Origin of the sequence: Chlorobium phaeovibrioides (assembly GCF_003968655.1) — a bacterium.
Classification (GTDB): Bacteria; Bacteroidota; Chlorobiia; order Chlorobiales; family Chlorobiaceae; genus Chlorobium; species Chlorobium phaeovibrioides.
In genome coordinates this window covers 171,739-218,939 of sequence record NZ_RXYK01000002.1, presented here as the reverse complement: position 1 = coordinate 218,939, position 47,201 = coordinate 171,739, and the positions used below count along the sequence as shown (strand labels likewise).

Here is a 47,201-nt window from a genome sequence, read left to right as displayed (position 1 = left end):
ACGACAAGGGGAATACTCCCGTTATAACAACTGAACAAGTTCAGAAAATTCGTCGTGATGCTGAACAGGGGAATGCTGTGGCTCAGTACTTCCTCGGGAATATGTACGACCATGGTCAGGGAGTTCCCCAGAACTATACCGAGGCGTTGAAGTGGTATCGACTCTCTGCTGAACAGGGGAATGCTGCTGCTCAGTTCAACCTCGGGAATATGTACTCCAATGGTATGGGAGTTCCACAGAACTATACCGAGGCGATAAAGTGGTATCGACTCTCTGCTGAACAGGGGAATGCTGCTGCTCAGTTCAACCTCGGGAATATGTACTCCAATGGTATGGGAGTTCCACAGAACTATACCGAGGCGATAAAGTGGTATCGACTCTCTGCTGAACAGGGCGTTGCTGTGGCTCAGTTCAACCTCGGGAGTATGTACTCCTATGGTATGGGAGTTCCAAAGAACTACACCGAGGCGTTGAAGTGGTTCCGACTCTCTGCTGAACAGGGTTTTGCTAAGGCTCAGTTCGCCCTCGGGGTTATGTACGACAATGGTCAGGGAGTTCCCCAGAACAATACCGAGGCGATGAAGTGGTTCCGACTCTCTGCAGAACAGGGTTTTGCTAAGGCTCAGTTCAACCTCGGGGTCATGTATCTTGAGGGTCAGGGAGTTCCCCAGAACTACACCGAGGCGTTGAAGTGGTATCGACTGTCTGCTGAACAGGGTTTTGCTGATGCTCAGAACAACCTCGGGGTTATGTATTCCAAGGGTAAGGGAGTTCCCCAGAACTACACCGAGGCGTTGAAGTGGTATCGACTTTCTGCTGAACAGGGGAATGCTGATGCCCAATTCGACCTCGGGTATATGTATTACGAGGGTCAGGGGGTCAGACAAAGCTACCCGGAATCTTTAAAATGGTTTCGACTTGCGGCATCGAAAGGGAACGCAAAGGCACAGTATAACCTCGGGATAATGTATTACAACGGTCGGGGGGTCAGAGTGAACATGGCGATTGCTAAAGAATGGGTCGGAAAGGCCTGTGACAATGGGTACCAGCAAGGGTGTGATCGATACCGTGAACTGAGTCTTCAGGGTAAATGAATAAGACAGGTAATGAGATGATTGTTACAGCTCATGGTGTTGGCTTGGGACATTCAGTACCTCTTGCAGGTCAGTAGGCTTTTTATAGCGGACTGTGGCAGAATGATATATCAAGACTCAATTCTTAGAGGTCCCTTCAAACTCGGATCCTTTCTGGGTTTCTTAACTACATTATGTGACATTATGTACGGCAACTCTTAACCCTCCGACCCTATGAAACATTTCGTGCTTGCCATGACTCTCTTGTGCGGGGTTCTTTCTTTCTCATCCGCCCCATGCTTCGCTTTTGTCAGCACACCAAGCCGTATTGCTCCGGCATCACCTTCGATGCCAGACACTGTCCTCATCCGTATTAACGCTGTCATCCCGAACGATGCGTTTTCTCAATGCCAGATCGGCCACGCTTATGCTGAAGGCAGGGTGTTCTTGCGGGATTATGCAATGGCTCTCCGCTTTTACCGAATGGCTGCGGGGCAAGGATATGCGCCAGCTCAGTACGCTATTGGCTGGCTCTATGATAGCGGCAATGGGGTACTTCAAAATCCGAAACAGGCAGCAGAGTGGTATCGGCTTGCCGCAGAGCAGGGTGTTGAAGAGGCTCAGTTTAACCTTGCAAATCTTTACTACAATGGCCTTGGCGTAAAGCAAAGCTATGAGGATGCTCGATTGTGGTATACACGGGCAGCAAAAAAGGGCATGGCTGAAGCTCAACTCAACTTGGCTCTACTTTATAATGCTGAAGGTGGTAATTCACGGAACCCTCAACAGGCTTTAAAATGGTTTCGATTGGCAGCTGAGCAGGGTGAGCCTCAGGCACAATACAACATTGGTGCCATGTATGCGCTCGGCGACGGGGTACAGCAGAATGACACCACAGCCGTGAAGTGGTTCAAGTTGGCCGCAAAACAGGGGGAAATCTTGGCAGAGTACCACCTGGCCATTGCATTTTATCATGGCAAAGGAGTGGCGCAGGATTATGCCCAATCGTTGATATGGATGCGGAAGGCCGCAGAGCAAGGGAATACATCTGCTCAACACAATGTGGCAGTAGCCTATGAACATGGCCAAGGCACTGCCATGGATTTCAACAAGGCTTTTTACTGGTACAAGAAAGCGGCAGATGCTGGATTGGCATCATCTCAGTTCAATCTAGGCCTCATGTATGTTAAGGGACAGGGGGTCGCAAAAGACTTGACGAAAGCGAAGGAACTCTTCAGACAAGCATGCGAGAACGGGGTGCCAAATGGATGTGCGGCTTATGAGGATATGGAGAACAGGGGGTATTAAAGTCACCAAAGATGCGGGCGGAAGGGATGCGAAACATGTTTATGGAGTGCGACTTGCTTCGGATGTATGCTTTTGTACAGCTCATCACCCAATATATCCGGATATTTGTTATTCACGATATTCAACAACGTCCCCTACTCCACCAAATTCCGCCGAAACAGGGCCGACAGAAAAATGGCAGAAAAAAAACTGAACAGAAAATGGTAGCCCGCTTTGTCGCCAGACAGCCTCACGGCGCCCGAAATTTATCTTGGTCCTCTCATCTACATCTCGTTGACTCCTCCAAAGGGGAAAAACATCAATTCCCGATAGCATACCCGGCAAAATCCTCATCGAGCTAAATATAGCTCACGCCGCCCACTTTTCTCCCAATGATTCGGCCTGATCGAGGACAAGCTTCACCGCATCATCCTGCTTGGTTGGCGGATACCTGTATCGACGAAGAATCTGCCTAATGAGAATCCGGATCCGGGCCCTCACACTTTCGCGTTTGCTCCAGTCGACGGTTATGCTCTTCCGAAGACTTTCAGCCAGTTCGTGTGCAATGGCCTTCAAGATTTCATCACCTAATTCCCTAACAGCCTCTTCGTTGTTGGCAAGGGCATCGTAGAATGCCAGCTCATCGGGATTGAGCCCGATTGCCGCGCCTCTCTTGATCGCTTCCTGGAATGCCTTGGCCATCTGGATAAGCTCCTCGATGACCTGGGCGGTCTCAATAGCCCTATTCTGGTAGCGCTTGACCACATTGTCGAGCATATCGGAGAACTTCTTCTGCTGAACGACATTCGAGGCGAACCTCGAGTGAATTTCTCCGCTGATGAGCCGCTGGAGAAGCTCGACGGCGAGATTGCGCTCAGGGAGGTTGCGGACGTCTTCGAGGAATGCGTCGTCAAGGATCCCGATGTTCGGCTTGTCGAGACCTGCCACCTCGAAGATGTCGACGACGTCTTCCGAGACGAGCGCGGAGTTGATGATCTGGCGGATGGCCAGATCCTTTTCCTCGTCGCTGCGTTTCTTTTTGGACTTATCGGGCTTGGTGATGATGACTTTGACGGCCTGGAAGAACGCAACCTCTTCCCGAACCGCCTTCGCTTCGTCATGGGTGCAGCAGAGGCTGTAGGCCTTGCTCATAGCCAGAGCGTTATCACTGAACCGCTTCTTCCCATCTTCAAGGCCGAGGATATGATCGGCGGCCTGGGCCATAAGGCGGTGCCCGCCGTTCAAGAACCCGCTGTAATCGAATCCGTGCATCATGCTCCGCAGGATGTCGAGTTTTTCAAGCAGCACCGCCAGGGCTTCACCAACATCAACCGTCGGCTTCCCCCGCCCTCTACTCGACGTATAGTCCTTGAGGGCTTTTTTGAGATCGGTAGCGATGCCGATATAGTCGACCACCAGTCCCCCCTGCTTGTCGCGAAAGACCCTGTTGACCCGGGCAATGGCCTGCATGAGGTTGTGCCCCTTCATGGGCTTGTCGACATACATGGTATGGACGCTGGGAGCATCGAATCCGGTGAGCCACATGTCTCGGACTATGACCATGCGCAAGGGGTCTGCAGGGTCCTTGAAACGCCTCTCAAGCCGCTTCTTCACCTGGGAGGAGTAGATGTGCGGGCGCAGAAGTTCCTTGTCGCTCGCAGAGCCGGTCATGATCACCTTGATGGCTCCTTTTTCAGGATCCGCACTGTGCCATTCAGGGCGGAGTTGCGTGATGGCATTGTACATATGGACGCAGATATCCCTGCTCATAGCTACGACCATGGCTTTACCCTCCATGGCATTGCAGCGCTCCTCGAAATGGGCGACGAGATCTTCCGCCACCCGCACGATGCGCGGCTCAGCCCCGACGACTCTCTCAAGAGCTGCCCATCGGCTTTTTTGCCTGTTGCGCTCTCTCTCCTCGTCGTCTTCAGTAAGCTCTTCGACCTCCTCATCAACCTCCGGCAGGATCGCCTCATTCAGGCTCAGCTTGGCGAGCCGTGACTCGAAATAGATCGGCACTGTGGCGCCGTCTTCACGAGCCTGCTGGATGTCGTAGACGTGGATATAATCACCGAAGACGGCGCGGGTGTCCCGATCTTCCGAAGAGACCGGCGTACCGGTGAAGGCCACAAAGGTAGCGTTCGGCATGGCGTCTCGCAGGTGCTGGGCATAGCCGACCTGATAACCCTTGGCGTCCCCCTTGAACTTCGCCTCGAACCCATACTGGGTGCGATGGGCCTCGTCGGCGATGACGACGATGTTGTGCCGGTCGGAAAGCATGGGGAACTTGTCCTCGTCCTCGTCTGGCATGAACTTCTGAATGGTGGTGAAGACAATGCCTCCGGAGGGTCGGTTGGAGAGTTTGGCTCGCAGGTCATGCCGGCTGTCGACCTGCACGGGCTCTTCGCGGAGGAGATCCTGAGAGAGCGAGAAGGTGCCGAAGAGCTGGCCGTCGAGGTCGTTTCGGTCGGTGATGACGACAATGGTCGGATTCTGCATGGCGGCTTCACGCATGACGCGCGCGGCAAAGCAGACCATGGTGATGCTCTTTCCCGACCCTTGGGTGTGCCAGACGACACCGCCCTTATGGTCACCTTGAGCCTGCGATGCGGTGATGACACGGTCGATGGCGGTGCGGACGGCGAAATACTGATGGTATCCGGCGATCTTCTTGATCAGCGTGCCTTCATCCTCGAAGAGGACGAAATAGCGTATGAAGTCGAGGAGGAGCGCTGGCTCGAAGATCCCCTGAATCATGGTTTCGAGCTCGTTGAACTGGCCGAGCGGGTCGAGGTTCTCGCCGTCGGTGCTCCTCCATGCCATGAATCGTTCAATGTTTGCTGAAAGCGAGCCCATGCGGGACTGGGCACCGTCGGATATGACAAGGATCTCGTTGTATCGGAAAAGGTCGGAGATTTGCTCTTTGTAGGTCTGAAGCTGATCGTAAGCCTTCCGTATATCTGCGTTCTCGTCGGCTGGGTTTTTCAGCTCTATGACGATGAGCGGGAGGCCGTTGATGAAAAGGACGATGTCAGGCCGGCGGGTATGGTGGGGGCCCTGCACGGTGTACTGGTTGACAGCGAGCCAGTCGTTATGCTCCGGATGTTCGAAATCCACAAGTCGGACAAAGTCGCCGCGTGTCTCACCACCTTGCTGATACTCGACCGGAACCCCATTGACAAGCAACCGGTGGAATATCTGGTTGGCAGTGACCTGTACAGGATGCTCAAACTTGAGCACCTGCTGAAGAGCATCTTCACGCGCGGTGGCAGGTACCTGCGGGTTGAGCTTGTTGATGGCGTGATGGAGTCGTGAGGCAAGCAGCACTTCGCGATAGTTCCTGCGTTCAGGTTCTGGGCCATCGTGTGCAATATCGGGTCCGAATCGGTGCTGGTATCCGCGTTCCTTGAGCCATCCGAGGGCTTCCTGTTCGAGTTGGTCTTCCGTCATGGCTGGGGGCGTTTTGGTTGCTTGAGCTATTCCTGATGACGTTATGCTGTCGCTTCTTTGAGGATCTCCTCTGCCTCTGGCAGGCGGAGCTTGCCGGAGATAAGGCGCGGGAGCAAGGTGTCGCGGGTCAAGGTTAGAGACTTTACTCGCAATGAATTTGTTATCCACATATTGAGCAATGGGCTCATAAATCCATCAATCCCTAGCAATACTTTCGATGGGGGAACAACAACTTTCGCATTGCTCAAATGATGTCTTTGTATATGACCCATCGTCGTAGCCTTGCTGGCTGCTATTCGTTGAAAATCACTCAGGTGCTGTTTTGTCCAAAAGTAATAGAACCATTTCGGAAATTCCACAGAAGTCACTTTGAACAAATGCTGATTCAAAGCACCATCACCTCCACACCAAATGGCAACTTCCAAACTGCCAGACCATGAAAACAACACATCACCATCTCGAACAATGTATTCAGGCTTTATTTCCCGTGATGCCCTATCAGCCCCCAAAGAATCACCCTTTCGGAGCTGAGCTATTTTTATAACAGGGAGATCGTCATCCCCGTTTGGCGGATACTTCTGCAATGCCAAGCCATTTAGAAATACTGCAATTTCATCAAGCGGCGAAACCTCCCACCCCTTCGGAATCAGCCCAAGTTCTGACTCTTCGAAGCTATCGGGAAAAAGCGCAGCGGTGGCGGCATCCATGCCCTCAGGCTCGCGTCCAGCCTGCTTGGCTTTGACGGGGTCGAAGTCGATGAACCATGATTTGAAGATGGCTTGAGCGATCGATTCAAGCGTTGCGTTGGTTTCGCGGAGGAGGGCGATGCGGTCGTCAAGTGAACCAAGAAGATCAATAATGGTTTGCTGTTCAGGCAGAGGTGGGAGATAAATTTCAGCATCCACAATGTCAGTAGTGCTAACAGCCGGATATGCGGCACCTTTTTCTCTTGTTACAAGATAATCTGTAAAGGATTGACTGAAAAGATTGTAGTAAAGAAATCGAGGTAATATGACGCTGGTTTTTGCTCTTAATACAGCAAAACCAGTAGAAGCAACAAGATTATCAACAGCATTTTTAATCCATATCATAGATCGACGATTAGGGCGAACTGTCGAAATAATACAGTCACCAGAGGCGATTAAGCGTTGCGCTCTACTCGGTGCTTCCACGCGAAGAATCGATTTAAACGCTTCTTTCTGGCACCCTTCCCCGATAGAGGAAATATCGATGTATTTTATGTATTGAGAAGGCCCATTCGCTTTTATATTGGAGGAATTAATGTCGCAACAATAACGAATTAGAGTCTTTTGCCACTCAGAACTCATATCCCAGCCCTCCCAGCTTTTCGCGGATCACGAGATCCAGTTCTGCGCCTCTCGCCATCTGCTCACCAAGGGTTTCGGTGAGACGAAGCATCTTCTCTTCGAAGGCTTCGTCGTCGTCATCGACGGCTTCGGCTCCAACGTAGCGGCCAGGTGTCAGGACGTGGCCGTGTTCGGCGATTTTCTCAAGCGTGACGGATGCGCAGAAGCCGGGTATGTCCTCATACTGATCGTCGCTGCGCCATGCCTGGACGGTGTCGACGATCTTCTGGATATCCTCGTCGGAAAGTTGCTTCTGGACTCGTGAAACCATGTTCCCGAGTTTCCGGGCATCGATGAACAGTACCTCGCCCTTCCGTACAGTCTTCTCCTTGGCGAGGAACCAGAGGCACGCCGGAATCTGCGTGTTGAAAAAGAGCTGACCGGGCAGGGCCACCATGACCTCGACCTTGTCCGCCGCCACCATCGCCTGGCGAATGTCGCCCTCGCTGTTGGTGGTCGATGACATGGAACCATTGGCAAGTACCACCCCGGCTCGTCCATTCGGCTTGAGGTGGTAGAGGATATGCTGCAGCCAGGCATAGTTCGCGTTACCTTTCGGCGGGCTGCCGTAGACCCAGCGGGGGTCTCCTTCAAGGCTGCCGTGCCACCAGTCGGAGATATTGAAGGGAGGATTGGCAAGTACGAAATCCGCACGGAGATCAGGGTGCTGGTCGCGGACGAACGAGTCGGCGGGCTCCTTGCCGAGGTTATAGTCGAGCCCGCGGATGGCAAGGTTCATCGCAGCAAGCCGCCACGTGGTTGGATTGGATTCCTGACCGTAGATGGAGATGTCCCCCCGTCTGCCGCCATGCGACTCGATGAACTTCTCGGACTGGACGAACATGCCGCTCGAACCGCAGCATGGATCGTAGACCTGCCCCTTATGCGGAGCGAGAACCCCGACAAGGGTTTTCACGATGCTCGCCGGCGTGTAGAACTGCCCGCCACGCTTTCCCTCAGCATCGGCGAACATGCCGATGAAGTATTCATACACCTGCCCAAGAAGATCCCGGGCCTGCTGGCCATCCACTCCGAAGCCGATGGTGGAAATGAGGTCAACCAGCTCCCCAAGTTTGCCGTCGGGAAGCTGGATACGCGCAAAACGCTTGTCAAGGATACCTTTGAGTTTGGGGTTTTCTTGCTCAATGACCGTGAGAGCCTGATCGATCCGCTTGCCGATATCTGACTGCTTTGCATTCGCCTGAATTGCATCCCAGCGAGCCTCCTGGGGAACCCAGAAGACGTTGGACTCGGTGTAGTAGTCGCGTTCTTCGAGTTCGTCGCTAATCAGGGAGTCGTTTCCTTTCCCGATGTAGTAGTCGTCCACGGGATCGGCGAGCCTCATGGAGAGCTGCTTCCGGTGTGACCCGAAGCTGTCGGAGATGAACTTCAGGAAGATGAGCCCAAGCACGATATGCTTGTACTCGGCAGGATCCATGTTGGCCCGCAGCTTGTCGGCAGAGGCCCAGAGGGTTTTCTTGATATCTTCGATCATGGGAATATGGAATAATGGCTGTTAAAACGTTCCGCCCTAGCAAGTCACTTTTATAATATTGAGAAAACACGCGCACCAAACAAGGAAGACCAACAAACATCCTCACCCAGAAGTATACTCACCAGCATAGGACATTCGCTGTCCGATACAGGGCCTCACACTCAGCCTCAACAACATAGAGACCGATAACATGGCGGTCTTCGACAACCACTCCCCCCTTGCGCGTGAGCAATCAGCACTTGACGGCGCTTTAACTGGATGAGGTTCTCGTCAACGAAGTCGGCATTTAATTCTTATCAGGACGCAGGTGGATAATCATAACAACGACCGTCAACTTCGCAATGTAAATCGTATCAATAGTGACCGCATGCACAAAACGATGAAAGGCATGATGGACATGCAACCCTCTTGCTTCACGCTCGGCGTCAACTTTTACGATTTCTGATATATTACCGGTATGGCAAACAAAAAAGCCGATAACCCAGTAGCTGCTGGGTTATCGGCTCAGTATTCAATAACCATCCAGCCTTACTGAGATGATTATCTACCTAATACAACTCCTGACCGAACTGGTCAGGCTCGTCAGCATGATCCTCATGCTGCTGCTCCAGTAAACCTGAAAGCAGCAAGAGAACCAGTCGTCCAAACGTTAAAGTTACAAAAAATCTCGAATGGAACAACCCCCGCTCTTTTTACTGCGGAGGGTTCTCTCCACCCCCTCCATCAATCTCCCCATTAATCTCCTCCAGCTGCGCATCGTCCTCAAGCGCGATGCTGGCGATGAGCTTTTGTAGTTCTTTTTGGAAGGTAGGGCTGTTGACGGTGAGGGTGCCGGCTTCTTTGAGGAGGTTGAGGTCTTGCTGGCGGTCGCGGAGTTCGAACTTTTCGGGGTATTGGATGATGAGGCTTTTGGCTTGTTCTGTTTTTCCGAGCCAGTGGCAGTAGACTTCGAGCATGCGGTATTCGGTGAGCTGGAGGCCGGAGGCCATTTCGGAGAGGAGGGCGTTGAGGAGCTGAAACTCGGTTTTGATGGCCTCACCGCTTTGGGGCTGGGTGCGGACGCTGCGGACTGGGGCGAGGTGGGTCATGCGGTTGATCATGGCCTCTTTTTTCTCGATGGCTTTGATGAGCCCTTCCATTTGAAAGAGCATGGGCTGAAGGAGGTAGGGCTTTTTGCCGGATTCTGTGTTCTCGGACATGATGACAACTCCGCCGGCTCCTCCGCTGGCGTCGTCGTCGGGGTTCTTGACAAGGGTGCTGTGGTTGGTGTTGCGGATGGTTTGGGCGAGTTCGGAGAGGTCGTTGTAGATTGATTGCTGGAGCTTTGCGACATCTTTGATTTCGGAGGATCCGATTCCGCGGTGAAGGCGGCTGCGGCCGTAGTGGCAGATGGCGGGAATAATGCCGATGGGGTTCGGGGTGTTGTGGAGGGTTTCGAGGGTGTTGGAGCCGCCTTGGATGCGGTAGGCTTGCATGCTCTCTTTTGTCCAGATGCGGACTATTTTGTTGACTTCCCCGTTTCTGCTGCGTTCTTCTTCGACGACTTTGAGGTAGGTGGTTTCAACGGCGCCTGAGCTGTTGCGTTCAATGGTCCAGTCGTAGACATTTGGGGGGGCGTAGTGGACGAGGTAGGGGCGGATGCCGTTGTGGCGTTCTTCGGCGAGGGTGTTGTATTGGTGGGGGGCTTTGTCGATAACGATCCATGCGTGGCCGTAGATGCCGGCCTGGATTTGAACGGTGCGCATGAATTCGTTCAGGGGGGTGCCTTCAAGGTCGGCGTCTTTAAGCAAGGCGAGTATTTCGGGGTCGTCTTGAAGCTCTGCGAGGTCGCGCTGGGGTTTCTTTTTCCAGAGGAATGAGGAGTATGTGTGGAGTGCGCTTTCGCAGTGGTTGTCGAGCGGGGTTTGGCGGAGGCGTTCGAGCAGCAGCGCTTCTCCGGTGCCTTCTTTTTCGAACCGGTAGGGGTAGAGGAGCGATGCGTCGCGGTAGGCTTTGCCGCCTTGGTAGCTTTGGCGGAAGTAGTCCCATTCGTCGCTGAACACATTGTAGAGGTTGTGTTTGGAGAGAAGGGTTTCGGGGGTGATTGCGGGGTTGTTCATGGTTATGGCCTCCAGGCGGTTGGTTGGGGGGATTGGTAGGTGCGTTCGATTTTGACCGGGTAGATGTAGTTGATGGCGTATCCGGCTGCGTCACTGGCGTGGGTGAGTTTGGGGTCGGAGGTTTTGTCGATGTCGCCGTTTTTCCATACTACCCGTTCGAAGTCTTTGATGAGGTTTGGGCAGTTGGCTATGGTGATGCGGTTGGTGCGTTGGAGGTTGTTGACGGCGTTGATGCGGTCTTTGACGGGTGGGTTGCTTTTGGGTGAGAGGACCTTGAACCCTTTTTCGCGCAGTATGGTGTGGTCGGTTTTGGGTGAGCTGGTGCGGCGGCTGTTGCCGCTTGCGTCGGGGTAGAGCGTTATGCCTGGGTGTTTTTGGTGGAGCAGTTCTGCGAGGGCGTAGGTGTCGGCATCGGCCATCCGGATTTCTTCGAAGAAGTGGAGGGTGCTGCCTCTTCGTACAAACAGCTCTGCTGTCATGTAGTCGACATTGAAGTCGATGCCGGCTTCGACCTGTTCTCCGGGCTGTGGGCCGCCCTCTTTGTAGTGGTGCTGGCGACTGAAGTAGCGGTAGACTCTGCCGGCGGTGAGGTTGACGAACTTGCCGTCCATATAGGCCGCGCGCTGGTTTTGGTCGTAGGCGTTTTCGAGTGTTTCGATGAACTGTTTTGGGAGGTGGGTGTTGCTTGCGGTGCTGCCGATGACGACACCGAGGTCGTAGTTGCCATTTTCGTTTTGTGCGACTTCGTATCCCCAGTTGAGCTGTTCGGGGGTGCCGGTCATGATGAGTTCTCGCGTTTTTGCTTCGGGGTGGCGGAGCCGCGAGAGGGCAATGTCAAAGACCTCTTTTTTCTGGATGAAGGGTTCGTCTATGCCGATGGTGGCGAGGTTGGGCCCTTTGAGGGAGTCGGGTTCGTCGCCGCTGGCGATCCATATCCGGCCGTTCCAGTTGCGGATGAGGAATTCGTGGTCGGTTTTGTTGTAGGTGTAGCGGATGTTGGCCCGGTCGAGCAGTTCGCTGATGGAGATGATGACGGTTTTGCGCGCCTGCTTGTAGGTGGGCGAGATGGAGAGGTGCGGGATGGGGGCGTTGAGGTAGCTGTTCCAGATGGCGCGGACTGCGCCGATATGGGTTTTACCGGAACCGTAACCGCCGACGAGCAGCTTGATGTAGTTCGGTAGTTCCCAGAACTCCCGCTGGTGTGGGAGCATCTTTTGTTTGTCTATCTGGAATTGCATGGGTGCCGCTTCACTTTGTGAGGGTGTTGCGGGCTACTTCTGCTTTTTTCTCCCAGCTGCGGAACGCCCCGAGCCCAAGCATGCCGAGGAGGATTTGCATGGTGAGGGTGGTGTCTATCACGGGAAATTCCCCTGCGTACCCGAATGCGACCCGTGCGGTAAAGCGTAGGAGTGGTTCAAGAATTGCTGCATAGGCAAGGGCTATGGCGCAGACCCACCCGACAAATGGCCTCCAGCCGGCAACGAACACTGAGCCGTGGCCCGCTTCCGCCGTGTTGATGGCCTGTTGCCCCATGAGCTGCGCCTGAAGGAGCTTGAGGCGTTCAAGCGTAGCGGCGCTCTTTTCTTCGCCGCTGGTGTAAAGATCGTCGATGATGGTTCCGACGGTCTTGATGATGTCGCCCAGGATGGGGGTGGCCATAGCGTGCTTTTAGATGTGGTTGGTTCCGAACTGGCGATTGTAGTCAATGATGGCTTTGGTGTGGGTGTGTGCAATGAGATCCCGGCCTTGTTCACTCAAAAGGAACTCGCATTCGTCGTGGTTGTCCATGAAGAGGTTTTCGGTGAGGACGGCGGGACAGATCGTCCTGGAAAGCAGCGAGAACGCATTCGTCTCTTTGTCGGGGTCGCCGTCGGCCATGTCTTTCCTGAGCGTGTAGCGGCCGAGATAACGCCCTGCTGCGTTGTAGAGCATGGTGGCGAGCTGGTCGCTTTGGGTGCCTCCTTTTGAGGTCCAGCATTCCCAGCCGTGGCCGGGGTTCATCTGGTTGGGTGAGGCGTTGGCGTGGATGGAGATAAGAAGTGCCTTCCGCCCTTCTTCACGGGCCTGGCGTGCGAGGGTGTTGGTGCGTTTGATGCGTTCCGTGATGCTGATGTCTTCTTCTTCGGGGACAAGGATGTTGCATTGCATAGTGAGCTGGCTGAGACTTTCAGCAACTCGCTGGACAATCGAGCGGTTGAACTCCCACTCCATCAGCTGTGCCATGTCGTACCATGCGGGGCTGCGCTTGCCGGGTGTTTCCCGGCCGTGGCCGTTGTCGAGGATGACCTGCAGGGGCAAGGGTTTTGGTTTTGCTGCTGCGGTGCGGGTTCTGCTGGGGGCTTTTCTCATGGTTTCCTGTAGATCTGGTTTGCTTCGTGCTCTCCTTTGAGCATCCAGAGTTCTTTTTCGATCTTCGTTATCCTTTCAAACATCTCTTTCTGGTTGCGGTCGATGAGGGTCATGGTGCGGCTGCTGAACCAGCTGATGAGGCCAATGCAGAAGATGAGGACCGCCTGGACGACATCGATGTGTTCACTCCAACTGGGCATCAGGTTGCTCCGTTATCTGGATGTGGCGCTTCGTTTGAGGTTCGAGGGATGCGTGGCTCCCGCTGTTTGTAGTTCGGGTTAGGGATCCATTTTTTCCCGTTGTAGCTGTACTTCCCGGCACGCCAGTCGGCGGGTACTGTTCCGCCTTTGTCGTAGACCGTGAGTTCATCGGGCTTGGGGTTGCCGATGTAGTATTCCTGCTTCCCTTCAGCGGGCCCAATTTTCAGCATACCATGCTCCTCTGTGATTGCGCGCTCGTCTGCGATGAGGAACATGGAGAGGCCTGTTGTTTTGTTGATGATGGTTTTCACTTTCAGTTCATCCTTTTACGAGGAGTGTGGTTGAAGAGAGTGCGAGGCCCGCATACACCTCCGGATCGGCCGGGGTGAGGTCGAGCTCTCCGCCTTCACTGACATAGTAGCGACGGCCGACAACAAGCCCGGTCTGGTTCGCTGCTACTGCCCCCACAGTCTGCACCGTGGCCATTTCGCCATCCAGGCATGCTTCGCTGGCTACACCGAGAAAGTTCTCCGTGGTAAGATTGGCCGATTCAAAAAGAATAGCGTCTGGAGTGAGGGAGCCGGCTCTTGCGTACCCTGTTTGGTCCGGATGATCTTTTTTGTGGGCGATGACCAGTGTTCCGGAACCACTTACCGCCACAGCCGCCGCAAAGCGATCGGCATTGCTGTAGTACTCCTCAGGTTCACTGAACGACAGACTTCCCCCTACCGCTGAAGCGAGAACCACTTCGTCTTCGCCTACAATGACCACTTTTCCGACAGCGGGGCAGTAAGTCATCTGCGTCCGTTCTCTCAGACCATTCATTGGCAGTGCCGCAGGTGTTCCTGGCGTGACCGTTGTACCGCTGAGGCTCAACGGGACCGCCATCCACTGGCCCGTCGGATCCGCATAGGACATGATCGTCTTGCCTGCTGCTACGTCGAAACAGCAGTCTAGCGATGAATCACAGGTCAGGGTTATAAATATTTCTATTACGAGGCCAAAGGCAATGGAGGTTCCAGTGAGGGTTCCGACCCGCACACGCAGTTCCATATTATCTCCATTATCAGCCCATTCTGAATCGACATAGATCAGCCGATCGTTAAGGGTGTCCCAACTGACCGCACCTCCCCATATGAACCCCCCCACCGACTCACTATACGGCGGGCCAAGACTGATTGACGACCCGTTGAATGATGCCGCACGAACAAATAGCAAGCCATCATCCCAGAGGAAGACTATGATATTGCCGTTTGATGGACCGACAACGCAATTCACCGCGGTTATCCACTCCGGTTCTGCCACCACCACCGGGACGCCGAGCTGCAGGTGGTCTCCCTGAACAGTGCCTTCCACAAGACAGATGGTATCCGGGTTACACCCGCCATCTGTAGACAAGTATGCTATGACAACCCGCCCCCAAGAGGGGACATAGACGACCTGGGTGTAGCCGGTCTCCATTTCATTTATGTTTCCCATCGGGTTGTACATCACAGGAGGTCCGAAGGAGATGGAGCCGCCTGCAACAGCACCAACAACAGCATAACCGTTGCAGGTGTCAATGTCATCACCTTCGATGACATAGGCCACCACAAGTTTTCCTGAGACTTCGTCGAAGGCTGCCCGAATATCGAAAATGTCTATCCCGCCGGTTGCAGGCACTGACGAGGATACGCCGCTCTCTGCTCTGCTGACAGTGCCATCGGTATTGAGAACGACCGCACACCCTGCCATGATTTCCCCTGTTGCCACCGCCTCCACGCTCCCCGCCCCACCACCCGACGCCTCCGGAGCAGCCCCTAACGGCACGACCGCCCCGTCGGCATGCTTGGAAAACAGCCGGCCATCTGCGGTGTTCACCGCAAGCTCGCCGACCTGCAGATCCTCCGTCCCGGGCACTCTGCCGGGGATGGTGGATTTCTTCATGAGGATCTTCTGCGCCATAGTGGTAGGAGGTTACGGGAGTTACAAGAACAAGGGCTATGCAGGCTCGTTCTTTAGAACGTGCCCCCATCAATGACGTCCACCGACAGCTCCGCCTTGTTCTGCTCCGCATTCAGCGCCCAGCTGAGCCCCTCTCCCATCACCAGCAGCCCGTCCGTACCATCTTCTCCGAACAGGTACCCCGACGTACCGCCCGACTTCAGTGCGACCATTTCATCAGTCGACGCAGCCGGGATGTTCAGCGCCGCCTTGAAGTTCCCGAATGTGATCTTTTTCTCCTTCTGACCTGCAGCTTCGTCGGCGTCGTGCACGATGAGTAGATCCGCAGCCCCGTCAACCACCGAAAGGGTACCGAGATCCTCGATCGGCGGCACGACCGGCAGTTTTGTGGTGGCGTCTGTCGACAGATACATGGTGCCCCGGTCAGTAGTGACCAGCGGCTCCCCCGCCGTCATCCCCTCAGTCGGAAGGCTCGCCTTCAATCCCCTTTTCAGTTTGATCTTCTGTGCCATGGTGTTTTGTTTTTTGGTGGTGGTACCGTTTCCGGCGTTAAAATGTGCCTCCGTCAATCTCATCGGGCTGCGGCACTTCCGCCCATTCTATAGCGAACGCTTCTGTACTGCTTTTCATGAGAACCTGACCCGGCAACCCGCCCGAGGGCACTCCACTGCCGTTTGCTCCTGGCTCGCCCGCCTCTCCTTTCGGCCCTTGAGGGCCAACAGATGCAACCGTGACTGAAACGGCTCCTGTAGGGATGATGGAGACTGAGTCGCTCATACGGTGATGTCTTTCTGCACCGTGAACGACCCCGAGAGGTATGTTCTGACGGTGCTGCCTGTGGTGACTTCAATGTCGTACTGGTACAACCCTGGTGCGTAGGCTGCTGTCTGTGACCCTTCGATGGTCCAGACAATTGCGCCACCGTCTTCGGCTGCTTCTATTCCTGAACCGTTTTCAAAGCTGCCGATAACTCCTCCTGAACGGTTGCGCAGCTGGATGCGAACGCTGGCCCCGGTGAGATCAAGCGGCACCCCGCCGGTTGCAAAAGTGAACGATTCACTGAATGTGTCGCCCCGGAGGATGCCGGTGTTGTAGACAGCAGGCTGGTATGCGGTGTTGCTCGTAGCCATCTCTGCCTTACCTCCACACTCTGGATGATTCAGAAAGTCTTGTGGAGGGCACCCTTGCAAGGCCGGAGCCCGAGTCGTACCAGACACCGACACTGATAACAGCGTCAATCTCAAGGCGGTACATTTCCCGGTAATCTTCGGCCATCGCATTCCAGAACGCAGATGCATCGGCCGACACGGCAAGGCGCGGCAATGCGTGCCACCCCAGTACCCGGCAACATGCCGCCCGTTTCCATTGACTATCATCAAGCTGGTAACGGTCGAACAGATCAAGAGTGACCTCATGCTGGCGTGGAATCCAGAGGATCTGGATATCGCGGCTCAACTCCCCCTCCGCCACCAGGTGGTCGTCAGCAAAGCTGCTGATGCCGTACTCGAAAATCCCCGGCTGCATTGCCATAAGGTCCGCGTCTGAACTGAATGCCATTGCCGTCCCCTCCTTTCCGTTACTGGTTACACAACCCTTTTCACACTCCCCTCATGCGGGCGCCTCTTGTGTTCTTTCAACAGGCCGCCCGCCAGAGTGAAGCGCCGTCCCTTATACCTTCCTGAGTTTGCAGGCAAGGTTTGCATCGAGACATTTGATGCCGTAGAGCACATCAAGGGCAATTTTGACGCGTGAGTTGTCGCCGTCGTACCACATTCTGCTTCTGATGGCGAGTCCATTTTTTTCGTTAACCACACTGGCCACCTTCGCCCCGAACTCGTTGCCGAGCTCAGACAAGGGAGCCATGCCGAGCGCAAATGCGTTGCGGTGGAACGCGAGGTTTTCAACATGGTTTGTGAGGTCCATTTTCACGACAGCGTTATCCGGCGCATCCTGTGCCAGAGGTGGGAACACCTGCACTCCGGAGAATGCGTTGCCTGCTGCTGTGAGGGTGGCGGCAACGACATAGCGCTGAGGGTCTCCTGCGATACTGAAGCTGTCGCCCGCTACAAGCGTACCGTTGACTGCCGTAGCGTCCAGGTTCAGGCTTGTTGCTCCTTTCTGCACTGCACCGTTCACTGCCAGAGTAGCGACTGAAGCGGTACCTTTGACATGAGAGCCGACATTCTGGTTGCCGAAGATTTCGAAGCCGAGCCGGTTGCCGATATGGCCGCTTTTGTGCACTTCCTGACTTGAAGCACCCGCAAAACTTGAGTTGGCAAACAGTTCCAGGAACCCTGCCTGAAGGTCGCCCCCTACTTCAAGATGGAGCAGGCTGTCGTTCATGGGGACCTTGTTGTTGAAGAGTACCTGATGCACACGGGTAAGATCTTTCACCTCAGTGGTTGCGGCTGCATTGTAGAACCACGGTACGGACTTGGCCAGCCCGTTGAGGCTGAGATCGATATCGTTCGAGAGCGCATAAGCAGCAGGACGGATATGATCGGTGATGATTTTTTCCCCGGCATAAGCGAGCTCTTTGTCGCTGACACTGAACTTTACCTCCCTCCAGCGGTCGAGCCGTATCTCGGTATCGCCCGGGGTGAGGTCCTGATCCGCCGAGGGGGCATCTTTGGCGAGGAAGGTTCCGGGTTTGCTGATTTTGATGGTACTGCCTTTCTCCTGCGGCTCTTTGTCGTACCCGCGATGCACGCGTGCCGACATGCCCAGCGCATTCTCCAGCTGGATGAGCCCTTCCTGCGCATAAAACAGGGGATCGTAGAGGTTGAGGGTATTGGCCATGGTCTTCGTTTCTCCTTTGTTTGTTTGTGGTTGCTTGCTTCTTTATCGCTCGATGGAAAGGGACTGACCGGCTTTTATTGCCGTTTCACGCGCAGCACGGTATTTGGCGGGATCTTTTGCGTCCAATGCGCTGATTTTGTAGATGGAGCCTGCCGGCACCCCTGCCCCTCCTCCTGAAGCCCCGCTGCCTGAAGGGCCGGCCGGCATGAAGTGCGCGTTCTTTGCGAGAAAGTCGTACACATAGTCGATCACATTCACCGGCTTGCCGCTTTTGTAGAGTGGTGTACCGTTTTCACGCACCTCCACCGAATCCGTTTTCCGGTCGTAATGAACATTCCCCTTCAGGAGGGTGACGATCTGACGAGGGTTGACGGCCTTTGCGCCAGAAGCCGCTTCAAGCAGCGTATTGTCGACCCTGATACGGGTGAGCTGATCCTCAAGCGCTCCGATCTCCCCGTTTTTTTCAGTAATGATCTCGTCTTTCTCCTTCATGGTCTGAGCGAGGATTTTGTCGAAGTCTCCTTTTTTTTCCAGCGCTTCCCGCTCCTGCTTCGCCCTGGCTTCTTTCAGGGCTTTGTACTCCTGCACATCAATGCCTGAATAGATTGCCGTTTTCTTTGCAATGAGGGCATCGACCTCTGCCTGGCTGAACGACTTAGGCCTCCCTTCTCCCCCCTCTTCATTTCCTTTATTCCCTTCTCCTCCATCCTCTCCCGCCCCTTCACCGCCACCAGCATTGCCCGGCTCGTTCGCATTGGCGTTTTCCTCACCCCCACCTTCTGGCTCAACAGCAAAGTGTACTGGTAAAGTAATCTGCCTGAAGTAGCGTCTCCAGAAATCCATTGAATCCTCCCTGTTATTTGTTGACAAACTGGACACCTATAAAAAAGAGGCTGCCCAAAAAAAATACTGTGCCAGCACACTGCCCTCTTACTGTGCTCTGATTACTTCAGCCGATGACCCTCAGCTCGTCGGACGATTCTTCCTGTTCGGGCTGGACGAACCTGCGCCCGTATCGTTCGTGACGCGTCCGCTCCAGGTACCACCCGCTCGCCCTCCAGTCCCGCTCGGCCCCTTTTCTGATATTGCTCAGATGCCATTTCTCGCATTCGATTTCAGCAACAGGAATCCGCTCGAACAGTTGCCGCTTGAGGGTACGCCGCCCGGCGGCTGCATCGTCCTCCCCCTGACTGAGCCAGTTGTAGAATGTTGCCCGGCTGATTCCAACCAGCTGACACGCAGCCTCTTTGGTAAGCCCGTCCGAGATCCCCTGGATGACCTCATCAATGCGTCGCTGGTTGAGTTTCATAGCTCCTTGCTGGTTGCGGCTTTCTCGGGAGCTTCATCTGTGCAATATTACAAGAGTTCCAATTTATTGGAACATACTTCAGTAAAGTATCACTTGCAACCCTAAAGGGTTCCGCTTCATCGTATTCTCATACAGCGTTATGGCGAAGCCATTCCTTTCCTGCCACGCGGCAGCGTAAACCGCCGACAGTTCTTTTCCCCATCCGCAGTGCAGACGGTACTCCGGCGGCTCTGCCGGTTTAATGTTGTTGAAGTGCTTTGAGTAGTACAGGGCGCCTGACGCACTGGTTCCTTTTTGCCAGTGCGTGAGACGCGTGGTAGAGAAGAGAGTGTTCTTACCCTACACTGCACAATAGCCGCTCACCGGGCGCAGTGCGTGTATTTCGCGCAGTGGGCCCAATGGCAAACTGCTGAGGTGCAGAGATCCAATGGGTGGATTCGATGAGCATAAAAAAAGCCCGGAGGGGATCCGGGCTATTGCTGAACAAATAATCTTCATTGGAGCTTACTTGCTCGTCCTCATGAATATGGCGTTTTCAATGCGCTCAAAGGCATTGGTGTATATCTGAGAATCCAGCACCGGTTCATCTTTTTGTTTCTCTGAGCCCATCCCCATATACACATGCTCGGTAAAAACGAAATTGAGCCTGACTCGGGTTACCGGCCCAATTTTCTCAATGAAACCCGTCGCAACAGTTTTACCTACATGCCGGCCGCTGAACAAAACTGTCTTTGTCTCTGCTGGACTTTCCGCGTTGATGAAGCCTGAAGCGATGTCCGCGGATTTGATATTATACCCCATATCCTGAAACACCGAAATAACAGCCGGGAACACAACATCCTTTCCCGCCGAGTACTCTCGAGCCTGCATACTCTGGATCTCCAGGGGAACCATTACAGGCCGAACCGACCCTGTGCACCCGCCAAGCAGTATAAAAGAGCAGGCAAATATCGATATGCTTTTCTTCATCGCTCCATCATGGTTTAGAAGTTTGACACCCGGCTGTTGAAGTCCGCCACGACATCGCTCGCATCGAACTTTATGATCAAGGTGATCATGCTTGACGATGACTCAAACCCTGAATTGTAGTTCCGCTGCCCCGCAAGCACCACGGTCCAATAATTTTCCTGCCCGGATGATTGCGTCACCTGTGCCGCCCGCTGATAAGACCACACCTCACGACCAGATCCGTCCCTCGTCGTTATATTGGGTGCCCCAAAGGCTTCGAGCACTTCCGCCTTGGTGGTCTTCCCGACCACGAGATTCATCTGCACATTGCCCTGCGTGAGCGGCGAGTTCTTCTGTGTCAGCGGCTGATGAGCAGTTGAGCACCCGGTGGCGCCAAGGGCAACCAGTGCACACAACAATAGACGTTTCATTCCGGGGCCTCCTCATTTCAATTGAGACTTCGCAACACGAAGCCAGTCAAGCACATTACAGTCAAGGCATTTACTCCCTCATAGTACACCCTTTGTGCGTCAAATCCAACAACATCACCCAAGAGCGAATGCCCGAACCCCTAAACCGCTCAGCAGAACGCCATAACATTTTTTGAAGATGACACACATTCAACACGAACCGGCACACAATAATACATATATTTTGTGTATTGCCTGCGCAGAAAAGAAGAACGCCACATTTAACAGTAAGCGCCGGGCAATACTACACGCAACCATCAATCAAACCTGGAGGTTTACCATGGCATCCTATGAAAAACTCGAATTGACCTATCTGAAAATTCTCCGCAAAGCCATCATTTTTTTTGCATCACTCTCACTGGTCGTGGTGATTGTTGCCTCTGCCATAGGACTCTTTAATATCGGAGCCTTCAATTTCCCCTCAAGCAATGCCCCCGACATTACAAGCACGGACGTTGTAGAAGTCCTCACCGCGAAAGACAACGAAACACCCGATGCAGCTCCAGCAGTCTCCAAGGAGCAGAAAGAAAAAGACCCCTTCCAGGAATACTATGACCGCTGCTATAGCGCCATACATGATTTCTCGACCACACACGACCCGAGCTACCCTTATGAATTTAGAAAAGGTCAGATCAGGACCCGGAGCAACAGCTTAGACGAGCAAGACATTGCAAAGGCCTATGTGTCCGGACTGGCTGATACGCTTGAAAAAGCCCTGAAGGATAACGCTGTCATAGAGCTTACAAAAAAAGACCATGCGCTTGACATTGCCATCAGGGTCTATGACACGTATAACACGATGTTCTATGAAAACCTGCAGGCAAAGATCAACAAGAAGGAAGCCGATGCCTCTGAAGCCGCAATGAAACGAGCAGGCGGCTTAGGCATACTCACCTTTGCCGGAGGAGCATTTCTTTCATTCCTGCTCCTTGCGTTCCTCATGATATTCGTCAAGATCGAACTGAATCTCCGACAGATGGCCGAAAAGAACTGAGGGCCGCACCACCCTACTCCATCGACCTGCCGGCAGTACTTACAACGGCGTGCCGCATTAAAGCAAACGGGTGAGTCGCCCTGCCGACTGACCCGTTTTGCATTCCCCATCCCTTCCGGCGCTGTCGTTGCCCCCCGCAAAAACCGTAACGGAAGGGGCATACCGCTGCAGTTCAGGCTTTGGCGCGTGTTTTTGCTCTTCCAGTGCCCTGGCAAAAACCGTGACAAAGCCTGAACAGCGTTCTTCAACCGCCTTGGCGGGACGCTTGCTCTTCTTTTCCTTGCAAGCGGCGTGACAATGGCGGGCTTAGCGCTGAGTTCTGGGCAAGCGACAGCGCGCAGACTTTAGCGCTGTTGTATAACTCAAGTTATGTAAGCCCGCAGGGCGCGAAGCGGCTGTACTCAGCTTTACATAACTTTTAGTTATACACCCCTGGGGGCTTGACAGCGCCCCTCTTCCGCTGGGAGCTGGAGGGTGCGGGTTGGGGAGCCGTGAGGAACGAGCGGCGGAACACGCACCTGTAGGCGGAGGCGCATGGTATGTTTGAGCCGAGGTACCCCGAAGGCGGGAGAAAGAGCTTTCTGTTCTGGCGGGTGAGGTACTCCGAAGCGGCCGGCATGACTTTGTTTGCAGGGCTTTCGGGATTAGCTGAGAGCAACGGCGGATGCATGGGGGACACAGGAGCTCTTTGGTTTTGCGGATGTGTCCCCCATGTGGAGCTGTTGCGGGGGAATGTTGCTTGGTGGCGGGTTTGCGTTTCACCGCACGAGTGATTCCGCGAGAAGGGAGCCGGTACTCCGGCAACCGACCGCCTGGCTTCGCTTGAGGATGCGGTAAGGGTCCCGGCACGCTTTCGTGGTAGAGCATAGCCGGAGCTGCAGGGGTGAACGGGAGGGACGCCGTCAGGTGGCCCGTGAGTGAGCGCCCGGAAGCGAAGGCGGTGGATGGTGCGCTGGGGCAAGCTGTTGCGGCTGTGGTTGAGCGGATGAACTTGCCCGCACATTGGCCGAGCGAAGCGAAGGCCCGGGGTGCTTTGTCGGGTGCTTTCAAAAAGAGTATACAATTGCTGTCTTTTTTGGAACACACAAAAGAGTATACAATTGCTGTCTTTTTTGGAACACACAAAAGAGTATACAATTGCTGTCTTTTTTCAATATCCGGGCGGGTGCTGAAGGCTCGCGTTTTTCTTTTGCGGGCGGATGCCCGCCCAAGTTCCCTGTTTGCCGACAGCCGTTCAGGCGGAGGCCTTGTTTCGAAGCGACAGCGGCGTCAGCGCGCTCTTATGAGGGGTGGGTCTTCCCCCTGTTTTTCTTCCCCCCTCCCCCGTCTGTTCTTTTTTCTTTCATGGTGGCGCTGGGGTGCCGGGTGCAGAGGCACCGTGTGGCGAGTGCCGAAGCTGAAGGGCGGAGTGGAGGCGGAGGGCGGAGACGCGAGGGACGAGCGGTCTGTAAGCCCGTAGCTGGAACGACAATCCGAAAGCGAAGAAGCGAGGTGCATAGGGTGCCGCATTTCGGGGTGCTTTCAGGCGGCAGGGAGTGCGGGCGGAGGAACGCAAGGGACGCCGCGTTGTGGAGTCCGGCGCGACAGTTTTGGGCTTGCGTTGCGGGAACAGGCCTAAGGCGCCTTGCTGAGTACCGGAGCCGGAAGCCAGAGCGGTAGCGGAAGGTCGCCTGGTGCAAGGAACGAAGCACCAAGCGCCTGGAGCGTTAGCGAGGTGCTGGAGGTGGAGGAAACGGAAGCATGTGGCGCCTCTTCAGGGCGGGTGCGGCTTATGGGGAGCAAGGGCGTAGAAACGCAAGGGAGCGCAGCGTTTTGAAGCCTTTGGGACGGTTGCGAGTTGGCTCATAGTGCATCAGGGCTGGGGCGCTTTGCGGCCAGAACGGAGCTGGAGGGGGCGAAGCGGTAGTGGAGACGAAGCGACGCAAGGGACGCAGCGTTGCGGAGTCGGAACGTCAGCGAAGCCTCCCGCAGGCGGAGGGGCGACTGCCATGCGCCCTCTTCAGCGCGGGTACGGTCTACAGGGAGCATGGGGCGGCCGGCAATCGGTACTCCGGCGCCGGATGTGCCCGATGTGACAGTTTCGTTCGGAGCACTGATGCCACGGGCGGGAAGTGTTCGGAGTAGTGCGAACACCTCTAACATCTATAGCCTTTAATAGTGACACTCTAGGTGTTAGAGGTGTTCCGGGTATTATGACTTTCATGGATAACGATGCGGAGGGCCGGACCGCGATGCTTCGCCGGCTGTTGCCGTTTACCTTTCTCCCCATCCGCCGTCCGGCGCTGCTGTGCCGAAGCGGAGCGAGCGGGAGTGCAGGCGAAGCGTCAGCGGAGACGGAACGGGAGGGAGTGGAGGCGGTGCGGTGGTGGGTGTGGCACGTGACGAGCGGCAAGAGTGTGGCCCGGTTCGGAACTGTCCCGCAGTATGCCAGGCATAGCGCGGGCAGGCTGGGCCACTCCGTTCAGCATATTCGCCCCGCATTTTCATGCAACCCGCATCCCCGGTCAACCTGCGCCCAAATCGCAACCATGCACCCCGGGTCCCCCACTCATCATTTTGAAGCGATGTACGCCTATGGGTCCAGAGAACGCTGAACCATGCCCACAAGATTATTGATGCTGAAGGGTTTGCTGATGAAGTTCACTCCTTCCTGAAGCGATTGATGAGGGTAAAGGCTTTTGAGGGCGTAGCCGGACATGAACAGGCCTTGCAGGTCTGGATTAGCTGCATGCATCCGTTCATAGAGCCGAACACCGTTCATGCCCGGAAAGCCCACATCAGCGAGAAGCAGGCTGATAGCCTGCGGGTCATGTTTGAGGGCACTTTCGGCATCAGATGCAGAGCGCACCCGGTATCAATTTTTCTCAAGCAGCATCTGAAGGAGCTGCACAATATCCGGTTCGTCTTCAACCAGGAGAATGACCTGTCTCTCCTCGACAGCCGCGTCCGTTACCTCATATTCGGCAGATGCTGCTGTTGATGCCGGACTACCGTACAGGGGAAAGGACCGGGTGCAGGCGGTTCCATAACCCTGTTCGGTGATGCATGCACCATAAGCGGTGTTCTGTTTCATCGTTTCATCTCCTGTTGATAATTCCAAACCGGTTCCGTCGCCTCCGATCATCAGGCCATCGAATCGAGGAGATCGGCTATTGCCCGGGCGCGCTTCCCGAACGCAACCGGCTTCGGAATGAAAACATGGGCTCCTGCACCGAACGCCTTACGCCGGTCATCAATGGTGGCACGGGCTGAGAAGAGCATGACTGCAGTTCTGGTATTGATGCGAAGGTAGCGGACGAGTACCAGCCCATCCTGATCGGAAAGGGAGGGATCAATCAGCGTCAGATCGTATGAAGCGCCATGGAATGCTACATAGCAGCTGATTGCCTCGGTAACCGTGGTGACCTGGTAGCCTTCACGTTCCAGATACATTGCTATGCCTTCTGCCAGATCCCGGTCATCATCCACAATGAGAATACTTTTCCCTTTTCGTTCAGTCTGTGTCATCCTTATGCCGTTAACAGAGAAGTGCATGCATGCTCCTGTACGACATTCACCGGATTCGGCGCCTCGGGTTATGAACCAGCGAGAGCTTGTGTAGCGATGCATCCGGCGTTAGCAGCCGCAACCACCATTGCGAAAGATGCGAGTAGATCATGGCATGCCTCAACCGGTAGGTATGGTAATGCCTCATCAGGCCGAGATAGGAGTTGATACTGGACTGCAACACCGAACGCTCACGATGGTTGGGACGATGGTCCTCAGCAACCCTGTTATGGCGCATGATCGCGCGATACATATTCCCCTTGGTCCGGTTGGCGATGTAGGTACGGCGGGGTTTAAGAACCACACCAAGGAACTCCACCCCTCGCGAACACTCCTCAAGCACTATTTTACGGGGATGCAGGCTCAGCCCCAGCCTCCGGGCAAGGTACTCTCCAGCAACCGGTACCAGCGCCGCAAGAAACCCCCGGTCTTCATGCACCACAAAAAAATCATCCACGTACCTCCCATACCACTGCAGCCCGAGATCGTGCTTCATGAAATGGTCAAACCCGTTCAGGTAGAAATTGGCAAAGATCTGGCTGGTCAGGTTGCCGATTGGCAACCCGCACCCCGGCTTTGCATGAAAGAGGCTCTTGTCGGGCGGAAGCCCGTCCCAGTCGGAACGCTTGCACTTGACAACGCAGTTGGCTGCAGGATCGAGAAACACAACCTTGCGGCACAGTGCAAGCACCGCGGGCAGGTCCGGCTCCCGGTACTGCGCATTCAGAAACTCCTCCAGCATATCGTAGAGCCGCCTGCGGCTGATGCTCATGAAAAAACCACGGATATCGAGCTTCAAGACCCAGCACTCCCTGCTGTAGTTCCCTGAACAGCTCCGGATGCTGTGGCCGAGCCGCCGGATGCCGAGATGGGTACCCTTACCCTCCCTGCACGAATAACTGTCGTAGATAAACGAACGCTCAAACAGCGCGTTCAGCTTATTGATCAAAAGATGATGCACGACCCGGTCGCGGAACTGCGCCGCAAATATCTCCCGCTTCACCGGCCGGTCAACAATAAAGGCAACCGACGTGCCCGGCATATACTGACCGCTGTTGATTTCCCTGCACAGCTCAACCAGGTTCTCTTCGTAATTCAGTTCAAAAGCCATTGCGCTGGCGGTTCGCCGCTTATGGCGCCGACAGGCCGCATACGCTTCAAAAAGATCATCAAGCTGAATGGGCCGGGCCGACTCCGGGAGCGGACGGTCGAAGAACAGGTCAAGCTGCCGCGTCGCCCCGTTCATACAACACACAGCCCGGAGTGTTCAGGCTCCGGGCAGCATGCCTGCCGGTTCAAAACCCCGCACAGGACGAACCCTGTTGTTGTTGTTCTTGTTGTTGTTGTTCTGGTTGCCATTGTTGAAGTTCTGGTTCCACGCGTTGTCAGCATTGTACTCCGACGAACTCCAGTAGTTGTTGGCTCCAAAACCGCCAACACCAATAATGCAGTGATGTCAGGATACCAGGAAGGACCCTTCCTGGTATATCATGTACTGCCCCCCCCGAGGGCGCAGCCCCGTGGGAACAGTCTCACTGCCGCTTTTGAACCAAGCCTTGCACACTCCGGCAAGCCGTAACCAGCCGGACTCCGGCATTACCGACTGGCGTTCCGCCACCCGGTAACCTGTTTACCGATCGACTCCATGAGGCCCGCAACTTCAGCCTGCTTTTTCAGGGAGAGGATCTTCATATCCACACATAAACGCACCTCCAGTTTCAGCACTTCAAAATCATCAAGAAACACCTCAAGGTACTCCGCCTTGCTTTTAGCCTTATTCGCCCGGTAGATGCTCCGCACCAGCACAATACTGTCACGCTTGATGTCCTGACCGAGCGTATAGCGATACTCCCGAGGAAACTCCCTCGTATACGCAAAAAGCAGCAGGATCAACTGATACACATCGCGAAAAACCGGAAGGTCATAGTACAGTGCCATAATGAACCCGGAATATGCAAGGGGGCAAAGCCCCCCTGCACCCCCTGAAGAAAGGGTTGAAGTGATGAATGGTTAAAAAGCCCGCACAGGACGAACCCTGCAGTTGCCGTTCTTGAGGTTGACGACCTGGCAGCCACCGTCGAAGCCCTGGCCCCACGCGTAGTCAGCAGTGTACTCCGACGAACTCCAGTAGCCGTTGGCTCCAAAACCGCCAACAGCGGCTCTATTCGCATATAGCTGATTCAACTCGTCCTTGCTCGGCAGGTACCAGTCTGTATACCCGCCACCGTTGTAAGCTCTGGCAAGGCCGGCGGCGTAGGTTGTGCCTGCTTCATTTTGGGCAATGATCTTATCGGTATTGGCTGAACCCGTTCCGATTGCTGTACCGGTTTCAGAGACTGAGGTCGATTGGTATTCTGCAACCGCCCAGATGATGCCACTGCTAGCGTCTGCGGTAGCAGCAATGAGGCCGTGCGGGACATTCGCTTCATACCCTGGATCCTCGGCCTGTAGGATGTATGCAACGATGCCGCCGCCGTATGCTACGCCGATTGTCAATGAGGTATTGGCCGTCACCGTCACCGTATAGGCCTGCGTTGTTCCGTCCGCTGCCGTTACTGTGTATGTTTTGGGGGAGATGAAGTTATTTGCCGTACCGCTCGTCGGACTGACGCTGGATCCCGTTATCGTTACGGTTGGGCTTAAAGTCGTCAGGTCTGTGCCATACGGCATCGTTACCGCTATCGTCTTGGCACTCTCATCGATCGTTGTTGTGCCCTGTTGGCCTGTGATCGTGAACGCTGTAATCGCCTTGGCTGGGTTCTGCGCATTCGTCACCGTCACCGTATAGTCCTGCGTTGTTCCGTCCGCTGCCGTTACGGTGTATGTTTTGGGGGAGATGAAGTTATTTGCCGTTGTACCACTCGTCTGGCTTGTGGAGCCAACCTTGACAGTGGCGCCGTCGCTTACCGTGAAGGTGGAGACCAGGTCTGTCACCGTCGTACCGTACGGCACCGTCAGTGCTACGGTGTGATTAGTTTGATCTATTGTGCCTGTAACCGATGGAGTCAGCCCTGCAAAGCTGAACGCTGTGATCGCCTTTTCCGAACTTGCCGCCGACTCAACAACAATGCTCTTGACCCTCGCCCCCCGCCTTTGATTGGCGGCATCAGCAAGCAAAGAGAATGCCAGCATAGCCACAATGCCCAGCATCATCACCCTCCCGATACGGGAAGAGGCCAGAAATCCAACAGTTTTACGATAGTAGTTCATTGTTCGGATAGTTATTCGGTTACCATGGTGACATTAAAGTCATCACTCGCAGTATCAGTGACGACTATCACATATGTTGCAGCGCCTTCAGGCAGCAGCCTGGAGTGGATGACGAGGTTACCTGCTACGATTTCCATGATGCCGGCGTAGGTATAGGCAGCATCATCTTTCGTGGCACTGTTGATGGTATCAGCCCCTGCGCCAACCGTTACGAGGATATCACCGGTTGCAGGGTCTACCGTTGCGTCTGTTCCAAGACTCTTGCTGACGGTGGATTCAAGGGTAACTGCCGTCAGGTCGGCTTTGGCAAGAAAGGTTGAGGGCATATAGACCGGCCGCTCAAGCGATTCGCCGAGCAGTGCTGCGGAACCCGTCGTGCGGCTTGGCTGCATCCTTCTGGCAAGTGTTGTTCCTTTGGGTGCCTTTTGGGTAAACAGGCTGTAGGTAAGCATGGCGCCTTTATCATCCTGCAGCCCTGCCTGCCCTTTGCTGTACCAGCCGCTGAGGGTGAAGTGGCCGGACTCAAGCGATGTCGAGAACCGGTCCTCCCCTACCCCGTTCTTCCATCCTGCACCGATGGTGATGCTCCGGATCGGTTCCCAGAAGAACGCAAGGTCGCTGTAGAGCGCGTTTTCAATATCTGCCGTGCCGTCAGCGAACGGGTATTTCAGGCGTTCGTAACCGAGCGATCCTTTTGTGACGAAGTTCTCCCATAGAGCGAGCTGCATGTCGCCGGAGAACCCGAACAGCCTGCCTTCGCTGAGCATCAGCGGGTCACGGTAGAAGAGGTAATCTGTTGAGGTTTCCTGCATGAAGTAGACTGCTTCAGGGTGCTGTACCTGGTTGGCTTTTGCTCCCCAGACGCTTGCTCCGATTGAGTGGATGCTGCTGCATGCATCATCCTTCGGGATAATCCATGTGGTGTTGAGACCGTAGCTGTACTGTTCAAGACCGATCTGGTGGTTGCCGGATGCGAACTCGAACTCCTGGTCGCCCCACATGTACCCGCCGGAAAGCTTGAAGCGAAGACCGGAGTTCGGTACCTGCCAGAGTGCGTTCGCTATGACATCACGCTTGATGTCATACACAACGGCACTGGTACCAACAGCTATCTGGCTGCCGATCATGGTTGCGAACCCTCCGCTGCCCATGATGCCGCCGTCTCCCCGCTCAGGGTCATAGTACCCCATGCCGAGGTTGATGTTGAACCGCTGGTCGTCACCACTATATGCCATGCTGCTTGATGCAGGTGCGACACTCGCGGTCAGCCTTCCGTCGGCGAGGGTAAGCGGTACTGCCGGCAGAACACCTGCTGCTGTCGGAAGCACAGGGTCAGTACCGGACTCAGCCGCGGACCTGACGCTGGAGAACGCCCCGGTGACAATACTGTTCTGCAGGATGGCCGGCGCTTCACGTCCGTCGGCGTAGCCGGTAAGGGCTTCGTTCCTTATGGAGCGGGAGAGCTCTTCTGGCGTGGTTGAAGCCCGAAGAAGTGCGGGAGAACCAGAAAGCAGGAGTGCGAATGCGACAATGCGGGCAGTCACCCGCTTATAGCCACGGAGTTGCGAACAGGGGGAGTTCATCACATAATATGGTTTAAGAAGCCCTACCCGGAAAACAGCTTCATTATTTTATAACCTGTTGACCACTTCGAATGGACTCAACAAGCGGAATCACGGGCCAGAACCTTACTCACAGCAAGTACAAGAAGATTCCCGCATAATCTCTGCGCACACAATATATTCCCCACAACAAAAAAACCAAAAAAAATACGCCGCACTTTTATACTGTCGGTATTTTTCATTGAGTACATGTAACCAGAACCCATGGCTGTTGCCCTACAGGGGTATTGGTTAACTTACGTTCATTGCAATGGTTGGCTTCGTCTCAAGTGACGGATAGGACGGATAGAACAGGCCGGGCCGGAAGAGTACAGCCCGGAAGGGTTGTTGCGATATTTTACAGTTTACCATGCTGACGCAGTCAGGCGCCATACATCCTTCACACCCCCGCGAGATACATCTTGATCGACTCATGCTTCCCCCGTCCGATCTTCTTGTGCAGCCTGTACCGGATGCTCTCCATCCCCCGTGTGCTGATCCCAACCCTCCGTGCAATCTCCCGGGTATCATACCCGAGCTTGATGAACAGGCAAACGATGCTTTCTCTCAGTGAGACATTATGCATTATTTTTACATTCACCCCGCATCGCAAAAAAAGCTGACGAGAACCTTCATCATCGCCCGCCGCATTTCGCGTAGGCTTTCTCAAGCAGTGCCGCCCAGGTTTCATCTTCCGTCATGCCGTCGTACTCGCTCATATCCACCGGTTCCGGCAGATAGCCCTGACGTGGCTCATTCGACCGCACAGTGATGCTCTCACTCTGCACCTCGCGGATAATGCGCACAATGGGCGCCCCAACGAAGCGATAGTGATGAGGTCCCGCAGGATAATGAAAGGATGCCGGGCCGCCTTGCGATCGGTACACCGGAGCAAGATGCGGGTGGTGCGACAGTTTCGTTCAAAGTGCTGATGCCACGGGCGGGGTGAACGGCGTGGACGTACCCGCCATGGCCGGTCTCTTCCTGCATAGCACCGTGGCTTGAGGGCGAGCACGGGCGTAATGGCGGGTGCCCGGCTGGGCGCTCTTGGGGTTCTGCGCCTTGCCGGGCAGTCGGCGGCGCCGGTGCGGAGCGTTGGTTGGTGACTACCGCTATCGCGAACGGGTAGCTCTGGAAAGAAGTGCTTGGTTCCATTTTGGAACACACCACTCGGCGACTGGGCGGCGACTGACCGGGCCGCGTAGCGATCACGGCCAGGAGTCCGGAGTCCGTCTTTGCTGAGAGCTACCGCCGCGAAGCGGCTGCTGTCCGAAGCGCCTCCGTCGTCGGGCGTTTTTGGCTGAGGGCTGGACCGCGTAGCGGATCCGGTCCGACGGCGCCCCGCATGGGGGTGGCCTCAAGCGAAGGCCCGGCCCGCGTAGCGGTCCGGGTCCGAAGCGCATGATTCGCTGGCCCTCGCGGAGGGCTGCTCCACGAAGCGGCAGCCGTGCCGAGCGTCTTTGCTGACCCTGACGGCGCAGCGGTCAGGGTCAGCTCTTAGGTATCCCCGCCAACATCGAAACCTCCGCCAAAGTGCGACGCTTTGGCGGATGTTACCGTTTACCGCTCTTACCATCCGCCGTTGCTGTGCCGAAGCGGAGAGAGCGGAAGTGCAGACGGAGCGTCAGTGGAGACGGAACGGGAGAGAGTGGAGCCGGTGCGGCAACGCCTGTGGGCGGCTTGCCTGGCAGCCATGGCCCCGTGGCTTGATGCGAGCCCGGGCTGGCCGGAGTCTCATGTTCGCCCGCAGTGTATCGGCAGCCCTCCACATAGGGCCTTCCTGATATCTTCAATCATTGACGGTACGGTTGCTGTGGAGCAGCCGGCATTCCGTTTATGCCCAGATTTCGGGCTTGCGTAGACTGTACCCGATTTTACTGGGAACGGTGTCGGCGAACTGACTGTCGATTATTGTTTTTCTGCCTATGGTCATTGATCCCTTTGCCACCAGCCTTACGGACTGGTTGTGACGTTTGGGAGGAAAGGCGACAACAACTCTTTTGGCAGGGAACTGGTCATGGATGTGACGGATGGGAGGAACAAGGTCGCTGTCTCCTGATACGAGCACGGCGACATCGTACTGATCCTGATAGGCTCCAATAAGCATCTGGGTAGCGATATTGACGTCTGTCATTTTCTCGTTGTAATCGGCCCTGACATGGCCGCAACAGGCATGCCATGGCCTTTTGCTGATATTTCCCGTAATGAACCTCAACTCCCACTGACTCAAGTGCATCGATAGAGGTAGACTGTCTTTTTTGCTTATCGGGGTCATTGCTGACCCTGCTGGTGAAATATTTCACCGACAGCAGTTCCTGTTGCGGCAGAAGGATTTTCCTGGCCAACAGCTTCAGGTTCAACCATTTACCATTTTTGTAACCGGCCTCAAGCATGCCGAAGTACAGGTTGAACCCATCGACATAGACCAGTACCCGATCTTTTCTTGTGTGGGGGCTTGGTGCATCCATATCAAAGTACTTATATTAAGCGGCACCTCACCAGAGATAGCATCTCTGGTCCGACGCCCTCAACGTGTTGGGGGCGTTTCTTTTTTATACCCTCGAGCCCCGGCAACGAAATGAATGAGAATACGCTGACGCACTCCATCGGGATTCCGATGCAGCAACTTCGCCAGTTCACTCTTTGTCAGCCACCGGCCATCACAAAGCTCCATAATAATCCGCTCCGTTTCATCCCGCGTTAACCTGCGACGGTTTTGAACTTGTTCTGCAATAGCCTGTATTGCAGCATTATGTTCGGACTTCCCCTCGTTATGTTCGGACTTCCCCTCGTTATGCAGGGAGTCACCGGTATGCGATAGCCGATACCGACTCCATCGACCATGCCCATCACGAACCAATGCATCTTTGGTGACCAACGCCTGCAAAAGCATTGTAGCATCAGCGGGATGGATATTGCAGATCTGCCGAACCCGAAGGTTATCCACCTCTCCTTCGATCTCGGCTGTAACAAGTGCCTGCACTTCGTTCGGATCGAACCAGGGAAAACCTCGGGCCAAAGAGATCCTGCAGATGTGCAAGGGAATCATCGGGAATGAGGCTTATCATCGGCAGTACCCACTGTGCCCGGTCCGGCCTTTTCAGCCGTTCCGATCATCATGAACATTGTCTGGAGTGACTTGTTGCGGCATTCGCTGACATTGCTCCGGAACAACTGCTCGAGCGAGATCAAGAGTGAGCCGGGATTGGAGAACTCGGGGACGGTCTGTGTATTTCTCGATGACAATGCCTCCATCACCTTGATAGTCTGCATGGACGAGGGCATTGACGAGTGCAATGACGAGAGCAGTGACGAGCGCAATAACAAGCGCAATGACGAGCGCTTCACGAATGGCTTCATGAACCCCGCTCTCACCCCGCCGGAAAAGATCAGTGCCAAGCTGAAACGGCAGTTTCAGGTCTTGAGAGAGACGCTGAATCGACCGTAAGATAAACTGGAACAGGTTGGCACACCACGTGCCCTCAACCCTCAGACGGTCAGTCCACAGAATGGAGGGATCAGAGGAGCCGTTTTTCACGATAATCGACATGACAAGTACATGCCCTGGGCCCTGACGAAACACATGAGGGAATCTGCATGCTTGAAGTCTTGAACAAACAGGCCATTTCCTTTCTGCAATTCTGAAGAGTTAACTGTCTTCTATTATGTCACTTAGTCTGAAATCTCTTTCTGCAATCCTGCATTTCCTTTCTGCAAATTCGTTGGCGAAGGATCTATCGCCCATAGCGGTTGAGCGCGGGATCCCTCATTACGAATCAAGCTGGAGCGGCGCAGTTTTGTCAGAAGGTTCGCCACCTTTCTCTTTTTTTGTTCGGGCCCCAGAGCTTCACTTAATTTGGCAACAAGAAGTCTGTCGATTTCCTTCCGTGACGCTCCGCCGAACTTCTTCAGATAATCGGTAATGAGTTTGCAATAATAGTCGTCATCCTGCGCTCTTGCCCTGATGTATTCAGCTTTGCGGGCAGTTACGGTTGCTATAGAAGCTGACACAAAGAGATTTGGTTTGCGCCCTTCAATGAGGCCATCGCGTCGTAAGCGTTTAATCACATCATCAGCAAGCGGCAACTTTTTCTGGACACGGTCCAAGGCAAGAATTTCATCGAGCGGCAAGTCGGTTTTCTGAATCAGCATTCTGCTGTATGCAGGGTCCACGACGCTTCCGTATACCGTCATCTTGACTGCCGTTGGTTCGCGTAAGTCATAGTCGGGCATCGGAAAGTATCGTCTGGCCTGACCGATATGCATTGCATAGATACCGTAGCCCATGGTGTCGATCATGTTCAGCTCTGCCATAGCCTGTGCCAGAAAGGGGTTTCGATAACGACGCGGGGTCTTTTCTCCGGTCGCATAGTCTTTCGGTTCTCCTTCAAAGAACCCCCCTTCGTTTTCAAGAATCAGTTTATCTGACCGCTCCGTGACCAGAATCCGTCCATTACGGGTATAATCCTGATGGGCAATGCAATTGTGCAGTGCTTCAAGGACTACCTTCCGGTCGTACTTCGATACCTCGACAGCAAGCAGGGCATCGTCGGGAAGCATGCGCAACTGGATATTCCGGATCTTCTGGTACAGTGCAGTGGTATTCTGCAGAAAAGGCGGACCAAAATGCTCATAGGCAAGTTCCGGGCCCTCCAGTTTCCAAGTCATTTGTGCTGGATGCGGTGAAAGCAGATAGGCCGCTTCCGGCTTGCCGAGCAGCAGTATCGCTGTTCGGGTGAGGTTGCCATCCCTCGTCAGTTTAGCACGGTCGAGAAATGTCTGCAACGGCCAGGACAAGACATCTTCCTCCGAAAAGCGGTTGGCATACTTGCGGGCGAATGACTCTCTGGCTGTTTGAAGAGCCCGTTCATCAAGGTGTTTTGGCTCCGCCTCCGGAACGGGTTGAGCAGACCAATCCGTCGTACTGGTTTGCTGGCGGATTTCATCAAGCTTATCAAGTCCGAGATGGGTCAAACTCTCGCCTGCTCTGGCATAGTAGTGCCCCTTCCAGGCAATGGGCATGCCGCGGGGAGCAGCTGGGATTTCAAACATCACCACTCGCCCACCATCTTGCTGCAGGTCATAGATGTTGCGGAAAGTCAGACTCGGCTCGGTATTTTCCGCAATCTGCATTTTCGTCCTTTGAAGACGCTCCGGATCAACCCGGTAATCGGAGCCCGTAATGGAGCGGGTCTTGTTGTTCACGCCAAAGACCAACCACGCGCCCTCCATGCCTCGGACATTGGATTCATTTGCCAATGCCGAAAAATATTCACCAATCTTGTCCGTCGAATAATCCTTGCCGGCTTGCTTGAATTCGACGACTTCACTTTCCCAGTGGCGGATGAGTCCCTCCAATAGAGCTGTCATCTCATGCATTTGATTTACGCTGCATTTCATATTGATTACATAGTCGGTGAACGCTGCCCTTCTTGACCATAAGCCGTGCGTTTTCGATCATCCTGCTGTCCAGCAATGTAGCAAGGTTGTCAGCACAACCCGCACGTAACAAGAGTCCTCTTGGCTGCGTTTATTGTAGATGTCTCGACACAGGGCAGAGAAAGCTGCGCTACTCTGACAACAACCTCCTTAGCAGGCAAAGGCGCTTCATTGATACATTCTCCCTCCGACCGGCCCATAAGACCCGGCTTAAAGCCCCTCACACCCCCCCGAGATACATCTTGATCGACTCATTCTTCGCCCTGCCGATCTTCTTGTGCAGCCTGTACCGGATGCTCTCCATCCCCCGTGTGCTAATCCCAACCCTCCGTGCAATCTCCCGGGTATCATACCCGAGTTTGATGAAGAGGGATATGAGTGTGTCTCGCTGTGTAAGGTTGGGGTAGTCTGCTTCGAGTTTCTTGATGAACGCTGCGTCTGCTTTTGTGAGCAGGGTTCTGAACCGTGCTTCAAGCTGTGCGTGCTCAATGAGTTGCTGCAGCAGATCGGTCATTGACCGCTTTGCATCGGTTGGGATATCTGCCAAATAAATGCTGTTGATCAATGTGATGAGCGCACCCCTTTCTCCGCCGGGGTTTTGTGTTACCCGATCAATCTCTTCTGCCTTTGCAACTGATACTTGAGCAAGTTGCGAGTGCTTTTCAATGGGCTTGGTTGCCATAGTGATCCCTTTTGCTTTGACCTTCCAGTCGGGTTGTTGGGTCAGCTATATCATACGATTTTTTTATCAGAAACTCACACCATCGCAGAGTAATTTGGCTGAATGCAATATTCACCGCCCTCCGCATTTTTGGTAGGCTTTTTCGAACATCGCTTCCCAGGTTTCTTCTTCCGTCAGTCCGTCGTATTCGCTCATGTCGATGGGGTCGGGTTCGTGGCCTTTGCGTGGTTCGTTTGATTGCGCAGTGATGCTCTCGCTCTGCACTTCGCGGATAATGCGCACAATGGCTGCCTCATCAGGCAGGGGCATGTAGGTGGTGCCTTGGAACTCGGTGAAGCGGATGCGCCGGGTGACGGTCAGAAGGTCGGTGGTGTTGAGCTTCTGCGCTTGGATGGTGGCGACAAGCCCGTCGAGGTGCTCTTTGGTGCGTTCTGGTACATTGGTGCTGTAGAACTTCATCATGACTTCGCTGTACCATTTGCCTTTCGCTCGTTGGATTTCGTTGAGGGCGGCCATGATGGTGGTGGGGGTGGGCTGGTCAACCCATTCCCGTCGTGCGATCGACGAGCTGCTGCATGAGGGCAGCGTGGTCTGCTTTTGTGGGTTGCCCTGCTTGACCTTGGTTATTGCGCGTGTGAAGTCCATTGTTTTCTCCTTTATGTTTGCGGTCAAAGAACCAGGTGTATCCTTGGTAGTTGTTGGCCAGAGTCTGGCGAAGTGCGTCTTTTGCTATTTCTTCATTCCCGCCGGCCATGCTGAAGAGCTGCTGGAGGGCGATGTTCTGGGTTTTGATGGCGCCGTAGGGTTTCACTTTATTGGTTGCGAAGAAAGCCCAGGCTTTTTCTATGAACTCAACTGAAAAGCCGGGGTTCTGAACCTTTCTCCCCTCTTCTTTCTTATTGTTACCCTTGTTTACATTGTTGGATGCTGCCCTTTGATTGCCCTTTGATTGCCTTTCTGTCTGCCTACCTGCTTGCCCTTCACGCTCTTTCCTGTCTTGGTAAGCGTTGTAATTGATTATGGTTATCACTCTATATTTGTTTGTCGATCTGTTTGCCACTTCGCCTGTCGAAATCAGGTGTTCCAGCGCAACACGAATTTTCTTTACTGAGAGCTTTAAATCGCGCGATAATTGGTTCAGGCCGGTGAGTACTTGCCCTCGTTTTATGAGCTCTCCTCTCCATCGGGTTTCTTTGTGATTTGCTGTTAGAATAAGGTGAAGGAATACCCGTATTGTGTTAGCGTCGGTGTACCATTCCCATTGCATAATGCGCCGGTGAAGTGTGATGAAGCTGTTGTTGTCGGGGGTGTTCATCGGGGGCTATGGTTCCGTTCTATTGCTGGATACTGAGGGGTCGGACGCGGCTTCAATCCGGATGTGTATGCCGGGTACTGCGTGGTAGATTTTCTCGGCCTTGATGCTGGCGATGCAGGAGTCGTCGTGCCAGAAGGTTCCGTTGAGCGAGTCCATGATGAATTTCTGCAGGTTGTCGACATCGGGTCGACCGGTATGCCAGTGCGGAGCGTCAGCTTTCAGGCGGGTGCTGCTCTTCCCTCGGAAGTGCGATTTCGGGCGCGCAAAGCAGAACTGCAGCGTTACTGCAAGCGCTTCGCGAAGTGGTTCGGGTGGGCGGTGCTCAAGTGCTTGCAAAAGAAAGTTTTCTTTGGCGGCAGAACTCGGATCCACATTGATGTTTTTGTTGCCGAAACGGTAAGTGCGGTGGCGTTTCAGCGCCTGGGGGGTGCCTGGTATCAGGAATTCATAGTGCACGGGCCACTCCCCTGTTTCGTCGTGTGTCTTGGGCGGCGACCCAGTCTTCGTATTTCTGGAAGATGTCGTGCTTGCTGATGGTGCTGTGAAACGATTTGTTTTCGCCGATGACATCGATGTGGTGGTTCCCTTGGGTGATTTCGTATAGGAGCCAGTGACCGGCTCGGCGAATGAGTTCAATGGCGCATTTTGCCTGTCGCTGCGGGGGTGTGTTGTTTAGCTGCGGTTCGGGGTTGTCGCTGCGTCCAAGCGTTGGCGGAAGCCCTTCATTGTCTGTGCGGAATATTCCGTTGAATCCTTTGATAATCATGATGGTTCCTGGTTGTGATTGGTTGAGCGGCGTAGACTGGTATGCCGGTTTGTTCTTGGGTTGCGCGGGCGAATGCCTGGGGGTCGCCACGGTCCCGGCTGATATGGAGGAGGTGGATTTCCCGGCATTGGCTGAGGTCGCTGGATGCTAATGCGCTGAGGAGGGTGCGGAGCTCCATGTGGCTGGTGTAGAGGCGGTCGGCCAGGGCGTCGCCGTCCTGAAGTAGTTCTTTGCTGTAGTTGCATTCGCATGCCCAGATGGTGATGCCGTGGAAGTTTTCGCGGATGTAGTAGGTGTCTATGGCGAAGAGGAGCGTTTCGCCGTCTTGAGTGGAGCGGATAAGAAACATGAGGTTGGGGACATCGTGCTGGGCTTCGTAGGTTTTGATTTGCAGTGTTCCGATTTGCTCGCTTCCGGCTTCAGTCCAGCCGCGTCTCAACCCAATCGACTCGGCAGTTGCGTTGCTGCAGTGGATGGGAATGCCGCGCCGCTGAAGTTCTTGTGCGGCGTAGCTGTGGTCGGCGTGGCTGTGCGTGATGAGGCAGGCTGCGTAGTGAGTTGGGGGCAGGGGGAGCAGCTTCTGAATCTGCTTGTAGGGCAGGCCGCATTCTATGATGATGCGTGTTTCGGCGTCTTCGAGTGTGTAGAGGTTGCCTGTGCTTCCGCTGGCAAGTGCGCTGAATTTCATTGCTTTGCGTCTTGAGGGTGGTGTGTGGTGCCCTGGTTCCCATGGCGGCGTTTGCTACCATGGGGGATGTGTTTGCCTGATGAGTGACGGGTGCTTAGAATGGTGCCCGGGCCTTGCTGTTGGTGGCGCCAACTGGCTCCCATGCTGATTCAGCTTGGGGTGCTTTGGCTTGCGCCATCCTTCCCGTTGCTGGCTCGATGATTTCGGCGTCGCTGAACCCTGCGCTTTCGCTGTTGGCGAAGTTCGTGATGTCGTCCTGGGCTTTGGCTTCGGGGGTGCGTTGGTCGTCATCGCCCTGGAAGGCTCCGAGCATTTCAACGGAGAGAATACCGTAGCGCTTGAGCAGGCTGTTGATGACCGTTTTCATGGCCATTTCGTCGAAGTTGGTTTTCCAGGGTGAGTACCCCTGACCGAAGCTCTTGCTGTAGCGTTTTGCGTGAGATTCGACCTGGGCTTTGCTCATGTAGAGCGTTTTGCGGAACCCGTTGGTGGTTTCAATATGGGCGAAGTAGCCGATGGCGACTTCACTCGTCGCTTCGCCTGTGAGGTCGATTTCTCCGGTGAGTTTATCGGCTTTTTTTAGCTCGCCTTCGTAGACGATATCGGCGTTGATGTAGCGGTACTGTGCGGTACGCTGGGCGAGCTGGATGTAGCCTTTGTAGCCGATCTGCATCTGCGGTTTCGGCACGCCTTTTTCGCGGAACGGAACGATCCATGCGAACCCCAACCCCTTGTTGATGGGGAGCTTGAGGGTTGCGGCTTTGAAGGCTTCACGGATGAGGTCTTTCGGGCTGCATTCCTGCAGAATTTTGTCGTTGCTGACGACATCAACCAGTGAGGCGACGAAAAGCGGGGCGTTTTCTTCCAGGGCGTTCTTGAACTGCTCCTGCACAATCGGATCTTCGAGGACAGTGCGGAACCGCTGGACGGCATTCTGCTGGGGAGTCTGGATAGCTTCTGGCATGGTGGTGGTGTTTTGGGTGTTGTTCCTGTTGAGTGACGGTTAGACTGCAAGTGCCAGTGGCTGTTCAAGTAGGGTGATCTTCAGCTCTGCCGCCTCTTCGGTTGCGATCAGCTTGATTGTCTGGCTTTCGCCATTATCAATTGATCCGGTGACAGACTCGGCGTTATCAATAAAGACAGGCGCTGTGATACCGTAGTGTCCACTCAGCACCTTGATGATCTGCAGGCCAGCCCGAACCCGTGCTCCAGTGTTGACATCGCTCCAGGGCACCATGGCCCCGTTTGCTGATGGAACGAGGGTTTCGCAGGTTTCGGCGAGCCCTCCGTTCACTTGCTCCCCAAACAGCCGGAAGCTGAGCGGGGCAAACCGTTCGTTCACTGTGCCGGTGAGCATGGCGACTTTGCAGCGGAGGAACTCCTCAAGCAGTGCGATATTCTGGTCGATGGCGTCGAGCTCGATGCCGAGTTCTTTCTTCTCCGCCATCAGGTCTCCTACCCGCTTGTCAATATCTGCGCTCTGCTTGAGCGCTGCACTGAACCGTTCGAAGGCGGCTATCTGTGCTTCAATCCGCTCAACTTCCTCATCAATGGGTTTGGTGTTGGGGGCGGCGCTTGTTGAGCCTGCTGTGAGCGTGGCGATGGTTTTTTCTCTTTCGCTGTGGTCGGGTGCTACTGGCTCCGGATCATGCGTTTCCTGCGCGTCTTCTGCGGCTATGAGTTCGTCAATACGGCTTTCTGCTGCCTCTTTGCGTTTGATGCTTTCTTGGAGTGCTGCGGTTTGTTTTTTCGCTTCTGCTTCGATGGCTTTCAGCTCTTCGGCCCTTTTTTCGTTAAAGCGCGTTTGGGCTTCTTCGGCCTGCTCTTCGGGCAATGCTTGTCCGCAGGTTGGGCACTCGGACTCTGTCCATTCTGTTGCGTTCCTCTCTGCCCATTTCTCGCGGAGCGCTTCGAGGCTGTTTGTGTAATCCTCAATGAGGGAGACTTCTCTTTCTACCTTGTGCTCGTTGTCTTCAACTTCCTGCGTGGCCTTTCTGGCTTTCTCTTTTTTGGTTTCCTCGCCGGCACGCCATGCTCTTAGGGCTTCGTCGTGCTGGCGGTTGAGGGTGGCCATGGCTTCTCTGTGCCGGAGGATCTCTTCGCCGGTTGCCGTGGTGTCGCCGGCAAGCATTGCGGCACGGCGGTTCTGCGCTTCCCGCCACTCCTTGCGGAGCGCTTCATAGCTTTTCCCTTTTGGTGGGCAGAGTTCAGCTTCTTCTGGCTTGGCGCGGAGCGCTTCGTCTATGCGTGGCTGGATTTCGTTAAGGGCGGTGTTGATCTTGGGACGGCGGGACTTCAGCGCTTTCGTGCGGTCGTCGAGTGAGTGGCCGTCGAGCACCGCTTCAATCCCTTCGAGCCCTTCGTGCGCGGCGATGACTTCGGCGTCGGACACCTTGCCGGTGACCTCAAGCAGGATGCGGCGGCGGTCCTGCCATTTGATTGCGTTAAAGTAGGTTGTGCTTGTGAGCAAGCGGAAGGATTCTTCCGGGGCTATGGCGGTAACTGCGCTGTCGTAGTCGCTCTTCTTCTTTGGGATGCCGTCGACGGTGTAGAGGGTTTCATGGCCCTGGAACGCGGCTTCGGCATTCGCACCCCTCTTCTTTGTCCATTTCTCCCGCATCATTTTACCGAGCTGCAGCGGCCGGCCGTCGACCAACAGTGTAGCTTCAACTTCGTGGTCCAGACCATGGACAGCTTCATTCCCGCCGTCGAGCGTTTTGATGCTGAAGGCCTTCTCGCCAGCCTGGTTCTTGTCGAACAGCAGCCAGTTAAGGGCGTCGGCGACGGTGCTTTTTCCGGTGCCGTTCTGCCCCCGGATTTCGGCGTCTGCTCCTTCGGGCTGGAATGTGAACTGTTTGATGCCCTTAAAGTTCTTGAGCTTCAGACTCTGTAGCTTTATCTGCATGATGTCGCTCCTTGTGGTTTTGGTTATTTTGATTGTATGATTGCTTTGATGCAGCGGAGGAGTTCTATGCTGCCGAGGTAGAGTGTGAGGGTGAGGCCTATGGTTGTTATGAGAGGACTGCCTCCAGTTGCTATTGTGATAGCCCCGAGGATGATGATGCCGAGTACTGCGCCGGCGGTGCTTTTGGCTATGGCGTTCATGGATTCTTCCTGGTGCTTTTGCGCATGGGGCGGAGGCTGATGTTGCCGCCTGGCGATATGCTGATAATCTCGTATGACCTGATCCGCAGTACTTTGTGGCGGATAAATGTGCCGATGGTGCTGAGTATTTGCTTCATGGCTTGTGCCTTTTGTTTGACAATTGATTTACTTGGCCTCAGCCATAAGTCTGTCCATAAGCCGCTCGATGTCTGTTGATAACCACCCGACCGTGTGAGGGGTGAGTTTTATAGGTTTTGGGAACCGCCCATCCGCAACACCTCGGAACCAGGTTCTAGCAGATACCGGAATGATGGCTGGTATCTCCCTCTTCCGGTCGCCAATAATGTCCACCAAGCGGTAGAATCTTGTTTCCATCATTCGGTTGCCTCCCTTCGCATTTTGTTGATTTCTGTTGCTGTTGCCTGATCCTTTGTCTTTCTCTTTCTTATTGCTTCAATCCAGTAGCGCATGGTTTCGACATTGGTGCCCACCTTGATGCGTTTTGATACGGCGGCCAAACTGAGGTCTTCTCCTTGCTCTCGCAGTAAGTGCTGTACCTGCGTGACTGTGCCCCGGAGCTTTTTTCTGTGGTCCAACATTTGCAACTTTGATGTTATTTTTGTTGATATCTTCTACAAGTCAAGTTCAACTCAAAGATAACTCATTTATTCCAATTATTTGGAACAATCCCGCAGAAAGTTCAAAAAAATATGAACAAACGGACAAATAATATTCTACCCGAGGGAGATATCGGTGTCAATCTGAAGGCTGTGATTAGCTCTATGGGTTTAAATCAGCGGGAGTTCGCGGAGCTTATTGGCAAGAAGCCTACGGCGATTTCGAGTTTTGTGAAAGCTGATGCGGGGTGCAATCCGTCTAATCTGGTGAAGGATATTATTGCTTTGGGCTACAATGGGAACTGGTTTTTAACGGGTAAGGGTGAGATGAAGGTTGCTGAGTCGGGGGTGCAGGGTGAGGCTTCGGTGCGATACGAACAGTTCGGACGGGCACTTAGTGAGGTATTGGAGTCATTCTATCCTGTTTTAAGGGAAGGGGCGAGAGAGGGCGGAGTTACGGAGAGTAAGGAGGATGAGCCGTTTGTGATACCGAAACCGCGCGACACTCCTGGTCCTTCACCTGACATTTCGCAGGAACAGTATGAGGAACTGAAAAACCGTCGGAGTAGTAACGCTTCTCGTTCACGAATCTCTTGATGTCAATAGTCCTTCGTTTATGGCAACATAGCCCAGACACCAGCAATCATGGTATGTTTTCGGCCAGATTGCGATTAAGCTGTCATCTGTCATTACTGGGGGGTTTACTCTGCAATATCCTATAAAGCCTTCATCGTCTTTGGAGGCCGACGCGTCAGGATCCCACGCCATACAGTTGCTGCACGATAACTTCAATAGCACTCCTTATACTACCCTACATTTACCTACAATGTATTCCCATAGTAATAAGGCGCTTTATTGCTGTGATTACAAGCACCACGAAGTTTCTTTAGCGTATTATCGGTCATAGCCATTGATCTTACAACGGCGTAACAATATGATGAACGGCGGGGTGCGTCGGGGTGTGCACTTGGTCTTGACTGATCCAAATACATAATGGGGGGATTTGGCCAGCATTTAGATATATTTTCAACTGATTGAGTGAGTGAGGCGCGAATTTAGGGGCATTTTTAGGGGTATAATGAAGGCTTAATAGCATAAGAACCCTATTGATACTGAAGCTTCTGTTCCCGTCTTCGGCACCACACATCGAGTATGAGCCCGCTTCTGCGCGGTCTACAACATCCCTTGCCCGTTCTGCCCGCAACATTAATATTTACCACCATGAGCACTGAACCGACGAAGATTCTCCTTACTGAAGATGAAATGCCGCGTCAGTGGTATAACATTCAGGCTGATCTTCCGGTTCCGCTTCCTCCTCCTGTGGGGATGAATGGCGTTCCGATAGGGCCGGACGATCTGGCCCGGGTGTTTCCGATGAACCTGATTGAGCAGGAGATGAGTACGGAGCGGTGGATTGATATTCCTGATGAAATCCAGGGGATTTTAAAGCTGTGGCGCCCTTCTCCTTTGTACAGGGCACGGCGCCTTGAGGCGGCTTTGGGGACTCCTGCAAAGATTTATTACAAGAACGAAGGGGTATCGCCCGCGGGAAGCCATAAACCGAACACTGCTGTGGCGCAGGCCTGGTACAACAAGCAGTTCGGCATCAAGTACCTGACCACGGAAACGGGGGCCGGCCAATGGGGCAGCGCTCTGGCGATGAGCTGTAAGCTTGTGGGGATTGAGTGCAAGGTGTTTATGGTGCGAATCAGTTTTGACCAGAAACCCTTCCGCAAAATCATGATGAAAACCTGGGGGGCGGATTGCATTCCGAGCCCGAGCATGGAGACGGCTGTCGGAAGAAAGATTCTCAGTGAGATGCCCGACACGCCGGGCAGCCTTGCTATCGCCATCAGCGAAGCAATTGAGCAGGCGGTGGAGCGCGAGGATACCCGCTATGCGCTTGGCAGTGTGCTGAACCATGTCATGATGCATCAGACCATCATTGGGCTTGAGGCGAAGAAGCAGCTGGAAAAGGTTGGGCGATATCCGGATGTAGTAATTGGCTGCGCAGGGGGTGGATCAAACTTTGCCGGCATCAGCTTCCCCTTCATCTGCGACAAAATTCACGGGAAAGAGGTGCGCATCATTGCCACAGAGCCTGAAGCATGCCCTACACTGACGAGGGGTCCGTATGTGTATGACGCGGGTGATGTTGCAAAGATGACACCACTCCTGCCAATGCACAGCCTCGGCCACGGGTTCATTCCTCCGGCCATTCACGCAGGTGGGCTGCGGTACCACGGCATGGCGCCTCTTGTCAGCCATGTGCGCCAGCTTGGGCTGATTGAAGCGAACTCGCTGCCGCAGACCGAGTGCTACGAGGCAGCACTGCTGTTCGCTCATACGGAAGGATTCATTCCTGCGCCTGAAACATCCCATGCCATTGCCGAAACCATCCGCGAGGCCAAAAAAGCGAAGGAGGAAGGGAAGGAGAAGGTGATTCTGATGAACTGGTCAGGGCATGGACTGATGGATCTACAGGGGTACGACGCGTTCATGTCAGGGAAAATCAGCGACTATCCGCTGCCCGAGGAGATGCTCCAGCGATCGCTCGATGCGCTGAAAGACCATCCTCCTGTAGCCTGAGGCTGTAAAAGAAACTGCCACCGACCTTTTGTAACCAAATACACAAGCCATTCCCGCAGGAATGGCTTGTGTATTTTCAGTTTGTTTCAGCAGGCGTTCAGGCCCCTTCCAACTCTTCTGACTGCGATGCCAGCCCGGCCTCCGCCTCCAGCCAGTCTTCAACTCCCTCGCCGGCAGGGCAGCCTCTCTCTATCCAGCGAAAGTATGCCGCAAGCCGGATCTGCTCTTCGATCTGCTCCGGAGACCTCTCGACAGAGTCCTCATTGTTCTTTGTCATAGCTCATAAGATTTAAGCGTTAGCAATCCGATTCAGTCATGCACATCATTCATCGTCACACGATACAGCAAACTGATGGGGACACTCATGACTGAGTGTACTAATTAGTACACTCAGTCATGAGTGTCCCCAACTCTCCCTAATTTAATCGGGAAGGGTTACGCCTTTTTCAGCGGCTCTTTCCTGCATGCGGGTATGATGCTCCATCTGAAGCTTGGTGCGTGCTTCCGGATTTTTACAGGCTTTCAGCTGTACCTTGTAGTCGGCAATCTCCTCTTTGCTCATGAGTTCGCTGCCGTAAACAGCTTCAGCTGCCGGCTTTGCGGCTTTAACTGCTGCAGGTGCCTGATGGGCAGCCTCCGGGGCCATGCCTTTTTGCTGGACGGCGGCTCCCGCGGGCGCTTTGGCAGGCGCTGCGCCTTCAGCTGCCGAGGACATGCCGGTTCCGATGGTAAGTGATGCTGCAAGCATCGGAATGGCGAAAAGCGTTGATTTCATCATAAGTATTCCCCTTTTTTGGTTGTTTTTGGTTGTTCAAACTACGGCCACGCCGCCCTCGCTTTGAGGAGCGGAGCAACATGAACCGTAACCGTGTATGGGGGAATAAAAAACTTACTCTTTATCGAGCTTCTCTTGACGCCGGCTTTTTTTTGCCGGAGCTTCGTCTGCATCGGAAAACTGCAGAGCCTGCTCTTTTTCATCAAAACCTATGCGGATACTGCTGCCTTCGCTGAAGCGGCCTTTGAGCATCTCTTCTGCCAGCGGATCTTCAACATAGCGCTGCAGGGCCCGTTTGAGTGGACGAGCTCCGTATTTCTGGTCGTACCCTTTGTCAACAAGGAACTGCTTTGCCGGCTCCTCAAGTGTAACCTCAATGCCCATGTCGTGCAGGCGCTTGAAGAGCTTGCCTGCTGTGATATCAATAATCTTGAAGATATCCTCTTTTTCAAGCTGATGGAAGACGATGGTGTCGTCAATCCTGTTCAGGAACTCGGGGTTGAACACCCGTTTGAGAGCGTCCTCAATGGTCGACTTCATGGCCTTGTAACTGCCTGTGCTGTCGTCGGGGGATGTAAATCCCATACCTGAACCAGCACCAAAGCTCTTGATGTCTTTGGCTCCAATATTGGAGGTCATGATGATGATGGTGTTGCGGAAGTCGACCTTGCGGCCAAGGCCGTCGGTAAGCACGCCTTCGTCCAGCACCTGCAGCAGGATGTTGAACACATCAGGGTGAGCTTTTTCAATTTCGTCGATAAGCACCACGGAGTATGGCTTGCGCCGCACTTTTTCTGTGAGCTGGCCCCCCTCTTCATAGCCTACATATCCTGGAGGCGCTCCAACAAGACGGCTGACGGAAAATTTCTCCATGTATTCACTCATGTCGGCACGGATAAGGGCGTCTTCGCTGTCGAAAATGTAACGGGTGAGCGCCTTGGCGAGTTCCGTTTTTCCAACGCCTGTGGGGCCGAGGAAAATGAATGAACCAATGGGACGGGAGGGGTCCTTCAGACCGGCACGGGTCCGCTGTATTGCTTTGGTGATTTTTTTGATTGCTTCATCCTGCCCTATGACCTCT

The 47,201-nt window shown here is 54.3% G+C and carries 55 protein-coding genes and 1 pseudogene (1 of these 56 running past the window's edge); 7 read left to right on the top strand and 49 right to left on the bottom strand.

Annotation, left to right across the window (positions count from 1 at the left end):
• Nucleotides 1-1,094 (top strand): SEL1-like repeat protein (locus EKD02_RS02700; RefSeq protein ID WP_126383690.1); only part of this gene is annotated, 1,094 nt, incomplete at its 5' end.
• Between the two features lie 213 nt (nt 1,095-1,307).
• Nucleotides 1,308-2,381, top strand: a complete 1,074-nt coding sequence (locus EKD02_RS02695) for a tetratricopeptide repeat protein (protein ID WP_126383688.1) — start codon at nt 1,308-1,310, stop codon at nt 2,379-2,381.
• Nucleotides 2,382-2,729: 348 nt separating this feature from the next.
• Here the strand turns inward: EKD02_RS02695 and EKD02_RS02690 are convergent, their stop codons facing one another.
• From EKD02_RS02690 to EKD02_RS02600, 19 genes are all read right to left on the bottom strand, one after another.
• Nucleotides 2,730-5,813 (bottom strand): type I restriction endonuclease subunit R, encoded by a 3,084-nt coding sequence (locus tag EKD02_RS02690; protein ID WP_126383686.1) that lies wholly within the window; start codon nt 5,811-5,813, stop codon nt 2,730-2,732.
• A gap of 41 nt (nt 5,814-5,854) precedes the next feature.
• Entirely contained in the window at nt 5,855-7,141 is a 1,287-nt protein-coding gene (locus tag EKD02_RS02685; RefSeq protein WP_126383684.1) for a restriction endonuclease subunit S, read from the bottom strand.
• Nucleotides 7,131-8,675 (bottom strand): class I SAM-dependent DNA methyltransferase, encoded by a 1,545-nt coding sequence (locus EKD02_RS02680; RefSeq protein ID WP_126383682.1) that lies wholly within the window; start codon nt 8,673-8,675, stop codon nt 7,131-7,133. Before EKD02_RS02680 ends, EKD02_RS02685 begins: the two co-directional genes overlap by 11 nt.
• 692 nt (nt 8,676-9,367) lie before the next feature.
• Nucleotides 9,368-10,774, bottom strand: a complete 1,407-nt coding sequence (locus EKD02_RS02675) for a hypothetical protein (RefSeq protein WP_126383680.1) — start codon at nt 10,772-10,774, stop codon at nt 9,368-9,370.
• Between the two features lie 2 nt (nt 10,775-10,776).
• On the bottom strand, nt 10,777-12,012 hold the full coding sequence (locus EKD02_RS02670) for a phage terminase large subunit (protein WP_126341523.1): 1,236 nt from the start codon (nt 12,010-12,012) through the stop codon (nt 10,777-10,779).
• Nucleotides 12,013-12,022: 10 nt separating this feature from the next.
• On the bottom strand, nt 12,023-12,433 hold the full coding sequence (locus EKD02_RS02665; RefSeq protein WP_126341524.1) for a 3TM-type holin: 411 nt from the start codon (nt 12,431-12,433) through the stop codon (nt 12,023-12,025).
• A 9-nt stretch (nt 12,434-12,442) separates the two neighbouring features.
• The gene (locus EKD02_RS02660) at nt 12,443-13,123 is read right to left on the bottom strand and encodes an N-acetylmuramoyl-L-alanine amidase (protein WP_221762980.1); all 681 of its coding nucleotides are present in this window, start codon (nt 13,121-13,123) and stop codon (nt 12,443-12,445) included.
• Nucleotides 13,120-13,323 carry a hypothetical protein gene (locus tag EKD02_RS02655; RefSeq protein ID WP_126341525.1) on the bottom strand — a complete coding sequence of 68 codons (204 nt, stop codon included), beginning with the start codon at nt 13,321-13,323 and terminating at the stop codon, nt 13,120-13,122. The genes EKD02_RS02660 and EKD02_RS02655 overlap by 4 nt, the downstream gene beginning before the upstream one ends.
• Nucleotides 13,323-13,634: a hypothetical protein gene (locus EKD02_RS02650; protein ID WP_126341526.1), complete on the bottom strand. Its 312-nt coding sequence runs from the start codon at nt 13,632-13,634 to the stop codon at nt 13,323-13,325. Before EKD02_RS02650 ends, EKD02_RS02655 begins: the two co-directional genes overlap by 1 nt.
• A 7-nt stretch (nt 13,635-13,641) precedes the next feature.
• On the bottom strand, nt 13,642-15,267 hold the full coding sequence (locus EKD02_RS02645; protein ID WP_126341527.1) for a hypothetical protein: 1,626 nt from the start codon (nt 15,265-15,267) through the stop codon (nt 13,642-13,644).
• A gap of 53 nt (nt 15,268-15,320) precedes the next feature.
• Complete coding sequence (locus EKD02_RS02640) at nt 15,321-15,779, bottom strand: hypothetical protein (protein ID WP_126341528.1); 459 nt, start codon at nt 15,777-15,779, stop codon at nt 15,321-15,323.
• Between the two features lie 37 nt (nt 15,780-15,816).
• A complete protein-coding gene (locus EKD02_RS02635) occupies nt 15,817-16,044 on the bottom strand; it encodes a hypothetical protein (RefSeq protein ID WP_126341529.1) in 228 nt (75 codons plus the stop codon).
• The gene (locus tag EKD02_RS02630) at nt 16,041-16,397 is read right to left on the bottom strand and encodes a hypothetical protein (protein WP_126341530.1); all 357 of its coding nucleotides are present in this window, start codon (nt 16,395-16,397) and stop codon (nt 16,041-16,043) included. Before EKD02_RS02630 ends, EKD02_RS02635 begins: the two co-directional genes overlap by 4 nt.
• A gap of 7 nt (nt 16,398-16,404) precedes the next feature.
• Nucleotides 16,405-16,824 (bottom strand): hypothetical protein, encoded by a 420-nt coding sequence (locus EKD02_RS02625; protein ID WP_126341531.1) that lies wholly within the window; start codon nt 16,822-16,824, stop codon nt 16,405-16,407.
• Between the two features lie 111 nt (nt 16,825-16,935).
• Nucleotides 16,936-18,066: a major capsid protein gene (locus tag EKD02_RS02620; RefSeq protein ID WP_126341532.1), complete on the bottom strand. Its 1,131-nt coding sequence runs from the start codon at nt 18,064-18,066 to the stop codon at nt 16,936-16,938.
• A 42-nt stretch (nt 18,067-18,108) separates the two neighbouring features.
• Nucleotides 18,109-18,909 (bottom strand): hypothetical protein, encoded by an 801-nt coding sequence (locus tag EKD02_RS02615; RefSeq protein ID WP_126383678.1) that lies wholly within the window; start codon nt 18,907-18,909, stop codon nt 18,109-18,111.
• Nucleotides 18,910-19,015: 106 nt separating this feature from the next.
• A complete protein-coding gene (locus tag EKD02_RS02610) occupies nt 19,016-19,375 on the bottom strand; it encodes a helix-turn-helix domain-containing protein (RefSeq protein ID WP_126383676.1) in 360 nt (119 codons plus the stop codon).
• Between the two features lie 504 nt (nt 19,376-19,879).
• On the bottom strand, nt 19,880-20,344 hold the full coding sequence (locus EKD02_RS02605; protein WP_126341535.1) for a hypothetical protein: 465 nt from the start codon (nt 20,342-20,344) through the stop codon (nt 19,880-19,882).
• A 14-nt stretch (nt 20,345-20,358) separates the two neighbouring features.
• Nucleotides 20,359-20,754 carry a putative periplasmic lipoprotein gene (locus tag EKD02_RS02600; protein ID WP_126341536.1) on the bottom strand — a complete coding sequence of 132 codons (396 nt, stop codon included), beginning with the start codon at nt 20,752-20,754 and terminating at the stop codon, nt 20,359-20,361.
• 319 nt (nt 20,755-21,073) lie between these two features.
• Here EKD02_RS02600 and EKD02_RS02595 point away from each other — a divergent pair, with 319 nt between their 5' ends.
• Nucleotides 21,074-21,787 (top strand): hypothetical protein, encoded by a 714-nt coding sequence (locus EKD02_RS02595; RefSeq protein ID WP_126383674.1) that lies wholly within the window; start codon nt 21,074-21,076, stop codon nt 21,785-21,787.
• A gap of 1,614 nt (nt 21,788-23,401) precedes the next feature.
• Here the strand turns inward: EKD02_RS02595 and EKD02_RS10005 are convergent.
• Together EKD02_RS10005 and EKD02_RS02590 are read right to left on the bottom strand one after the other, a co-directional pair.
• Entirely contained in the window at nt 23,402-23,569 is a 168-nt protein-coding gene (locus EKD02_RS10005) for a hypothetical protein (protein ID WP_185805684.1), read from the bottom strand.
• A 60-nt stretch (nt 23,570-23,629) separates the two neighbouring features.
• Entirely contained in the window at nt 23,630-23,929 is a 300-nt protein-coding gene (locus EKD02_RS02590) for a hypothetical protein (RefSeq protein ID WP_126383672.1), read from the bottom strand.
• A gap of 50 nt (nt 23,930-23,979) precedes the next feature.
• On the opposite strand from EKD02_RS02590, the gene EKD02_RS02585 reads away from it, so the two are divergent.
• Nucleotides 23,980-24,381, top strand: coding sequence for a hypothetical protein (locus EKD02_RS02585; protein ID WP_148102963.1), 402 nt, complete (start codon nt 23,980-23,982; stop codon nt 24,379-24,381).
• Here EKD02_RS02585 and EKD02_RS02580 read toward each other — a convergent pair.
• From EKD02_RS02580 to EKD02_RS02520, 12 genes and pseudogenes are all read right to left on the bottom strand, one after another.
• Entirely contained in the window at nt 24,360-24,635 is a 276-nt protein-coding gene (locus EKD02_RS02580; RefSeq protein WP_126383668.1) for a response regulator, read from the bottom strand. The genes EKD02_RS02585 and EKD02_RS02580 overlap by 22 nt on opposite strands.
• A 6-nt stretch (nt 24,636-24,641) precedes the next feature.
• Nucleotides 24,642-24,860 carry a hypothetical protein gene (locus EKD02_RS02575; RefSeq protein WP_126383666.1) on the bottom strand — a complete coding sequence of 73 codons (219 nt, stop codon included), beginning with the start codon at nt 24,858-24,860 and terminating at the stop codon, nt 24,642-24,644.
• A 50-nt stretch (nt 24,861-24,910) separates the two neighbouring features.
• Nucleotides 24,911-25,321 (bottom strand): response regulator transcription factor, encoded by a 411-nt coding sequence (locus EKD02_RS02570; RefSeq protein WP_244924385.1) that lies wholly within the window; start codon nt 25,319-25,321, stop codon nt 24,911-24,913.
• Nucleotides 25,322-25,340: 19 nt separating this feature from the next.
• Nucleotides 25,341-26,579 (bottom strand): RNA-directed DNA polymerase, encoded by a 1,239-nt coding sequence (locus tag EKD02_RS02565; RefSeq protein ID WP_126383664.1) that lies wholly within the window; start codon nt 26,577-26,579, stop codon nt 25,341-25,343.
• 350 nt (nt 26,580-26,929) lie between these two features.
• A complete protein-coding gene (locus tag EKD02_RS02555) occupies nt 26,930-27,271 on the bottom strand; it encodes a four helix bundle protein (protein WP_126383662.1) in 342 nt (113 codons plus the stop codon).
• A gap of 72 nt (nt 27,272-27,343) precedes the next feature.
• Nucleotides 27,344-28,543 (bottom strand): SGBP N-terminal domain-containing protein, encoded by a 1,200-nt coding sequence (locus tag EKD02_RS02550; RefSeq protein WP_126383659.1) that lies wholly within the window; start codon nt 28,541-28,543, stop codon nt 27,344-27,346.
• An 11-nt stretch (nt 28,544-28,554) separates the two neighbouring features.
• Complete coding sequence (locus EKD02_RS02545; protein WP_126383657.1) at nt 28,555-30,126, bottom strand: hypothetical protein; 1,572 nt, start codon at nt 30,124-30,126, stop codon at nt 28,555-28,557.
• 418 nt (nt 30,127-30,544) lie between these two features.
• A pseudogene (locus EKD02_RS02540) lies at nt 30,545-30,694 on the bottom strand (helix-turn-helix transcriptional regulator); the annotation flags it as partial.
• 85 nt (nt 30,695-30,779) lie between these two features.
• On the bottom strand, nt 30,780-31,031 hold the full coding sequence (locus EKD02_RS02535) for a hypothetical protein (RefSeq protein WP_126383655.1): 252 nt from the start codon (nt 31,029-31,031) through the stop codon (nt 30,780-30,782).
• 666 nt (nt 31,032-31,697) lie between these two features.
• Nucleotides 31,698-31,937 carry a hypothetical protein gene (locus tag EKD02_RS02530; protein WP_126383653.1) on the bottom strand — a complete coding sequence of 80 codons (240 nt, stop codon included), beginning with the start codon at nt 31,935-31,937 and terminating at the stop codon, nt 31,698-31,700.
• A 41-nt stretch (nt 31,938-31,978) separates the two neighbouring features.
• Nucleotides 31,979-32,419, bottom strand: a complete 441-nt coding sequence (locus EKD02_RS02525) for an NYN domain-containing protein (RefSeq protein ID WP_126383651.1) — start codon at nt 32,417-32,419, stop codon at nt 31,979-31,981.
• Between the two features lie 252 nt (nt 32,420-32,671).
• Nucleotides 32,672-33,163 carry a hypothetical protein gene (locus EKD02_RS02520; RefSeq protein WP_126383649.1) on the bottom strand — a complete coding sequence of 164 codons (492 nt, stop codon included), beginning with the start codon at nt 33,161-33,163 and terminating at the stop codon, nt 32,672-32,674.
• A 99-nt stretch (nt 33,164-33,262) separates the two neighbouring features.
• On the opposite strand from EKD02_RS02520, the gene EKD02_RS02515 reads away from it, so the two are divergent.
• Entirely contained in the window at nt 33,263-33,592 is a 330-nt protein-coding gene (locus tag EKD02_RS02515; protein ID WP_126383647.1) for a hypothetical protein, read from the top strand.
• Nucleotides 33,593-33,816: 224 nt separating this feature from the next.
• On the opposite strand, the gene EKD02_RS02510 is transcribed toward EKD02_RS02515, so the two are convergent.
• The 13 genes from EKD02_RS02510 to EKD02_RS09985 form a co-directional block, all read right to left on the bottom strand.
• Nucleotides 33,817-35,523, bottom strand: a complete 1,707-nt coding sequence (locus EKD02_RS02510) for an RNA-binding domain-containing protein (protein WP_221762979.1) — start codon at nt 35,521-35,523, stop codon at nt 33,817-33,819.
• Between the two features lie 280 nt (nt 35,524-35,803).
• Nucleotides 35,804-36,265 (bottom strand): helix-turn-helix transcriptional regulator, encoded by a 462-nt coding sequence (locus EKD02_RS02505; RefSeq protein WP_126383643.1) that lies wholly within the window; start codon nt 36,263-36,265, stop codon nt 35,804-35,806.
• Nucleotides 36,266-36,376: 111 nt separating this feature from the next.
• Nucleotides 36,377-36,781 carry a hypothetical protein gene (locus EKD02_RS02500; protein WP_126383641.1) on the bottom strand — a complete coding sequence of 135 codons (405 nt, stop codon included), beginning with the start codon at nt 36,779-36,781 and terminating at the stop codon, nt 36,377-36,379.
• A 22-nt stretch (nt 36,782-36,803) separates the two neighbouring features.
• Nucleotides 36,804-37,580: a hypothetical protein gene (locus EKD02_RS02495; protein ID WP_126341539.1), complete on the bottom strand. Its 777-nt coding sequence runs from the start codon at nt 37,578-37,580 to the stop codon at nt 36,804-36,806.
• A gap of 6 nt (nt 37,581-37,586) precedes the next feature.
• Entirely contained in the window at nt 37,587-38,036 is a 450-nt protein-coding gene (locus EKD02_RS02490; RefSeq protein WP_185805682.1) for a RusA family crossover junction endodeoxyribonuclease, read from the bottom strand.
• Nucleotides 38,026-38,346: a hypothetical protein gene (locus EKD02_RS10000; RefSeq protein WP_185805681.1), complete on the bottom strand. Its 321-nt coding sequence runs from the start codon at nt 38,344-38,346 to the stop codon at nt 38,026-38,028. Before EKD02_RS10000 ends, EKD02_RS02490 begins: the two co-directional genes overlap by 11 nt.
• Nucleotides 38,303-39,034 (bottom strand): MBL fold metallo-hydrolase, encoded by a 732-nt coding sequence (locus EKD02_RS02485; protein ID WP_126341541.1) that lies wholly within the window; start codon nt 39,032-39,034, stop codon nt 38,303-38,305. Before EKD02_RS02485 ends, EKD02_RS10000 begins: the two co-directional genes overlap by 44 nt.
• A gap of 94 nt (nt 39,035-39,128) precedes the next feature.
• Complete coding sequence (locus EKD02_RS02480) at nt 39,129-39,998, bottom strand: recombinase RecT (RefSeq protein WP_126383637.1); 870 nt, start codon at nt 39,996-39,998, stop codon at nt 39,129-39,131.
• 39 nt (nt 39,999-40,037) lie between these two features.
• A complete protein-coding gene (locus tag EKD02_RS02475; RefSeq protein ID WP_126383635.1) occupies nt 40,038-41,939 on the bottom strand; it encodes an ATP-binding protein in 1,902 nt (633 codons plus the stop codon).
• 23 nt (nt 41,940-41,962) lie between these two features.
• Nucleotides 41,963-42,139: a hypothetical protein gene (locus EKD02_RS09995; protein WP_185805680.1), complete on the bottom strand. Its 177-nt coding sequence runs from the start codon at nt 42,137-42,139 to the stop codon at nt 41,963-41,965.
• Nucleotides 42,136-42,276 carry a hypothetical protein gene (locus EKD02_RS09990; protein WP_185805679.1) on the bottom strand — a complete coding sequence of 47 codons (141 nt, stop codon included), beginning with the start codon at nt 42,274-42,276 and terminating at the stop codon, nt 42,136-42,138. Before EKD02_RS09990 ends, EKD02_RS09995 begins: the two co-directional genes overlap by 4 nt.
• Before the next feature lie 28 nt (nt 42,277-42,304).
• The gene (locus tag EKD02_RS02470) at nt 42,305-42,514 is read right to left on the bottom strand and encodes a helix-turn-helix transcriptional regulator (RefSeq protein ID WP_237409779.1); all 210 of its coding nucleotides are present in this window, start codon (nt 42,512-42,514) and stop codon (nt 42,305-42,307) included.
• Nucleotides 42,514-42,657 carry a hypothetical protein gene (locus tag EKD02_RS09985; RefSeq protein ID WP_160460424.1) on the bottom strand — a complete coding sequence of 48 codons (144 nt, stop codon included), beginning with the start codon at nt 42,655-42,657 and terminating at the stop codon, nt 42,514-42,516. Before EKD02_RS09985 ends, EKD02_RS02470 begins: the two co-directional genes overlap by 1 nt.
• A gap of 192 nt (nt 42,658-42,849) precedes the next feature.
• Here EKD02_RS09985 and EKD02_RS02465 point away from each other — a divergent pair, with 192 nt between their 5' ends.
• Both EKD02_RS02465 and EKD02_RS02455 read left to right on the top strand, forming a co-directional pair.
• On the top strand, nt 42,850-43,353 hold the full coding sequence (locus tag EKD02_RS02465; RefSeq protein ID WP_126341545.1) for a helix-turn-helix domain-containing protein: 504 nt from the start codon (nt 42,850-42,852) through the stop codon (nt 43,351-43,353).
• A 624-nt stretch (nt 43,354-43,977) separates the two neighbouring features.
• On the top strand, nt 43,978-45,345 hold the full coding sequence (locus EKD02_RS02455; protein WP_041469904.1) for a TrpB-like pyridoxal phosphate-dependent enzyme: 1,368 nt from the start codon (nt 43,978-43,980) through the stop codon (nt 45,343-45,345).
• A 97-nt stretch (nt 45,346-45,442) separates the two neighbouring features.
• Here EKD02_RS02455 and EKD02_RS02450 read toward each other — a convergent pair whose 3' ends face one another.
• From EKD02_RS02450 to EKD02_RS02440, 3 genes are all read right to left on the bottom strand, one after another.
• Entirely contained in the window at nt 45,443-45,622 is a 180-nt protein-coding gene (locus EKD02_RS02450) for a DUF2934 domain-containing protein (RefSeq protein ID WP_126383633.1), read from the bottom strand.
• A 144-nt stretch (nt 45,623-45,766) separates the two neighbouring features.
• Nucleotides 45,767-46,123, bottom strand: a complete 357-nt coding sequence (locus tag EKD02_RS02445) for a hypothetical protein (RefSeq protein ID WP_126383631.1) — start codon at nt 46,121-46,123, stop codon at nt 45,767-45,769.
• A 111-nt stretch (nt 46,124-46,234) separates the two neighbouring features.
• On the bottom strand, nt 46,235-47,201 hold the 3' portion of the coding sequence (locus EKD02_RS02440; protein WP_126341550.1) for an ATP-dependent Clp protease ATP-binding subunit. It continues 1,589 nt past the right edge of the window; 967 of the gene's 2,556 nt are visible here — the last part of the coding sequence; its start codon lies beyond the right edge, outside the window; its stop codon occupies nt 46,235-46,237.

Excerpts from the sequence above, each read along its gene's own strand:
- EKD02_RS02485 (WP_126341541.1), bottom strand. The coding sequence starts at position 39,034 with ATGAAATTCAGCGCACTTGCCAGCGGAAGCACAGGCAACCTCTACACA.
- EKD02_RS02625 (WP_126341531.1), bottom strand. The coding sequence starts at position 16,824 with ATGGCATTCAGTTCAGACGCGGACCTTATGGCAATGCAGCCGGGGATT.
- EKD02_RS10000 (WP_185805681.1), bottom strand. The coding sequence starts at position 38,346 with ATGATTATCAAAGGATTCAACGGAATATTCCGCACAGACAATGAAGGG.
- EKD02_RS02575 (WP_126383666.1), bottom strand. The coding sequence starts at position 24,860 with ATGAAACAGAACACCGCTTATGGTGCATGCATCACCGAACAGGGTTAT.
- EKD02_RS02610 (WP_126383676.1), bottom strand. The coding sequence starts at position 19,375 with ATGAAACTCAACCAGCGACGCATTGATGAGGTCATCCAGGGGATCTCG.
- EKD02_RS02500 (WP_126383641.1), bottom strand. The coding sequence starts at position 36,781 with ATGGCCGCCCTCAACGAAATCCAACGAGCGAAAGGCAAATGGTACAGC.
- EKD02_RS02475 (WP_126383635.1), bottom strand. The coding sequence starts at position 41,939 with ATGCAGATAAAGCTACAGAGTCTGAAGCTCAAGAACTTTAAGGGCATC.
- EKD02_RS02555 (WP_126383662.1), bottom strand. The coding sequence starts at position 27,271 with ATGGCACTGTACTATGACCTTCCGGTTTTTCGCGATGTGTATCAGTTG.
- EKD02_RS02470 (WP_237409779.1), bottom strand. The coding sequence starts at position 42,514 with ATGGAAACAAGATTCTACCGCTTGGTGGACATTATTGGCGACCGGAAG.
- EKD02_RS02655 (WP_126341525.1), bottom strand. The coding sequence starts at position 13,323 with ATGCCCAGTTGGAGTGAACACATCGATGTCGTCCAGGCGGTCCTCATC.
- EKD02_RS02605 (WP_126341535.1), bottom strand. The coding sequence starts at position 20,344 with ATGAAGAAAAGCATATCGATATTTGCCTGCTCTTTTATACTGCTTGGC.
- EKD02_RS02445 (WP_126383631.1), bottom strand. The coding sequence starts at position 46,123 with ATGATGAAATCAACGCTTTTCGCCATTCCGATGCTTGCAGCATCACTT.
- EKD02_RS02690 (WP_126383686.1), bottom strand. The coding sequence starts at position 5,813 with ATGACGGAAGACCAACTCGAACAGGAAGCCCTCGGATGGCTCAAGGAA.
- EKD02_RS02640 (WP_126341528.1), bottom strand. The coding sequence starts at position 15,779 with ATGGCACAGAAGATCAAACTGAAAAGGGGATTGAAGGCGAGCCTTCCG.
- EKD02_RS02570 (WP_244924385.1), bottom strand. The coding sequence starts at position 25,321 with ATGCACTTCTCTGTTAACGGCATAAGGATGACACAGACTGAACGAAAA.
- EKD02_RS09990 (WP_185805679.1), bottom strand. The coding sequence starts at position 42,276 with ATGAAGCAAATACTCAGCACCATCGGCACATTTATCCGCCACAAAGTA.
- EKD02_RS02480 (WP_126383637.1), bottom strand. The coding sequence starts at position 39,998 with ATGCCAGAAGCTATCCAGACTCCCCAGCAGAATGCCGTCCAGCGGTTC.
- EKD02_RS02545 (WP_126383657.1), bottom strand. The coding sequence starts at position 30,126 with ATGAACTCCCCCTGTTCGCAACTCCGTGGCTATAAGCGGGTGACTGCC.
- EKD02_RS02505 (WP_126383643.1), bottom strand. The coding sequence starts at position 36,265 with ATGGCAACCAAGCCCATTGAAAAGCACTCGCAACTTGCTCAAGTATCA.
- EKD02_RS02630 (WP_126341530.1), bottom strand. The coding sequence starts at position 16,397 with ATGGCTACGAGCAACACCGCATACCAGCCTGCTGTCTACAACACCGGC.
- EKD02_RS02595 (WP_126383674.1), top strand. The coding sequence starts at position 21,074 with ATGGCATCCTATGAAAAACTCGAATTGACCTATCTGAAAATTCTCCGC.
- EKD02_RS02620 (WP_126341532.1), bottom strand. The coding sequence starts at position 18,066 with ATGGCCAATACCCTCAACCTCTACGATCCCCTGTTTTATGCGCAGGAA.
- EKD02_RS09995 (WP_185805680.1), bottom strand. The coding sequence starts at position 42,139 with ATGAACGCCATAGCCAAAAGCACCGCCGGCGCAGTACTCGGCATCATC.
- EKD02_RS02645 (WP_126341527.1), bottom strand. The coding sequence starts at position 15,267 with ATGGCGCAGAAGATCCTCATGAAGAAATCCACCATCCCCGGCAGAGTG.
- EKD02_RS02455 (WP_041469904.1), top strand. The coding sequence starts at position 43,978 with ATGAGCACTGAACCGACGAAGATTCTCCTTACTGAAGATGAAATGCCG.
- EKD02_RS02565 (WP_126383664.1), bottom strand. The coding sequence starts at position 26,579 with ATGAACGGGGCGACGCGGCAGCTTGACCTGTTCTTCGACCGTCCGCTC.
- EKD02_RS02675 (WP_126383680.1), bottom strand. The coding sequence starts at position 10,774 with ATGAACAACCCCGCAATCACCCCCGAAACCCTTCTCTCCAAACACAAC.
- EKD02_RS02665 (WP_126341524.1), bottom strand. The coding sequence starts at position 12,433 with ATGGCCACCCCCATCCTGGGCGACATCATCAAGACCGTCGGAACCATC.
- EKD02_RS02600 (WP_126341536.1), bottom strand. The coding sequence starts at position 20,754 with ATGAAACGTCTATTGTTGTGTGCACTGGTTGCCCTTGGCGCCACCGGG.
- EKD02_RS02660 (WP_221762980.1), bottom strand. The coding sequence starts at position 13,123 with ATGAGAAAAGCCCCCAGCAGAACCCGCACCGCAGCAGCAAAACCAAAA.
- EKD02_RS02590 (WP_126383672.1), bottom strand. The coding sequence starts at position 23,929 with ATGTTAGAGGTGTTCGCACTACTCCGAACACTTCCCGCCCGTGGCATC.
- EKD02_RS02550 (WP_126383659.1), bottom strand. The coding sequence starts at position 28,543 with ATGAACTACTATCGTAAAACTGTTGGATTTCTGGCCTCTTCCCGTATC.
- EKD02_RS02670 (WP_126341523.1), bottom strand. The coding sequence starts at position 12,012 with ATGCAATTCCAGATAGACAAACAAAAGATGCTCCCACACCAGCGGGAG.
- EKD02_RS02585 (WP_148102963.1), top strand. The coding sequence starts at position 23,980 with ATGACTTTCATGGATAACGATGCGGAGGGCCGGACCGCGATGCTTCGC.
- EKD02_RS02685 (WP_126383684.1), bottom strand. The coding sequence starts at position 7,141 with ATGAGTTCTGAGTGGCAAAAGACTCTAATTCGTTATTGTTGCGACATT.
- EKD02_RS02510 (WP_221762979.1), bottom strand. The coding sequence starts at position 35,523 with ATGCATGAGATGACAGCTCTATTGGAGGGACTCATCCGCCACTGGGAA.
- EKD02_RS02615 (WP_126383678.1), bottom strand. The coding sequence starts at position 18,909 with ATGGATTTCTGGAGACGCTACTTCAGGCAGATTACTTTACCAGTACAC.
- EKD02_RS02495 (WP_126341539.1), bottom strand. The coding sequence starts at position 37,580 with ATGAACACCCCCGACAACAACAGCTTCATCACACTTCACCGGCGCATT.
- EKD02_RS02525 (WP_126383651.1), bottom strand. The coding sequence starts at position 32,419 with ATGACCCCGATAAGCAAAAAAGACAGTCTACCTCTATCGATGCACTTG.
- EKD02_RS02680 (WP_126383682.1), bottom strand. The coding sequence starts at position 8,675 with ATGATCGAAGATATCAAGAAAACCCTCTGGGCCTCTGCCGACAAGCTG.
- EKD02_RS02695 (WP_126383688.1), top strand. The coding sequence starts at position 1,308 with ATGAAACATTTCGTGCTTGCCATGACTCTCTTGTGCGGGGTTCTTTCT.
- EKD02_RS02515 (WP_126383647.1), top strand. The coding sequence starts at position 33,263 with ATGAACATTGTCTGGAGTGACTTGTTGCGGCATTCGCTGACATTGCTC.
- EKD02_RS02450 (WP_126383633.1), bottom strand. The coding sequence starts at position 45,622 with ATGACAAAGAACAATGAGGACTCTGTCGAGAGGTCTCCGGAGCAGATC.
- EKD02_RS02465 (WP_126341545.1), top strand. The coding sequence starts at position 42,850 with ATGAACAAACGGACAAATAATATTCTACCCGAGGGAGATATCGGTGTC.
- EKD02_RS02635 (WP_126341529.1), bottom strand. The coding sequence starts at position 16,044 with ATGAGCGACTCAGTCTCCATCATCCCTACAGGAGCCGTTTCAGTCACG.